This window comes from Pseudomonas sp. GX19020, from assembly GCF_023371075.1.
Lineage (GTDB): Bacteria > Pseudomonadota > Alphaproteobacteria > Rhodobacterales > Rhodobacteraceae > Pseudogemmobacter.
The window spans coordinates 55,944-112,635 of sequence record NZ_JAMCCR010000015.1; the positions used below are offsets into that span (position 1 = coordinate 55,944).

At 63.8% G+C, this 56,692-nt stretch carries 52 protein-coding genes and 1 riboswitch (2 of these 53 only partly in view); of the genes, 25 read left to right on the forward strand and 27 right to left on the reverse strand.

Features of this window, described 5'->3' with window-relative positions; all coding sequences use genetic code 11:
- Positions 1–19: the beginning of a TadE/TadG family type IV pilus assembly protein gene (locus tag M3484_RS18905; protein WP_249498750.1), read on the reverse strand. 572 nt of this gene lie to the left of the window's left edge; only the first 19 of its 591 coding nucleotides appear in the window; the start codon lies at positions 17–19; its stop codon lies off the left edge, out of view.
- Positions 16–1,845: a pilus assembly protein TadG-related protein gene (locus tag M3484_RS18910; protein WP_249498751.1), complete on the reverse strand. Its 1,830-nt coding sequence runs from the start codon at positions 1,843–1,845 to the stop codon at positions 16–18. Before M3484_RS18910 ends, M3484_RS18905 begins: the two co-directional genes overlap by 4 nt.
- 448 nt (positions 1,846–2,293) lie before the next feature.
- On the opposite strand from M3484_RS18910, the gene M3484_RS18915 reads away from it, so the two are divergent.
- From M3484_RS18915 to M3484_RS18945, 7 genes are all read left to right on the forward strand, one after another.
- A complete protein-coding gene (locus tag M3484_RS18915; protein WP_092901828.1) occupies positions 2,294–3,727 on the forward strand; it encodes a Glu/Leu/Phe/Val family dehydrogenase in 1,434 nt (477 codons plus the stop codon).
- Between the two features lie 322 nt (positions 3,728–4,049).
- A complete protein-coding gene (locus M3484_RS18920) occupies positions 4,050–5,303 on the forward strand; it encodes a sarcosine oxidase subunit beta family protein (protein ID WP_502942486.1) in 1,254 nt (417 codons plus the stop codon).
- Between the two features lie 392 nt (positions 5,304–5,695).
- Positions 5,696–6,214 (forward strand): hypothetical protein, encoded by a 519-nt coding sequence (locus M3484_RS18925; protein WP_249498753.1) that lies wholly within the window; start codon positions 5,696–5,698, stop codon positions 6,212–6,214.
- A 128-nt stretch (positions 6,215–6,342) separates the two neighbouring features.
- On the forward strand, positions 6,343–6,636 hold the full coding sequence (locus tag M3484_RS18930) for a sarcosine oxidase subunit delta (RefSeq protein WP_092898611.1): 294 nt from the start codon (positions 6,343–6,345) through the stop codon (positions 6,634–6,636).
- The gene (locus tag M3484_RS18935; RefSeq protein ID WP_249498754.1) at positions 6,626–9,553 is read left to right on the forward strand and encodes a sarcosine oxidase subunit alpha family protein; all 2,928 of its coding nucleotides are present in this window, start codon (positions 6,626–6,628) and stop codon (positions 9,551–9,553) included. The genes M3484_RS18930 and M3484_RS18935 overlap by 11 nt, the downstream gene beginning before the upstream one ends.
- Positions 9,546–10,118: a sarcosine oxidase subunit gamma gene (locus M3484_RS18940; RefSeq protein ID WP_249498755.1), complete on the forward strand. Its 573-nt coding sequence runs from the start codon at positions 9,546–9,548 to the stop codon at positions 10,116–10,118. The genes M3484_RS18935 and M3484_RS18940 overlap by 8 nt, the downstream gene beginning before the upstream one ends.
- 149 nt (positions 10,119–10,267) lie before the next feature.
- Complete coding sequence (locus M3484_RS18945; protein ID WP_249498756.1) at positions 10,268–11,491, forward strand: DegT/DnrJ/EryC1/StrS family aminotransferase; 1,224 nt, start codon at positions 10,268–10,270, stop codon at positions 11,489–11,491.
- A 76-nt stretch (positions 11,492–11,567) separates the two neighbouring features.
- Here the strand turns inward: M3484_RS18945 and M3484_RS18950 are convergent, their stop codons facing one another.
- From M3484_RS18950 to phaC, 4 genes are all read right to left on the reverse strand, one after another.
- A complete protein-coding gene (locus M3484_RS18950) occupies positions 11,568–12,512 on the reverse strand; it encodes a LysR family transcriptional regulator (protein WP_249498757.1) in 945 nt (314 codons plus the stop codon).
- 24 nt (positions 12,513–12,536) lie between these two features.
- Positions 12,537–13,094: a polyhydroxyalkanoate synthesis repressor PhaR gene (gene phaR, locus M3484_RS18955; RefSeq protein ID WP_092898603.1), complete on the reverse strand. Its 558-nt coding sequence runs from the start codon at positions 13,092–13,094 to the stop codon at positions 12,537–12,539.
- Positions 13,095–13,283: 189 nt separating this feature from the next.
- Positions 13,284–13,733, reverse strand: coding sequence for a phasin family protein (locus M3484_RS18960; RefSeq protein ID WP_092898601.1), 450 nt, complete (start codon positions 13,731–13,733; stop codon positions 13,284–13,286).
- Between the two features lie 354 nt (positions 13,734–14,087).
- Positions 14,088–15,899, reverse strand: a complete 1,812-nt coding sequence (gene phaC / locus M3484_RS18965) for a class I poly(R)-hydroxyalkanoic acid synthase (RefSeq protein ID WP_249498758.1) — start codon at positions 15,897–15,899, stop codon at positions 14,088–14,090.
- A gap of 168 nt (positions 15,900–16,067) precedes the next feature.
- Between phaC and phaZ the strand changes: the two genes are divergently transcribed.
- On the forward strand, positions 16,068–17,378 hold the full coding sequence (gene phaZ, locus M3484_RS18970) for a polyhydroxyalkanoate depolymerase (RefSeq protein ID WP_249498794.1): 1,311 nt from the start codon (positions 16,068–16,070) through the stop codon (positions 17,376–17,378).
- Positions 17,379–17,467: 89 nt separating this feature from the next.
- On the opposite strand, the gene M3484_RS18975 is transcribed toward phaZ, so the two are convergent.
- Positions 17,468–18,469 carry an alpha/beta hydrolase gene (locus tag M3484_RS18975; protein WP_249498759.1) on the reverse strand — a complete coding sequence of 334 codons (1,002 nt, stop codon included), beginning with the start codon at positions 18,467–18,469 and terminating at the stop codon, positions 17,468–17,470.
- Positions 18,466–19,248 carry an alpha/beta fold hydrolase gene (locus M3484_RS18980; RefSeq protein WP_249498760.1) on the reverse strand — a complete coding sequence of 261 codons (783 nt, stop codon included), beginning with the start codon at positions 19,246–19,248 and terminating at the stop codon, positions 18,466–18,468. The genes M3484_RS18975 and M3484_RS18980 overlap by 4 nt, the downstream gene beginning before the upstream one ends.
- A 611-nt stretch (positions 19,249–19,859) precedes the next feature.
- On the opposite strand from M3484_RS18980, the gene thrS reads away from it, so the two are divergent.
- The gene (thrS, locus tag M3484_RS18985; protein WP_249498761.1) at positions 19,860–21,806 is read left to right on the forward strand and encodes a threonine--tRNA ligase; all 1,947 of its coding nucleotides are present in this window, start codon (positions 19,860–19,862) and stop codon (positions 21,804–21,806) included.
- Between the two features lie 278 nt (positions 21,807–22,084).
- The gene (locus M3484_RS18990; protein WP_092898588.1) at positions 22,085–22,291 is read left to right on the forward strand and encodes a cold-shock protein; all 207 of its coding nucleotides are present in this window, start codon (positions 22,085–22,087) and stop codon (positions 22,289–22,291) included.
- 309 nt (positions 22,292–22,600) lie between these two features.
- Here M3484_RS18990 and M3484_RS18995 read toward each other — a convergent pair whose 3' ends face one another.
- From M3484_RS18995 to thyA, 4 genes are all read right to left on the reverse strand, one after another.
- Positions 22,601–22,930, reverse strand: a complete 330-nt coding sequence (locus M3484_RS18995; protein ID WP_249498762.1) for an arsenate reductase family protein — start codon at positions 22,928–22,930, stop codon at positions 22,601–22,603.
- Between the two features lies 1 nt (position 22,931).
- Positions 22,932–23,279: a hypothetical protein gene (locus M3484_RS19000; RefSeq protein WP_249498763.1), complete on the reverse strand. Its 348-nt coding sequence runs from the start codon at positions 23,277–23,279 to the stop codon at positions 22,932–22,934.
- A 110-nt stretch (positions 23,280–23,389) separates the two neighbouring features.
- Positions 23,390–23,869: a dihydrofolate reductase gene (locus tag M3484_RS19005; protein WP_092898582.1), complete on the reverse strand. Its 480-nt coding sequence runs from the start codon at positions 23,867–23,869 to the stop codon at positions 23,390–23,392.
- A gap of 310 nt (positions 23,870–24,179) precedes the next feature.
- Positions 24,180–25,076: a thymidylate synthase gene (gene thyA, locus M3484_RS19010; protein WP_249498764.1), complete on the reverse strand. Its 897-nt coding sequence runs from the start codon at positions 25,074–25,076 to the stop codon at positions 24,180–24,182.
- Between the two features lie 322 nt (positions 25,077–25,398).
- Here thyA and M3484_RS19015 point away from each other — a divergent pair, with 322 nt between their 5' ends.
- Complete coding sequence (locus tag M3484_RS19015) at positions 25,399–25,827, forward strand: VOC family protein (RefSeq protein WP_092898578.1); 429 nt, start codon at positions 25,399–25,401, stop codon at positions 25,825–25,827.
- A gap of 500 nt (positions 25,828–26,327) precedes the next feature.
- Here the strand turns inward: M3484_RS19015 and M3484_RS19020 are convergent, their stop codons facing one another.
- Entirely contained in the window at positions 26,328–27,095 is a 768-nt protein-coding gene (locus M3484_RS19020; RefSeq protein WP_249498765.1) for a lytic murein transglycosylase, read from the reverse strand.
- 1,316 nt (positions 27,096–28,411) lie between these two features.
- Between M3484_RS19020 and M3484_RS19025 the strand changes: the two genes are divergently transcribed.
- Genes M3484_RS19025 through M3484_RS19035 form a run of 3 tightly spaced genes read left to right on the forward strand, consistent with a single transcriptional unit; the run spans position 28,412 to position 30,283 of the window.
- Positions 28,412–28,885, forward strand: a complete 474-nt coding sequence (locus M3484_RS19025) for a hypothetical protein (RefSeq protein WP_143040486.1) — start codon at positions 28,412–28,414, stop codon at positions 28,883–28,885.
- The gene (locus M3484_RS19030; protein WP_249498766.1) at positions 28,882–29,373 is read left to right on the forward strand and encodes a phage holin family protein; all 492 of its coding nucleotides are present in this window, start codon (positions 28,882–28,884) and stop codon (positions 29,371–29,373) included. The genes M3484_RS19025 and M3484_RS19030 overlap by 4 nt, the downstream gene beginning before the upstream one ends.
- Entirely contained in the window at positions 29,366–30,283 is a 918-nt protein-coding gene (locus tag M3484_RS19035) for a hypothetical protein (protein ID WP_249498767.1), read from the forward strand. The genes M3484_RS19030 and M3484_RS19035 overlap by 8 nt, the downstream gene beginning before the upstream one ends.
- 145 nt (positions 30,284–30,428) lie before the next feature.
- On the opposite strand, the gene M3484_RS19040 is transcribed toward M3484_RS19035, so the two are convergent.
- From M3484_RS19040 to M3484_RS24055, 3 genes are read right to left on the reverse strand one after another with little or no spacing between them, the layout of a single operon-like run.
- Positions 30,429–32,264 (reverse strand): sensor histidine kinase, encoded by a 1,836-nt coding sequence (locus M3484_RS19040; protein ID WP_249498768.1) that lies wholly within the window; start codon positions 32,262–32,264, stop codon positions 30,429–30,431.
- The gene (locus M3484_RS19045) at positions 32,261–32,863 is read right to left on the reverse strand and encodes a sigma-70 family RNA polymerase sigma factor (protein ID WP_249498769.1); all 603 of its coding nucleotides are present in this window, start codon (positions 32,861–32,863) and stop codon (positions 32,261–32,263) included. The genes M3484_RS19040 and M3484_RS19045 overlap by 4 nt, the downstream gene beginning before the upstream one ends.
- A 59-nt stretch (positions 32,864–32,922) precedes the next feature.
- Positions 32,923–33,120: a NepR family anti-sigma factor gene (locus M3484_RS24055; RefSeq protein WP_502942485.1), complete on the reverse strand. Its 198-nt coding sequence runs from the start codon at positions 33,118–33,120 to the stop codon at positions 32,923–32,925.
- 167 nt (positions 33,121–33,287) lie between these two features.
- On the opposite strand from M3484_RS24055, the gene M3484_RS19050 reads away from it, so the two are divergent.
- Positions 33,288–34,103, forward strand: a complete 816-nt coding sequence (locus M3484_RS19050) for a response regulator (RefSeq protein WP_092898562.1) — start codon at positions 33,288–33,290, stop codon at positions 34,101–34,103.
- A 57-nt stretch (positions 34,104–34,160) separates the two neighbouring features.
- Here the strand turns inward: M3484_RS19050 and M3484_RS19055 are convergent, their stop codons facing one another.
- From M3484_RS19055 to M3484_RS19075, 5 genes are all read right to left on the reverse strand, one after another.
- The gene (locus tag M3484_RS19055; protein WP_249498770.1) at positions 34,161–34,682 is read right to left on the reverse strand and encodes a hypothetical protein; all 522 of its coding nucleotides are present in this window, start codon (positions 34,680–34,682) and stop codon (positions 34,161–34,163) included.
- Between the two features lie 300 nt (positions 34,683–34,982).
- A complete protein-coding gene (locus M3484_RS19060) occupies positions 34,983–36,044 on the reverse strand; it encodes a GT-B fold glycosyltransferase domain-containing protein (protein WP_249498771.1) in 1,062 nt (353 codons plus the stop codon).
- A complete protein-coding gene (locus M3484_RS19065; RefSeq protein ID WP_249498772.1) occupies positions 35,987–36,778 on the reverse strand; it encodes a dimethylarginine dimethylaminohydrolase family protein in 792 nt (263 codons plus the stop codon). Before M3484_RS19065 ends, M3484_RS19060 begins: the two co-directional genes overlap by 58 nt.
- 83 nt (positions 36,779–36,861) lie before the next feature.
- Positions 36,862–38,271, reverse strand: a complete 1,410-nt coding sequence (locus M3484_RS19070; RefSeq protein ID WP_249498773.1) for a bifunctional serine/threonine-protein kinase/universal stress protein — start codon at positions 38,269–38,271, stop codon at positions 36,862–36,864.
- Positions 38,268–39,008, reverse strand: coding sequence for a metallophosphoesterase family protein (locus M3484_RS19075; RefSeq protein ID WP_249498774.1), 741 nt, complete (start codon positions 39,006–39,008; stop codon positions 38,268–38,270). The genes M3484_RS19070 and M3484_RS19075 overlap by 4 nt, the downstream gene beginning before the upstream one ends.
- Before the next feature lie 183 nt (positions 39,009–39,191).
- Here M3484_RS19075 and M3484_RS19080 point away from each other — a divergent pair, with 183 nt between their 5' ends.
- The 6 genes from M3484_RS19080 (at position 39,192) to M3484_RS19105 (ending at position 44,945) form a co-directional block, all read left to right on the forward strand.
- The gene (locus M3484_RS19080) at positions 39,192–39,401 is read left to right on the forward strand and encodes a TOBE domain-containing protein (protein ID WP_092898552.1); all 210 of its coding nucleotides are present in this window, start codon (positions 39,192–39,194) and stop codon (positions 39,399–39,401) included.
- Entirely contained in the window at positions 39,394–39,852 is a 459-nt protein-coding gene (locus tag M3484_RS19085) for an SAM-dependent methyltransferase (protein WP_198837094.1), read from the forward strand. The genes M3484_RS19080 and M3484_RS19085 overlap by 8 nt, the downstream gene beginning before the upstream one ends.
- Entirely contained in the window at positions 39,849–40,892 is a 1,044-nt protein-coding gene (locus M3484_RS19090; protein ID WP_249498775.1) for an ABC transporter substrate-binding protein, read from the forward strand. Before M3484_RS19085 ends, M3484_RS19090 begins: the two co-directional genes overlap by 4 nt.
- A gap of 16 nt (positions 40,893–40,908) precedes the next feature.
- Positions 40,909–41,913 (forward strand): FecCD family ABC transporter permease, encoded by a 1,005-nt coding sequence (locus M3484_RS19095; protein ID WP_249498776.1) that lies wholly within the window; start codon positions 40,909–40,911, stop codon positions 41,911–41,913.
- Positions 41,901–42,686 carry an ABC transporter ATP-binding protein gene (locus tag M3484_RS19100; RefSeq protein WP_092898544.1) on the forward strand — a complete coding sequence of 262 codons (786 nt, stop codon included), beginning with the start codon at positions 41,901–41,903 and terminating at the stop codon, positions 42,684–42,686. The genes M3484_RS19095 and M3484_RS19100 overlap by 13 nt, the downstream gene beginning before the upstream one ends.
- A gap of 141 nt (positions 42,687–42,827) precedes the next feature.
- Positions 42,828–44,945 carry a TonB-dependent receptor plug domain-containing protein gene (locus M3484_RS19105; RefSeq protein WP_249498777.1) on the forward strand — a complete coding sequence of 706 codons (2,118 nt, stop codon included), beginning with the start codon at positions 42,828–42,830 and terminating at the stop codon, positions 44,943–44,945.
- A 128-nt stretch (positions 44,946–45,073) separates the two neighbouring features.
- Here the strand turns inward: M3484_RS19105 and M3484_RS19110 are convergent, their stop codons facing one another.
- Genes M3484_RS19110 through M3484_RS19130 form a run of 5 tightly spaced genes read right to left on the reverse strand, consistent with a single transcriptional unit; the run spans position 45,074 to position 51,759 of the window.
- Positions 45,074–45,859 carry an ABC transporter ATP-binding protein gene (locus M3484_RS19110; protein WP_249498796.1) on the reverse strand — a complete coding sequence of 262 codons (786 nt, stop codon included), beginning with the start codon at positions 45,857–45,859 and terminating at the stop codon, positions 45,074–45,076.
- A gap of 5 nt (positions 45,860–45,864) precedes the next feature.
- Complete coding sequence (locus M3484_RS19115) at positions 45,865–47,796, reverse strand: iron ABC transporter permease (RefSeq protein ID WP_249498778.1); 1,932 nt, start codon at positions 47,794–47,796, stop codon at positions 45,865–45,867.
- A complete protein-coding gene (locus tag M3484_RS19120) occupies positions 47,796–48,656 on the reverse strand; it encodes an ABC transporter substrate-binding protein (RefSeq protein WP_249498779.1) in 861 nt (286 codons plus the stop codon). The genes M3484_RS19115 and M3484_RS19120 overlap by 1 nt, the downstream gene beginning before the upstream one ends.
- Positions 48,653–49,606: a DUF6925 family protein gene (locus M3484_RS19125; RefSeq protein WP_249498780.1), complete on the reverse strand. Its 954-nt coding sequence runs from the start codon at positions 49,604–49,606 to the stop codon at positions 48,653–48,655. The genes M3484_RS19120 and M3484_RS19125 overlap by 4 nt, the downstream gene beginning before the upstream one ends.
- An 11-nt stretch (positions 49,607–49,617) precedes the next feature.
- Positions 49,618–51,759 carry a TonB-dependent receptor gene (locus M3484_RS19130; RefSeq protein WP_249498781.1) on the reverse strand — a complete coding sequence of 714 codons (2,142 nt, stop codon included), beginning with the start codon at positions 51,757–51,759 and terminating at the stop codon, positions 49,618–49,620.
- Between the two features lie 110 nt (positions 51,760–51,869).
- Positions 51,870–52,063, reverse strand: a riboswitch (cobalamin riboswitch).
- Positions 52,064–52,313: 250 nt separating this feature from the next.
- Between M3484_RS19130 and pdxY the strand changes: the two genes are divergently transcribed.
- Positions 52,314–53,168, forward strand: a complete 855-nt coding sequence (gene pdxY, locus M3484_RS19135) for a pyridoxal kinase (protein ID WP_249498782.1) — start codon at positions 52,314–52,316, stop codon at positions 53,166–53,168.
- Positions 53,169–53,428: 260 nt separating this feature from the next.
- Here pdxY and M3484_RS19140 read toward each other — a convergent pair whose 3' ends face one another.
- Positions 53,429–54,814 carry a diguanylate cyclase gene (locus M3484_RS19140; protein ID WP_249498783.1) on the reverse strand — a complete coding sequence of 462 codons (1,386 nt, stop codon included), beginning with the start codon at positions 54,812–54,814 and terminating at the stop codon, positions 53,429–53,431.
- A gap of 466 nt (positions 54,815–55,280) precedes the next feature.
- On the opposite strand from M3484_RS19140, the gene M3484_RS19145 reads away from it, so the two are divergent.
- The 3 genes from M3484_RS19145 to M3484_RS19155 all read left to right on the forward strand — a co-directional run.
- A complete protein-coding gene (locus tag M3484_RS19145) occupies positions 55,281–55,562 on the forward strand; it encodes a DUF3572 family protein (protein WP_249498784.1) in 282 nt (93 codons plus the stop codon).
- A 111-nt stretch (positions 55,563–55,673) separates the two neighbouring features.
- Positions 55,674–56,366 (forward strand): HAD family hydrolase, encoded by a 693-nt coding sequence (locus M3484_RS19150; protein ID WP_249498785.1) that lies wholly within the window; start codon positions 55,674–55,676, stop codon positions 56,364–56,366.
- Positions 56,367–56,491: 125 nt separating this feature from the next.
- Positions 56,492–56,692, forward strand: the 5' end (the start) of a protein-coding gene (locus M3484_RS19155; protein ID WP_249498786.1) for a trimethylamine methyltransferase family protein. It continues 1,398 nt past the right edge of the window; 201 of the gene's 1,599 nt are visible here — the first part of the coding sequence; its start codon is at positions 56,492–56,494; its stop codon lies beyond the right edge, outside the window.

Below are 56,692 nucleotides of genomic sequence, written 5' to 3' on the forward strand. Positions count from 1 at the left end.
AAAAGGACCTGGATTTCATTGCGTCAGCTTCAATTGGCTAAGATTGGTTGCGATCAGGCGGAACGCATCCTGGATCTTCGCTGTTTCGGTTACGTCGAAGTAATAGGTCGAAGCGGGGGTAGATGTGCAGCTCTGGATGGCGGCCTTGCCGGCATTGGGGGCCTGAAAGGCGATGCCATAAACGAGGACGCCGGCATTGCGGGCTGCGGTGCAGTTGGAGGCCAGACGGCGGTTCATCGTCGCTGCATCGGCATAGGTCGTGTAGAGGGTGCTGCGCACACCGGTATAGACGTTGTTGCGGTTGGTGCTGTTGTTGGCTCCCAGCGGGCGACCGAAGAACTGGCGTACCGCATAGTTCATCCTGACGGACGCCCAGACCTCCTGCCAGGTTGCGATATAGGCCGGGTCAGCGGGCCTCACGACCCGGGTCGGATTGAAGCATCCGGTATCTGTCAGACCGAGCGGACGGTTCTGCCACGATCCCGTTGATGGCACCCAGAAAGGCTTGCTGTTACAGACATTTGATCCCACCTTGCTTTCAAAGAAGACGGACCATTCGCCTGCGGTTGAACGCCAGATCGTCGCGGTATCCGTTGAATCGGTCCTGGCGCCATTGGGGCGATAGGAAAAGCGGATGGTCGCCGGGCCGGTCTTATAGCCATCGGCGATGCGGTTATGGGCCACATGCTCGCCATCGGTCATCAGAACGATCACTTTCAGCGCATCCTCATCGACAGAGCTTGCGCTGTTATATGCAAAGGGACGGCCGTCCATATCGTCGTCCATCACGCGGCGAAAGATCAGGGAATCGTAGACGTCGCGCGCGGCCGGATCCAACAGGGCGGTGGCCCAACGCATTCCCAGCAGGATCGAGGTATTGCCGCTGGCCTGCAACGCCTGGATCCCGGCTTTCGCCTTGGTGATGCTCTTGGTCGGCAGCGTGATCTCTGTTGTGGTGCTCGGATTGCACCAGCGCTTTGCGGCGGTGTTCTCGACCGTGGCTTCGCCGGATGTCCGCCAGTTGAAATAGCTGTCATTGGCCGACGATGTGTTTTCTGTATCCGCCGCAGTCATCAGCGGCATCTCCAGGGATGTGGACAGGGCCAGCGTCTGGAAGATGTTGTCCCTGTCGGTCCCGATCGGGAGCTCGACGCAGTTCGAATGCCGGACCCCGTGCAGATCGCTGATATTGTAGCGCGCCCGCAATTCATCGCCGAGGTTCACCTGGGCGTTATAGGGGATCACGCCGATCGAGATGCGGTTCTCGTCATCCGTGGCCTTCACCTGGTCGATGAAATCCGCCGCAGCCACGCGCAGGTTGTTGATCTTGGCACCTGCCATCGAACCCGACACGTCGAGCACCAGCATGATCTCGATATCGGTGATCTTCTGCTCTGCCACCGAAGTGTTCACGGCCTCGAGGGTTGGAATATTCATGAGATTCATGAAAATGTTATGCGACAGCACATCGGCGCGCGCTTCGACCACGCGGTAATTCATACCGTCATCGAGACGCACATAGGTAAGATTGTCGGGCAGGCCCGCCTTTCTGAAATAGTCGGCGACGATAAACCGCGCTCTCGCTTCGCGCGTGGTAGATACGTCGTCGGTCCTGAGGGCCGAGTTCATATTGGCAACCGCCAGTGTCGCCCGGTCGAGCGTATTCTGGACCGCGACACGCTGGGTCTCGAAGCGCATCACATCGACAGCGATGCCACCAAGAAGGATCATGAGGAAAAAGAAGAACACCATGATTGTCCCGATGGAGCCGCGCTCTTCCAGCGTGAATCTCTGCATCTGGCGCGAGAGGCGCACGGACAGGTCTTCAAATGCCTTCTTCTTCATATACACACGTCCCTGTAGCCCCGGCGCGCGCATCAGCCCGGATCAAATACCACCAAAAGTTCATCCTCCCGGCCGCTGCTACTGTCCAGCGGGACATAACAGCGGATTCCGGGCGCGCTGACCCAAGGTGAAACTGCTTCAATGATCAGGCTGAAATGTGGCGGAGCTTCGTTCCGGCCCGGGTTTTCCGGTGGCAAAGAAACGATGTTCCTGCCCAAATTTGGATTGTGCGGAGAGAGTGAACAGCGCCGCACAACCTGAGAAAGGTTTTTCGCGCATTAACCTTTAACAAACACCTGCTGATACGAATCACATTGACGAAAAGACGCTGCAACCAGTCCAGGTCTGACTGTTTTTTGATCATTCTGGCCCTTGGGTCAGGCGGAAAGAGCGGTCACCTTGTGATAACATGGCGGGAAGCCATGGCACACCCTGGAGGAAGATGAAGATGCTGCAGACCGCCGACGAGCCGAGCTTTCGCGATTCCGTCGATCTGATGTTCAGCCGCGCGGTGCGGCTGATGGATCTTTCTCCGGGGCTGGAGCAGAAGATCCGGGTCTGCAACTCGACCTATACGGTGCGTTTCGGTGTGCGGCTGCGCGGCAAGATCGAGACCTTCACCGGCTATCGCTCGGTCCATTCCGAACATATGGAACCTGTGAAGGGCGGCATCCGCTACGCGCTTTCTGTCCACCAGGACGAGGTCGAGGCGCTGGCGGCGCTGATGACCTATAAATGCGCCCTGGTCGAGACGCCGTTCGGCGGATCGAAAGGCGGGCTCTGCGTCGATCCGCGCCAGTGGGAAGAGCATGAACTGGAGCTGATCACCCGCCGTTTCGCCTATGAGCTGATCAAGCGCGACCTGATCCATCCGGCGCAGAACGTGCCGGCGCCTGACATGGGCACGGGCGAGCGTGAGATGGCCTGGATCGCCGACCAATATGCCAGGATGAACACAACCGATATCAACGCCAAGGCCTGCGTTACCGGCAAGCCCCCCCATGCGGGCGGCATCCAGGGCCGGGTCGAGGCCACGGGGCGCGGTGTGCAATATGCCCTGCGCGAGTTTTTCCGCCATCCTGGTGATGTGGCACTGACCGGGCTGAAAGGCGGCCTCCAGGGCAAGACCGTGATCGTCCAGGGGCTTGGCAATGTGGGCTATCACGCGGCGAAATTCCTCTCGGGCGAGGATGGCTGCAAGATCATCGGCATCATCGAACGCGATGGCGCGCTGACCGATGAAAAGGGCCTTGATGTCGATGCGGTGCGCGACTGGATCGCCCGCAATGGGGGCGTGAAGGGCTTCCCCGGCGGCAATTTCATCGAGGATGGTGCCTCGGTGCTGGAAGCCGCATGCGATATTCTGATCCCTGCCGCGATGGAGGGGGTGATCAACAAGTCGAATGCCGACCGCATCCGCGCGCCGCTGATCATCGAGGCGGCGAATGGGCCGATCACCTTTGGCGGCGACGAGATCCTGCGCCACAAGGGCAAGATCATCATCCCCGATATGTATGCCAATGCCGGTGGTGTGACGGTCAGCTATTTCGAATGGGTCAAGAACCTCTCGCATATCCGTTTCGGCCGCATGCAGCGCCGGGCGGAAGAGGCGCGCTCGCGACTGCTGGTCGAAGAGCTGGAGCAGCTCTCGGCTGATAAGGGCCTTGGCTGGACGCTGTCGGATGATTTCAAAGAACGCTTCCTGACCGGCTCGGACGAGCTGGCGCTGGTGCGCTCGGGTCTCGATGACACGATGCGCACCGCCTATCAGTCAATGCGCGAGGTCTGGCACGGCCGCGAGGATGTCGAGGATCTGCGCACCGCCGCCTACATCGTCGCCATCGACCGCGTGGCCAAGACCTACCGGTCCAAGGGGCTCTGATCTGGGGCGGATGGATCTCTGACAGGGGGCCGGGCATCACGCCCGGCCTTTCTTGTTATCCGGGTGCGACATGGCCCCCGGATCGTCGGTATCGAACTCCCGGGCTGGCTCCGGGTGAAGGCGATCTGGTGCCGGCCTCACCTGGCCGCTTACGGTGAGCAGCACGGGCAGAAACCGGCGCAGCGATCAAAAGAACGGCCCGGGCCCGGCCAAATAAGGCAGCGTCATGCCAAAGGGCCCCTGGTGCCGGGCCATGGCAGAGCCCGGGCGTTGTAATTCTGCCGGCTTCGCTGTCTGATAGGGGCAGAGATTCCCGAGGTGTCTGATGCGTTACTCCGGCTGGAAAGTCATTCTTGAGGGGCTGCGCGGCAATCGCGGCTGGAAGCCGGTCTGGCGCCAGCCCGACCCGAAGCCGCATTATGACGCGGTGATCATCGGCGGCGGCGGTCACGGGCTGGCAACCGCATATTATCTCGCGAAAAACCACGGCATGACCAATATTGCGGTGCTGGAAAAAGGCTATCTCGGTGGCGGCAATATCGGGCGCAACACCACCATCGTGCGCGCGAATTATTTTCTGCCCGGCAATTCCGAATTCTATTCGCACAGCCTTAAGCTCTGGGAAGGGCTGGAAGCTGATCTCAATTATAACGTCATGCACAGCCAGCGCGGGCTGATCAATCTCTTCCATTCCGACGGCCAGCGCGATGCCTTCGTGCGGCGCGGCAATGCGATGATCAACCAGGGCGATGACGCGGTGCTGCTGGACCGGGACGGCGTGCGTGATATGCTGCCTTATCTCGATTTCGAACAGACCCGCTTTCCGATCTATGGCGGTCTGTTGCATCCGCGGGGTGGCACCGCCCGCCATGATGCGGTGGCCTGGGGCTATGCCCGCGCCGCCGACCGGCGCGGCGTCGATCTGATCCAGAATTGCGAAGTGACCGGCATCGATGTGGAGGGCGGCCGCGTGCGCGGCGTCCAGACCACGCGCGGTGTGATCCGCGCCGATAAGGTCGCGATCATCACCGCCGGGCGGTCGGGGCAGGTGGCGGCGATGGCGGGGATGCGGCTGCCGGTGGAAAGCCATATCCTCCAGGCCTTTGTCACCGAGGGGCTGAAGCCGGTAATCGATCATGTGATCAGTTTTGGCATGGGCCATTTCTATATCAGCCAGTCCGATAAGGGCGGGCTCGTCTTCGGCGGCGACCTGGATTTCTACACCTCCTACGCGCAGCGCGGCAATCTGCCCATGGTCGAACATGTGATGGAGGCCGGCATGACGCTGATGCCGATGATCGGGCGGGCAAAGGTGCTCAGGTCCTGGGGCGGCGTGATGGATATGACGCCTGACGGCTCGCCGATCATCGACAAGACCCATATCGACGGGCTGTTCCTTGATTGCGGCTGGAACTATGGCGGCTTCAAAGCGGTGCCCGCCTCGGGCTGGTGCATGGCGCATCTGATGGCCACCGGCGAAAGCCATGAATTCGCCAGCCGTTTCCGTCTGAACCGTTTCGCGACCGGGCATCTCCTCGATGAGGAAGGCACCGGCAGCCAGCATAACCTGCATTGAGCGGGCGCCTGCATAAGATCGCCGCCCCCGGGCCGGTGATGGTGGCAGGCCCGGCTCTGGCGCGCGCCCGCGCGGAGATTTGCCCGGGCGATGTGCTGTCAGGCCCCGTGCATCCGTGGCCTGGCGGGGCAGGTTCCGCCTGTGCCGCGCGGCAACACCTGCGCGAGAGTGGGCGTCCGGCAGGGGCTCCGCTGCGCGCTGACATGGCTGAAACCTTTCCCAAAGCAGGGGGCGCGCGTGATCGGGCAGGCTGCGCCTTGTCGGCTTTGTGCTTTCGCGCGGTGAGCCGGAACATCGTGTTAAGCAGGCGGTCTCCGGCCCTTCGCTGCCCGAAAGCGGCGCGTCTGACCCCGCGCCGCCCGATCCCGCGATTTGTAAAGGAGATGACTGAGATGCGCCTTCTGACCGGTCTTACCCTTGCCGCCCTGACCGCATCCGCTGCTGTGACGCCGGCCGGGGCCCGGATCCCGCAGGGCTGTTTTGCCCGCGACTATACCGCTGACCACCTCGCAAAGACGCCAAAACAACATATCGCCGCGCTGCGGATCAGCCTCGGCCCCGACCCCTGGGGCAACGGATTTATCTCGGCCATCGTGACCGGCCGCTTCAGTGACCAGGGCCGCGCCCGCAGCGAGGGGTTTTCGAAACACAGCTTCCGCCAGGCGGCCTTTTGCGGCGAGAGTGGCGGCAAAACCACCTGCCAGGTGGAATGCGATGGCGGCAGTTTCACCATCCGCAGCGCGCGCGGCGACAGTCTCGAAATCGAGACCAGCAGTTTCACGCTGGAGGTTCCTGATGTCGGAGACGAGACAGGCTGCGGCGGGCTCAGCGATCTGGTGGAAGCCGGCAGCGCCAAAACCATCTATCGCCTGACCCGCGCGCCGGCCTCTGCCTGCCCACCCTGGGAGTAAACCGATGCCACTCCTTTCATTTACTGTCCGGAAATATCCCGGGGTGGGGCCCGCGAGGGCCGGGGGGCAGCGCCCCCTTTTCCCCCCCTTCCATCATCACCCCTGCCGCCCTTTGCGGAGTGCCTGACGTGAGACTGACCTGCCCCCTTTGTGGCCCCCGCGACCGCCGTGAATTCACTTATTACGGGGCGGAGGATTACCTCCACCGCCCGGGCCCGGACGGCGCGCCTGATCTTTCGCCGGGCGGGGCCTGGGACAATTACCTGCATCTGCGCGACAACCCGGCCGGTCCGACCCGCGATCTGTGGTATCACGACCAGGGCTGCGCCGCCTGGCTGCTTGTCAGCCGCAACACCGTCACCCATGAAATCACCGGCGTCGAGCTGGTCGCCGCCCGCAAAGGAGCGCGCGATGAGGCTTGAGGGCAAAGGCATCATCGACCGCACCCGCGAGGTGTCATTCCGCTTTGATGGCCGCGACTATCGCGGCTTTCGCGGCGACACGCTTGCCTCGGCTTTGCTCGCGAATGGGGTAAAGCTCTTCGGGCGTTCATTCAAATATCACCGCCCGCGCGGCCTGCTGACGGCAGGCTCGGAAGAGCCGAATGCGCTGGTCGAGGTGATCGGCAAGACCTCGCGCACCCCCAATACCCGCGCCACGATGCAAGAGATTTTCGACGGGCTGGAAAGCCGCAGCCAGAACCGGCTTGGCAGCCTGCGCCATGATCTGATGGCGGTGAATGATCTTGTCTCGCCCTTTCTCAGCGCCGGTTTCTACTACAAAACCTTCATGTGGCCGCGCCACTTCTGGGAGGGGCTTTACGAGCCTGTCATCCGCCGTGCAGCCGGGCTTGGCAGCCTCGCAAAGGCCCATGACGAGGGCGTCTATGAGAAAGCCTGGGCGCATTGTGACCTCCTGGTGATCGGGGCGGGGCCGGCGGGGCTGATGGCCGCGCTGACTGCCGCGCGGGCCGGGGCCGATGTGATTCTGGCCGAGGAACAGCCCCTGACCGGCGGACGCCTGATCGCGGATGGCGGGCTGATCGGCGGCGATCCGGCGGCGCAATGGGTGCATACGGTCGAGGCAGAGCTGCGCGCCATGCCCAATGTCCGCATTATGACCCGGACAACCGTGACCGGGGCCTATGACAATGGCACTTATGGCGCGCTTGAACGCGTGGGCCTTCACCGCTCGCCCCGGCCCAATCTGCCGCGCGAATGTTTCTGGCGCATCGTGGCCAGGCGCGCGGTGCTGACCAGCGGGGCGCAGGAACGCCACATCGCTTTTCCGATGAATGACCGGCCCGGGATCATGCTGGCCTCGGCGGTGCGGACCTATCTGAACCGCTTTGGCGTGGCGCCGGGCAAGCGCGTGACGCTGTTCGCCGCCAATGACCAGGCCCGCCAGACCGCCCGCGATCTGATGGCGGCAGGCGTCCAGGTCGCAGCGATCATCGACCCGAGGGAAGATGTTTCGGTGGTCGAGGATTGCCCGGTCCATGCCGGCGCGGTGGTGATCGACACCAAAGGCCGCCACGCTTTGCAGGCGATCACCGTCAGGAAAGGGTCCGAGACCTTCCGGATCGAGACCGATTGTCTGGCGGTTTCGGGCGGCTGGAACCCGGGCCTGCACCTGACCTGCCATATGAACAGCCGCCCGCGCTGGTCCGAGGAGATCGCGGCTTTCGTGCCGGTCGAAGCTGCGGTGCCGGGGCTTGCTGCGGCAGGTGCTGCGAATGGGTCTTTCTCGACCCATGGCGCGTTGACGGCGGGCAGGCTGGCCGCAGAACAGGCGCTGGCGGCGCTTGATCTGCGGGCGCCGGAACTGGCCGTGCCGGCGGCGGAAGACACACCCTATACCCATCGCGCGATCTGGTCGGTCGAGGGCGCAAAGGGCCGCAATGGCCGCGCCTGGCTCGACTTTGCCAATGATGTGACGGTCAAGGATGTGCAGCTCTCGGCCCAGGAGAATTTCGCCAGCGTCGAGCATATGAAGCGCTACACGACGCAAGGCATGGCGCCGGATCAGGGCAAAAATTCGAATGTGGCGGCGCTGGCGGTGCTGGCGGATGCGACCGGACGCGGCATTCCGGAAACCGGGACGACCACTTTCCGCCCGCCCTATGTGCCGGTTTCCATCGCCGCGATGGGGGCGGGGGGGCGCGCAAAAGGCTTCGCGCCCGAGCGGTTCCTGACCTCGGACCAGGCCTCGCGCGACCGGCTGGCGCCGATGATCGAGGCCGGGCTCTGGTATCGCCCCTCCTATTTCCCGAAACCGGGCGAAACGACCTGGCGCGAGGCCTGCGACCGCGAGGTTCGCATGGTGCGCGGTGCGGTCGGGGTCTGTGATGTCTCGACGCTTGGCAAGATCGACATTCAGGGGCCGGATGCGGGGCGGTTTCTCGATTTCGTTTATACCAATACCTTCAGCACCTTGCCGGTCGGCAAGGTCCGCTACGGGCTGATGCTGCGCGAAGACGGGCTTGTCATGGATGACGGCACATCGGCGCGCCTGTCAGAGACCCACTATCTGATGACAACCACCACGGCCGCGGCGGGTCAGGTGATGCGCCATCTCGATTTCGTGCAACAGGCCTTTTGCGCGACCTGGAAGCTGCGGGTGATCTCGGTCACCGAGGCCTTCGCGCAATTCGCCATTGCCGGCCCGAAGGCGCGCGCGCTGATCGACACGGTGCTGGATCAGCCTTTGGGCGATCTGCCCTTCATGGGGGTCCGGCCGGTCACGGTCGGCGGGGTGGAGGCGCGGCTGTTCCGTATCTCGTTTTCCGGCGAGGAAGGCTATGAGCTGGCGGTGCCGGTTGATTACGGCGAGGCGCTGTTTCGTGACCTGGTCGCCCGGGCCGAGACCATGGGCGGCGGCCCCTATGGGATGGAAGCGCTGAATGTGCTCCGGATCGAGAAGGGCTTCCTGACCCATGCCGAGATCCATGGCCGGGTCTCGGCTGATGATGTCGGCCTTGGGGCCATGGTCAGCACGAAGAAGGATTGCATCGGTCGCGCGGCAAGCCAGCGCCCCGGCCTCTGGGGGCCCGAACGTGAACAGCTGGTCGGGCTGAAGGCTTCCGGGGCCATTTCTGCCGGCGCGCATCTCTTCCGCCCCGGTTTTGCCGTCGAGCGTGAGAATGACCAGGGCTATGTCACCTCGGTTTGCTGGTCGCCGACGTTCGACAGCTGGCTCGGGCTGGCCTTTCTGACCGATGGCCGCGCACGGCATGGCGAGAAGATCCGGCTGGTCGACCATCTGCGCGGCATTGATGTGGAATGCGAAGTCACCCATCCGGTGTTCTTCGACGCGGATGGAGGGCGGATGCGTGGCTGAACTGATCGCAAAAGCGGCGCTGGACGGGCAGGGGCCGGTGACACGGGCGGGGCTGGTGCTTTCTGTGCTGCCACCCTCGCCGGTCTGGTCGATTGCGCCCTTTCCGGGCGAGGATCTTACGCCCGCGCTGGCGACCCTCGGGCTTGAATTTCCGGCGCCGGGGCGCAGCAACAGTGCCGGGGGCCTGCGCCTGATCTGGGCCGGGCGCGATCAGGCCTTTCTCCTCGGCGGGCGCCCGCCCGAGGGGCTGGCGGCAGCGGTGACCGATCAGTCCGGCGCCTGGACGGGCTTCTCGCTTGCGGGGGCGGGCGGTGAGGCGGCGCTTGCGCGGCTGGTCACGCCGGATCTGCGGCTCACAGCTTTCCCGATTGGTCATGTGGTCCGGACCGGGCTGAACCATATCCCGGCAATCATCCTGCGCGAGGGCGAGACGGAGTTTCATATCCGGGTGTTTCGGTCCATGGCACGCAGCGCCTGGGCAGAGCTGGTCGAAGTGCTGGAGCATCTTGCGGCCCGTGCAGTGGCCGTGCAGGGCGGCGCATCGGCTCCGGCCAGAACAGGCTGAGGGATGAGGGAAGGGTAAATCCTTCCCTTTTCGGCGCGCGCCAGAGGAGAAAAGACTGGCGGAAACCGGCCAGTTAAAAATTCGTCACTGGCATGTCGCAAGGCACGGGTTTAAATGCTTCCTGAAGAGAGTTTTCAGGAAAGCTGAACATGGCTGCCGATGGTCAGAACCCGGTGATCGAAGACACCCCCCGTATGAACGCCCACAACGCCCCCGATCTGCATGAGGCAGAGCCGATCCCGGCGGCGGCCCGTGCGGCGATCGAGGAGCTGCTGCAATCGGCCGACCTCTTCCGCTACAATGCGCCGAAAGACGCGCCGGTCGCGCTGCTGGAAGCCGAATTCGCCGAACTTCTGGGCGCGAAATATGCCCTCGCCGTGTCCTCCTGTTCGGCGGCGCTCTTCCTGACGATGAAAGCGCTGGATCTGAAACCCGGTGCGAAAGTGCTGATCCCGGCCTTTACCTTTGCGGCGGTGCCCTCGGCCGTTGTACATGCGGAATGCGTGCCGGTTCTGGTCGAAGTGGGCCAGGATATGCGTATCGATATCGCTGATTTCAAAGCGAAACTTGCCGATGCCGATGCGGTGCTGATCAGCCATATGCGCGGCCATACCTCGGATATGGATGCCATCTGCCAGCTTGCCGATGCGGCGGGTATCCCGGTGATCGAGGATGCGGCCCATAGCCTTGGCACACTCTGGCACGGGAAGAAGCTGGGAACGATCGGCAAGGCGGGCTGTTTCAGCTTTCAGTCTTACAAGATGGTGAATGCCGGCGAAGGTGGCATGATGATCACCGATGATCCGGAACTCGCGGCGCGCGCGATCATCATGTCGGGCGCCTATGAGGAAAACTGGAAGAAACATGGCGGGTTGCAAAACAGCTTCGGCCATTGGCAGAACAAGCTGCCCTTGTACAATGTGCGGATGCAGAACCTTTCGGCGGCGGTGATCCGGCCGCAATTGCCGATGCTGGCGGATCGGGTGACGAAGGGCCGGGCCAATCACGACCATGTGGCATTACTGCTGAATGAAAGCCCCTGGCTCTCGGTGCCGCAGGCTCTGGCGCCAGAGGAACGCGCCCCGGATTCGATCCAGTTCAGCCTGATCGGTGAATGGAGCGATGCCGAGTCGCGGGAATTCCAGGCCGAGGCGAAAACGCGTGGTGTGCCGGTGCAGATTTTCGGCCTCTCCGAGGGCAATGCGCGGGCCTTCTGGAACTGGCAGTTCCTTGGCGAGACGCCCGAGCTGCCGATGACCAGGGCGATGCTGATGCGGGCCTGCGATATGCGGCTGCCGGTGCGGCTCAGCCGCGAGGAGCTCGACTATCTGGCAATGGCGGTGCTTGGCGCGGTGAAAGCCGTCAAGGGCTGAAACGCCCGGTTCCTCACAAGGAACCGGCACGAAATCTTTGAAGATTTCGTTCGGCGCGTCTGTGGCGGGCCGTGGGTTACAGGACCGAAAGCTGGTCTTTCAGCCAGGGCCAGTCTTTCAGGGCAGGGGTCTGAACTTCCTCGCGAACAAGGATCCGCAACCGGCCCGCGATCAGGGCCGGGATGTCGCGCAGAACGCCCGCGCGGGCCATCAGCGAGAGGCTGCGCGACAGGGCGGCGAAGGGCAGAGGCGAGACTTCGACTTCGGCGCGGAAGCGCCGCGCCTGATGCAGTGCCAGCGGGGGCAGAATGGCCCATCCTTCGCCCCCGGCCACCATGGCAAGGATCGCGTGATAGCTGTCGAGCTCGAAGCGCGCCGCAGGGCGCTGGCCCTCGCGCAAGAGATGCGCCGCGATCTGGCGGCCCATCAGATGCCGGGCGGAATACTGGATCAGCGGCAGATCCGCCGCGCCGCTTTTCGGTCTGATTGCCAGAAACGGCTCGCGCAGGATCGGATGCTGCTCGCGCTCGCCTTCCCAGGTCACTTCGCCGGGCAGATCCGCTGCCACCACGATATCCAGCGCCCGTGCGTCGAGCTTTTCCAGCAAACGGTGCGATGGCCCGGTCTCGAGCAGAAAGCGGCAGCCCGGCAATTCGCGTGCCAGCGCCGATAAAAGCCGGGGCGTCACATCGGCTTCGAAATCCTCGATCATGCCAAGCCGCAGCGTAGTCAGCCCGGCCAGATCCGATCGCGCAAGTTCCGCCCGCGCCTCCTGGGCTGCATTCAGCATGGTCTGGGCATGGCGGCGGAACATCGTCCCCGCCGGGGTCATCCGCACCGGCCGCGCGCCGCGATCCAGCAGCACCGTGCCAAGCGCGGCTTCAAGCCCGCTCAGCTGCTGGCTGACCGCCGACGGGCTGACCCCGAGCCGCCGCGCGGCTGCGGAAATCGCACCTTCCTCGGCGGCGGCGAGGAACACCTCGATGCCCCAGAGCGTTACACGGCCCTCGGTTTCCGCCATATTGGCCTCCGCAGCGGGCTGGGGTCAGAGTTTCGAGAGCTTTGCCTGCAATTCGGCCAGCTGCTTGCGGATATCGGCGAGGTCTTCCCCCTTTTCCCCTTCCGGCTCGGCTTCCGGTGCAGACGTGGCCCCGGGCCAGCCCGGCATACCGTTCATCACGGTCTTGAGGAAGGCCTCCTGCTGTTTCCGGAGCGCATCAAAGCCCGGTATCGTGGCCATCGGATTTGGGAAAGTGGACAGGTTCTCGACCATTTTCGACTGGCTGTTGCGCAGCATTTCAAACGAGCTTGCAAGGAATTGCGGCATCACCGCCTGCATGCCGGTCGTATAGCTGCGCACGAGATCGGTGAGCACATTCACCGGCAGCACATTCTGACCCTTGGATTCATGCTCCGCCACGATCTGCAGCAGATATTGCCGCGTCAGGTCATCGCCGGTTTTCAGGTCGATGATCTGCACCTCGCGCCCCTTGCGGATCAGGCCGGCAATATCCTCCAGCGTCACATAATCCGAGGTCTCGGTATTATAGAGACGACGGCTGGCATAGCGCTTGATCAGCAATGGCTTGTCAGTGGCGGACATTCTGCTCTCCTCCCGGGATTTACGGTGACCGACGCTGCAGGGCATCAATTCCGTTTGCGCTTGCAGAGAAGCTTAGCGGCGCGTCTGATCAAAAAGCAAGAGCGGGCTCGTCCGGGCCCGCTCAAACCTGGATCCTGGCCGGCACCCGGGGAGGGCGCGCGCCGGCCGGAGACTGTTTCGCGGCTGCGATTACTTCGCGGCAGCGGTGGCTTTTTTGGCAACCGACTGCACGTCGGCAGCAGCTTTTTTCACAGCGGCGGATGCGTCGTCCTGGGCTTCCTTGCCGGCGGCAAGCAGCAGCTCGACGGTCTCGACCTGGACTTTTTTCGCGATTTCAGCGAAGGCAGCCATGTTTTCGGCAGCAGCTTCGGCAGCTTTCGAGGCGAAATCGGTCACGGCTTTGGTGTAGTCAGCCGGATCGGTCTTGGCTTTGGTGATGTCCGAAAGGCGCGAGAAGGTCTCTTTGGCCCAGACGGCCGACAGTTCGGTCGATTTCTCGGCGGCTTCGAGAGCGACTTTCGAGAATTTCTCGCCGAAAGCGGCCTGGGTTTTGAATGCGTTCTGGAAAGCCGAAGCGTCAACCGGGAAAGAAGCCAGGACGTCCTGGAACACTTTGGTGAAGTCGGTGGTCTTGGTCATTGCAATTCTCCTGTATATCGGGCGGTTGCAGCGGGTCAGCCCGTTTCCTGACGGACTATATACATGCTGCATTGCAGCATTTCAAGGATTATTCTGCAATGCAGCATTAACATGGCAGGGTCACAGGGCAGTGACAAAGGCTGCCAGGGCGCCTTTCTCGCAGGCAATTGTGATTTAACGCTATTTTTATCCGCCCTGCTTTCCGGCGCACCTTTGAGGCGGATCGGTGCTTCGGCAGAAGCAAGGGTGACGTAGCGGGAGATCGCTCATTTCTGGCGGGGTGACACAGAAAAAAGCCAGGAAAACCTGGCTTTTTCGAATCGCCCACGGGACATAACCAGATGCATCTGTGGCTCAGTTCTGAGCCGTGGCCGGTTTCACATAGGTTCCGGGTGCCGGGCAAAGAACCGGGTTTTCCGGCCCGCCAGGCGCGCGGGCCTTCACCAGCGCGCCGGAAGAGGCGGCGAGCCAGGCGCCCCAGCGGGGCCACCAGCTGCCCGGCGTCTTTTCTGCACCTGCGAGCCAGGCCTCGGGCGTGCCCCCGGGCTGCGCCGCGCTGGTCCAATGGCCGTATTTCCCCTTGGAGGGCGGATTGATGATCCCGGCGATGTGACCGGATTCCGACAGGATGAAGGTTTTGTCCTTTGACCCCATCTGTTTGATGCCGTTAAAGCTGCCCTTCCAATGTGCGATGTGATCGGTCTCGCAGGCGATCGCACAAAGTGGCACCTGAACCTGGCCCAGGTTCACCGGCTCGCCGAAAACGGGGAACTCGCCCTTTGCGAACCCGTCCTGCTGGCACAATCCACGCAGATATTCGACCGCCATCCGCGCCGGCAGATTGGTGGCGTCACCATTCCAGTAAAGCAGGTCAAAGGCCGGCGGTGCCTCGCCCATCATGTAGCTTTTGATCGCCGGCGTGTAGATCAGGTCATTCGAACGCAGGAAGCTGAAGGTGCGCTGCATGAACAGGCTCGACAGGATCCCGTCCTGGGCCGTTTGCCGTTCGATCCCGTCCACGAAATCGTTGTCGAGAAAGACCCCCACCTCGCCCGGATCCGAGAAGTCGGTGAGGGTGGTGAAGAAAGTCGCGGTCTTGACCGTCTTGTCGCCGGCCTTTTGCAGATGTGCAAGCGTCAGCGCCAGCGTGGTGCCGGCGATGCAATAGCCGGTGACATTGATCTGCTTTTCGCCGGTGATGCGCCGCACCTCGGCCATCGCGCGCAGATAACCGTCGCGGATATAGTCGTCGAGGCTGACATCGGCATAAGACGCATCCGGGTTCACCCAGGACACGACAAACAGCGTGAAACCCTGATCGACGATCCAGCGGATCAGCGAGTTTTGCGGCTTCAGATCCATGATGTAGAATTTATTGATCCAGGGCGGAAAGATCAGCAGCGGCGTCTTGTGAACTTTATCGGTTGTCGGCGTGTACTGGATCAGCTCGAACATCCGGTTGCGATAGACGACCGCGCCCTCAGACGTCGCGATATTGCCGCCAACGGTAAAGGCCTCCTTATCGGCCAGCGTCACCATCAGCTCGCCGCTGTTGGCCTCTATGTCACGGACGAGGTTCTCAAGCCCCTGGACAAGGCTTTCGCCATCGGTCTCGACCGCACGTTCCAGTGCATCCGGATTGGTGCCGAGGAAATTCGTCGGCGAGAACATGTCAACAATCTGTTTCGTGAAATAGTCGACCCGCTTTTTATCCTCGGGCGAGAGCGTCTCCATCTGGCCGACCGCGCCGGTCATCGCCTCTGAATTCAGCTGATATTGCTGCTTGAGGTAGTTGAAGAAGGGATGGGTCTCCCAGAGCGGGTTGGCAAAGCGACGGTCTTTGGGGAAGGGATCAGAGGGGGCTTTGAATTCGCCTTTGGCAAGCACCTGATTTGCTTCGACATAATGTTTCAGCGTCTTGCCCCAATAGCCGATCTGTTGTTCCAGCATGCGGCCTGGGTCGCGCATCATGCCCGCAACCCAGGAAGCGGCGGCTTTGAGATAGACATCCGAGGCGGGACCATCGAGGGCGGTATCATGGCTGCGCCGGGCGGAAATGGCGGCGGTGAGGCGCTGCGTCAGCTCTTCGATACGGGCAAGATTGGCATTCAGCCGTTCCATCCGTGCGACACTATCCGTTTCTTCTTTTCTTTCGGTAGTTGTCATACAAAAAATTCCCCCCTAACTTTGCTGCTGCGCAGCATAACGACTCCAGCCCCGCCCCGCCTTGACCATGAGGGCCCGGACCAGTCGCGCGTGAGGGCGCAGGTACGGGAGTTCTCCGGTCGCAGGCCGGGCAAATCCCGGCGGGTATGGAGACGTGACGTGAAGTATATGGCCACCTATGACGTGATGGAAAGCGCCCGTAACACAAATGAGTGGCTGGGCGCGTCCATGCAGGCGCTTGCGAGCTATCCGATCTTCGCGCTTTCGATGAATCCGATGCTTCCGATGATGGCGGCCTGGGGCAAAGTGACCGAGCGCAGCTTTGCGCGGATGGTGGCAAAGCCCGACTGGGGCATCCGTACCGTGGTCGGGCCAGAGGGCCAGGATCACCTGGTTGACGAGAAAATCGTGCTGGAACGGCCCTTTGGCAATCTGTTGCAGTTCTCGGTGCGGCGCCGCGATCCGATGGCGCGCCGTATCCTGATCGTTGCGCCGATGTCGGGCCATTATGCCACCCTGATGCGGTCTACGGTTGCGTCACTTTTGCCGGATGCAGATGTCTGGGTGACAGACTGGCATAATGCGCGTGACATTCCGGTGTCAGCGGGCACTTTCGATGTCGAGGATTACACGCTTTATATCGCGGAATTCCTGAAAGAGCTGGGGCCGGACACCCATGTCGTTGCGGTCTGTCAGCCGGTGCCTCTGGTGCTTGCGGCCACCGCCTGGCTCGCGCAGGAAGATCCCGATGCGCAGCCACGTTCGCTGACGCTGATGGGCGGGCCGGTCGATCCCGATGCGGCGCCGACCGAAGTGACCGATTTCGGCAACCGCGTCACCATGGGCCAGCTGGAACATATGATGATCCAGCGCGTCGGCTTTAAATATAAGGGCGCGGGGCGGCTGGTCTATCCGGGGCTGTTGCAGCTGGCGGGCTTTATCTCGATGAATGGGGAACGCCACAGCAAGGCGTTTTCCGATCAGATCATGCGCGAGGCGCGGGGCGAGGCCTCGGACCAGGACGGGCATAACCGCTTTTATGACGAATATCTCGCGGTGATGGACATGACCGCAGAATTCTACCTCTCGACCGTCGAGCGGATCTTCAAGAACCGCGAGATTGCGCGCAACGCCTTTACCGTGAAGGGCAGGCATGTCGATATCGGGGCCATTACCCGTGTGGCGGTGAAGATCGTTGAAGGTGAGAATGACGATATTTCCGCGCCCGGCCAATGCCTTGCGGCGCTCGATCTGCTGACCGGCCTGCCGCCCGAGAAAAAGGCGCAGCATCTGGAGCCCGGCGCCGGTCATTATGGTATCTTCGCCGGCAAATCCTGGCGGCTGAACATCCGCCCGCTGGTGCTGGATTTCATCGACGCCAATGCGGCAGCCCCTAAGCCGGAACGCAAACGGGCCAGAACCGTGACGCCGATCCGGCTGGCCAGTGTCCAGGGCGGTCCCGCCGATCTGGCGGGCTGAGCCCCGGGCCAGCTACAGAACCTGCTAGATATATGGCAAAGAGCCCCCGACGGGGCCCTTTTGCTTTCATGGCGGCAGGCGAGGCGGGGTCAGAGCCCGCGCGCCCAGGTCACGATAAGCTCTGCCACGGCCTCGCTTTGTCCCGGTGAGAAGATATCTCCTGCGATAACATGGGCATAGGGGTCATCTCCAGCCTGCATCCGGCGCTCGTTCACCGCGACCGATCCGCCCCAGGTCGCAATGACCGGCGCGATGGCGGCGGGATCGATCACCTGATCTGCGGGCGCGTAAAGCACCAGAAGCGGCATCATCGCAGCGGTGAAATCGGCCGCCCGCGCCTCGCGCATCAGGGCGCCCAGGGGGTAGAGCGCGGCGGTCGGCCAGCGGGTCGCCCAGAATTTCTCATGCTCGCTGTTGACCGGCGCTGTGGATTGGGTCGCCCCCAGAACCAGAGGCGTCCAGAGCCGGGGGAAGGGCGCATCGATCATCCAGTTTGCCGGATTGTGCAATGCGAAGGCGGGCGAGATCAGCACCACCCCGGCCATGGCTTCGGAAAGCTGCGGGTCGGTCGCTGCCAATGCGGTCAGCGCGCCCCCCATCGAGGTGCCGATCACGATCACCCGGTCGCCCAGCATGCGCCCGATCGCCATAGCCTCGGCCATGTCTTCGATCCAGGCACCGGCTTCGACCCCGGCCATGGCCTCGGGCGCGCGCCCCTGGCCGGCCAGCCGCGTGTAATAGAGATTGGCGCCAAGCGCGCGGGCGACCTCATCCGGCACCGGGCGGATTTCCTCGGCCGAGGCGGTGAAACCATGCACATAGACGATGGCAAGCGGCGTTTTGCGGCCTTTCTCACCGGCCCAGAGAATGCGCTTCGCGGCGCCCGGGCGGATATCGGCATATTGCTGTTCGCTCACCTGGAGCCAGACCTCGGGATCATCGCCCAGGACCGCAGGGGTAAAACTGATGTCGCGCCCGACCCTTTCGCGGGGGGCGAAAACCCAGAGCGCGGCGATCAGCGCCATGGCGATCAGCAGGACAGCGACAAGCCGTGCGGGCACCGGCAAAGCGGTGAACAGGCGGTGTATCACCGCGCGGCCCTGTCCTGTGCTGCCTGCGGCCCGGCTGCGCGCGCGATGACTTCGCTCACGCTGGCCGCGATCTGTGCCAGGCAGTCCGGGGTCGAAAAGCGGTGATCCGCGCCCTTCACCAGAGAAAGCTGCAGATCCGGACAATCGGCATGCGCAAGGAGCTTCAGCGCGACCGAAGGCGGCACATCAGTATCCGCCGTACCCTGCAGGAGCCGCACCGGGAAGGGGAGCGGCAGCGGGTGCTCCAGTACCAGGTTCTGCGCGCCATCCTCAAACAGCCTGCGGGTAAAGATATAGGGGTGATCGGCGTAATCCGAGGCGATCTCGATCCTGCCCTCGGCGGTGACCTGATCACGTTGGGCGTCAGTCAGTGCCTCCGCCCAGGTGCGGGCGGTGAAATCCGGGGCGGCGGCGATACCCACAAGGCCCGCGATCCGTTCCGGCATCGCACGGGCGAGAAGGAGCGAGATCCACCCGCCCATGGACGAGCCGACAAGGATCAGCGGGCCTTCCGTCCGGGCCCCGATCACCGCGCGCGCATCCATGGCCCAGTCGCCGATGCAGCCCGCCTCGAAATCACCCGAGGATTGCCCATGACCGGAATAGTCGAGCCGCAGGAAGGCATGGCCCTGGTCGCGTGCCCAGGCCTCCAGGAACAGGGCCTTTGATCCCTGCATGTCGGATTTGAACCCGCCGAGGAATACCACAGTCGGGCCGCTTCCGGTCGATTGGGAAAAGGCGAGCCTGCGGCCCTGGGGCGAGGTAAGGAATTCGGTCAACTGCTGCTCCTTCACGGGCGTCTTTCGCGCGACCCGCAGCCTATCAGAGCCGAAGTACCCCCGCCAGTATCGCGCGCCTCACGATTTCTTCAAAGAAATCGTGCCGGAAACCGTTTCGGTTTCCGCGCCCGTGGCACAGGTCTGGCTTCAGGTGGCTGACGACGAAATCATTACGCTGACTGAGCTGTCTGCTTTGAAATATGGGACGATCACCGGCGCGGCCTGTCGGCATCAGGGCTGTTCGGGATATGTCGGGTGGCGATGCACTGCGGAAGAATTGCGCATCCTAGTGAGTAGAAGCGTCCTTCGACTGCCAGTGGAACCGCGTCGCGACAGTGCGGCAAGACTGCGATCCGAAAGCCATTTTGCGCCTGTCGCTTGCCGTCTGGGCGCGCATCACCGCTGGCGGGATCACGTGGCGCTTTTTCTGCGTAAACGCCCGCATCCGGCCAGAGCAGCAGGGACGGCAAAGCTGTCGCGGTGCTCTATGGTCGCCATCGCAAATTTTCCGCCAGGGCGCTTGACCTTGGACCGGCGCAGGCGCAAATGGGCGCGGATATAACCCGCAACCGGGCGCGCAGTGGGCGCCAGACCGACGAGGAGCAAGGCCGATGGCCCAGATTTCCCTTACTTTTCCCGATGGCAATGTCCGGACCTATGAGGCCGGTGTGACGCCTGCCGAGGTTGCCGTCTCGATTGCGCCCTCGCTCGCGAAAGCAGCGATCTCGGCGCAGGTCGACGGCAAGCACTGGGATCTGGCCTGGCCGATAGAGGCGGATGCCGCCCTTTCGATCAATACGATGAAGGATGAGGCCCCGGCGCTTGAGCTGATCCGCCATGACCTCGCCCATATCATGGCGCGTGCCGTGCAGGAGCTCTGGCCGGATGTAAAAGTCACCATCGGCCCGGTCCGCGATCAGGGCTGGTTCTATGATTTCGACCGGGCAGAGCCCTTCACGCCGGAAGATCTTGGCGCCATCGAGGCGCGGATGAAGCAGATCATCAATGCCCGTGAGCCGGTGAAAACCGAGCTCTGGGAGCGCGAACGTGCCCGTAAGTATTATGAAGAGCGCGGCGAGCCTTTCAAGGTGGAGCTTCTCGACCGGATCCCCGGGGATGAAGACATCCGCATGTACTGGCATGGCGACTGGCAGGATCTCTGCCGTGGCCCGCATCTGCAACATACCGGCCAGGTCCCGGCGGATGCGTTCAAGCTGACCCATGTGGCCGGCGCCTATTGGCTGGGGGACGCGTCCCGGCCGATGCTGCAGCGCATTTACGGTGTCGCCTTCCGCAACCGCGACGACCTCAAGGCGCATATGACCATGCTGGAAGAGGCCGCGAAACGCGACCACCGCAAGCTTGGCCGTGAAATGGATCTGTTCCATCTGCAGGAAGAAGCGCCAGGCATGGTGTTCTGGCACCCCAATGGCTGGCAGATCTGGCGCGGGCTGGAAGATTTTATGCGCGGCCGGCTCCGCGCCGCGGGCTATCAGGAGATCCGCACGCCCCAGGTCGTCGACCGGGTGCTGTGGGAGAAATCCGGCCATTGGGAAGCCTACCGCGAGAATATGTTCATCGTGGAGGTCGACGAAGAGGGCGCGAAGGAAAAGCGCATCAACGCGCTGAAGCCGATGAACTGCCCCTGCCACGTCCAGATCTACAATCAGGGTCTGAAATCTTACCGCGACCTGCCTTTGCGTCTGGCCGAATTCGGATCGTGTCACCGCTACGAATCCTCGGGCTCGATGCATGGGCTGATGCGGGTGCGCGGCTTTACGCAGGATGACGCGCATATCTTCTGCACCGAAGATCAGATTGAATCGGAATGCGGCGCTTTCATCAAGCTGCTGTCTTCCGTCTATCGCGACCTGGGCTTTGAAAAATTCGACATCAAACTATCGACCCGCCCCGAGGTCCGTATCGGCACCGATGCGCAATGGGACAAGGTTGAGGGCGCGCTGCAATCCGCGATTGAGAATCTCGGTCTGCCCTATGAGATCAACCCCGGCGATGGTGCCTTCTATGGGCCAAAGCTTGATTTCAAACTGACCGATGCGATTGGCCGTGAATGGCAATGCGGCACGTTCCAGGTCGACCCGAACCTGCCCGAGCGGCTGGATGCGGAATATGTCGGCGAGGATGGTGCTAAGCACCGCCCCTATATGTTGCACCGTGCGATCCTCGGCTCGTTCGAGCGCTTTATCGGCATTCTGATCGAGAACTATGCGGGCAAACTGCCGTTCTGGCTGGCGCCTCGCCAGGTGGTTGTGGCGTCGATCGTCTCTGATGCCGACCCTTACGTGAACGAAGTGGTCGCAGCGCTGCGCAAGGCCGGAGTGCGGGCCGAGGCGGATACCCGCAACGAGAAGATCAACTATAAGGTGCGCGAGCATTCCGTCGGCAAAGTGCCGGTGATTCTGGCCGTCGGTATGAAAGAGGTCGAGGAGCGCAGTGTCTCGCTGCGCCGCCTGGGCGAAAACCGTACCGAAAACATGGGATTCGAATCCGCTCTTACCATGCTGGCCTTTGACGCGCTGCCGCCGCCATTGAACTGAGGAACGGCCCGATTCTGGTGGTTTTTCGATCAAATGGTCAGAAAAATCACCGGGATCGGCCGGTTTCACAAGATATCCCGCTCTGAAACCCGGCATGAAACCGCGATTCCCTGTGAAATCGCGGCAAAATTCTTGATTTCCAATATCTCCGTGGCATCCTGCCCCTGTAACGACAGACTTTCTGACTAGCCTCTCTACCCTGACAGGCCCGGAAGACCTGGCGGCTACGACCGGGCCGCAATTCCGCAGCCCGGAGGGTTACTAAGGGAGAGACGGGAATGCCGACTGGCACCGTAAAATGGTTTAACGCAACGAAGGGCTACGGATTCATCGCGCCCGATGATGGCGGCAAAGATGTGTTCGTGCATATTTCGGCGGTTGAACGCGCCGGTCTCAAGGGTCTGAACGACAATCAGAAGATCGGCTACGAGCTGCAAACCGGACGTGACGGCAAGTCCTCGGCCAGCGAGCTGAAACTGCTCTGACCGCCCGCGTTGACAGCTGAGCGCTGATGGAGCGGCCGGACCCTGAGCGGAGCCGGCCTTCCCGTCAGTTGCCTGCCAGTCTTGAGGACGAAAGTCTTAAGGACCAAAGTCTTTGCCGCCGTCCGGTTCGCCGGGCGCGGTAACTGAACCGGATGCAAGACAGCTTGGTTCTACCTGCAAATGGGGAACCCGGCGTTTCCCGCACGAGGGCAGGGGGAGATTTGCGAAAGACGCGTCGTCGGCCTTTGGTCCGAAACCTCTGGCCCGCAACGATTTCCCCCTGATTTTACCGCGCTTTTCTGACCGGGATCAACCTGCGGTCAGACGGCTCTCGATGGCCTCGTCCCAGCCGATGGTCCAGCTCGCCCCGTCGCGGATCAGCGGACGCTTCATCACGGTGGGCTGTGCGGCGATCTGCGCCTCCGGTTCCGATGCTTTCAGGAAATCGGAAAAGGCGCGGTAGCTGGTCGATTGTTTGTTGATCGCGCGCTCGCCGAATTCGGTGACGATCTCCTGAATTTCGGCCTCCGAGAGCGGATCCTTGCGGATATCGCGGAACGTGACGTCACGCCCGGCGGCTTCCAGCGTGCGGATCGCCTTTTTGCAGGTGTCACAGGTCGGGATGCCGTAAAGGATCATATCACTTCTCCGATTTCACGCAGGTTACGCGGATGCCCTGTTGCACAGCAGGTGCGCCGTTCTCCAGAAGCACATCGACCGGCGCGACCCGGCTGTCGCCCTGGGCCACACGTCCCTGCGCCGCGCAAAGCGGGGTCACCGCGCGAACAGCGGTGTCGAAATCGGTAAAGCCCGGCTGGAACAGCACCGCATAGCGATGCTTCGACAGTTTCAGCACATGGGTCTGATAGCGCTCGTAACCGCCGGTGACGCGGGTGCGCTCGGCATTGGGTTCGAAAGGTTCGTAATACATCTGCGCCACAGCAGGCGAGGCGAGCATCATGGCAAGGGCGGATATACGCAAGAACATGGGAGAACTCCTGTATCAGGCGACAGCCTAGCTCAAAGGCGGCGGTCCCGGAAGGGGCCTCCGCCCTGGCCGGGTTCTGTCTTTCCCGGATATACCAGCTGCGGGCAGCTTCAGCGCTGGCGCCGCAGATATTCATCCAGCCGGCATGACGGTGCCTCGCGGCGCAGATCCTGCGAGCCCGCCAGCCGCCAGTCCTCCGGGGCGAAGCGCGGGAAGAACGTATCGGCATCGGGGACCGAGAGATCGACCTCGGTGATCAGCAGCCGGTCGGCCAGCGGCAGCGCCGCCGCATAGATGCTGGCGCCGCCAATCGCATAGATCCGGCGATGGCCGAGTGCCACAGCGCGGGCGAGGGCGTCTTCCAGCGACGGCACAGCGAAATCTGTTTCCATTGTCGAAGAGACGACAATGTTGTCACGATTTTTCAAAGGCTTGAAGGGAAGGCTTTCCCAGGTGCGCCGCCCCATGATCACCGCCCCCCCAAGGGTTTCGCGCTTGAAAAAAGCGAGATCTTCGGGCGCGTGCCAGGGAATATCACCGTCGCGTCCGATGGCACCTTCCTTCGAGCGGGCAACGATAAGGCTCAGCATGCAGCACCGTCTCTGGCGCGATCACGCCCGGTCAGGGTTGAAAAGAGACCGGCGCCGCCGGGGGCAGGCTGGATTACACCGGCCTCTTTACTGACGCTTTGCATAGGGCGTGCCTGCAGAAGTGGCGGGTGGGCGATGGTGAGCGGCGTTCTGATCCGCCCGGAATGTCTTGATTTCACTGTGATCTCCCTGCCCGACAGCCGGGGCGAATGATGGAAAGCTAAAAGCCTGTTTCGGGGCAACCGGGGCTGCGAAGGGGCCCGGCCTGCACTGCGCTTCGGATGCAGGATTTTACATCTCTGAGGGGCGGTCAGACCGCAACTTCGGCTTTGATAACCGCATGAGGCGCATAGTTTTCGACCTCGAAATCCTCAATCCGATAGTCTTCAATGCGCTCAACTTCGCGAATGATCCGCAGCTTCGGCATCTCGCGGGGCTCTCTTTGCAGCTGTTCCCGGGCCTGGTCCAGGTGGTTGAGATACAAATGAACATCGCCCGCGCACCAGACCAGCTCGCCGGGTTTCAGCCCCGCCTGTTGTGCGATCATCAGTTGCAGGGCAGAAGCCCCGACCCAATTGAAGGCAACCCCCAGCAGAAGATCGGCAGATCTTTGAAAACAAAGGCTGTTCAGTCTGCCATCGCTGGTGACGTGATATTGATAGACCATGTGGCAGGGCGGAAGGGCCATCTCCTCCAGCTCACCCACATTCCAGGCGTGGAACAGCATCCGGCGGCTCGACGGATTTGTCCGCAGCGTATGGATCAGCGTCGCGATCTGATCATGTTCGCGCCCATCCGAGCCGACCCATCTGCGCCATTGCTTGCCATAAACCGGGCCAAGCTCGCCCCAGGTTTTCGCAAAAGCGTCATCCTCGATGATGCGGCGCTCAAATTCCTCCTGAGAGATCTCCGTGCCGGTATCCCTGCGGTATTTCGCAAGCGGCCAGTCGGTCCAGATCCGCACATTTTCCTGCAGGAGCGGCTGAATATTGGTGCCGCCTTTCAGGAACCAGAGCATCTCTTTGATCGCGGTTTTCCAATAGACCCTTTTCGTCGTCAGGATGGGGGCGAACCCGTCGGAGAGGTCAAACCGGGTCATTGCGCCAAAGATTGACCGCGTGCCGACACCCGTCCGGTCGACCCTCTCATCGCCACTTTGCAAAATGCGCTCGATGAGGTCGAGATACTGATATTCCGGGTGTCGCACTGCGGGGCTTTCCTGGTGAGGTGGTGGCGGGTCTGGCCCGGGGGCTGCCATTCGACAGCCGACAGGGGGATGCGCGCGGGCCACGGGGCCTGACTCCCCGGACTATAGGCAGGCCCGCAGGCTTCGGCAATATCACAGATCCAAGGGCGGGAAGCCCCGACCTGTCTGCGCTAAAAATTGACTTTTGAGCAATGACTTAGATCGGTGCGACGGGCTGCTATGCGACACTGCGCCAGATGCGGGACATCGGCGGGAAATCCCGTCTGTCGCCTTGCCCTGTGCCGTGTTAGCCATAACACACCCTTTGGCAAAGGAAATCAGAATGACGATCCGCTATCTTCACACCATGGTCCGGGTGCTGGACCTTGAGAAATCCATGGCATTCTACCGGCTTCTCGGGCTGGAAGAGACCCGCCGCACCGACAATGAGGGTGGCCGCTTCACACTGGTCTTTCTCGCGCCGCCCGGCCAGCCGGAATGCCCGGTCGAGCTGACCTTCAACTGGGATGGCGATGATGGCTTGCCCTCGGACAGCCGTCATTTCGGGCATCTCGCCTATGAGGTCGACGACATTTACGCCACCTGCGCGCATCTCGAAGCCAATGGCGTGGTGATCAACCGCCCCCCGCGCGACGGTCGCATGGCATTCGTGCGCAGCCCCGACAATGTCTCGATCGAGCTGTTGCAAAAGGGCGGCGCGCTGCCGCCGGCAGAGCCCTGGAGCTCGAAGCAGAATATCGGTCACTGGTAAATCTGTGAAGCGCCCCCTGATCTGCGGCAGGTCAGGGGACGCTGCTCTGCAGGCTGCCTCCATCCGCTGGCAAAACTGGCTAACGCGGTGTTGCCGCTGCCATTTCTGATTGCCGGAGGCCAGGGCAACTGGCCTGCTTGGCGGGCTTTGTCGACATCAGTTGCGGGACCGTCGCGCCGCATGAGCGAGCCGTATCTCTGTCACCCCGGCTGAACCACTCGCCCTCGCAGCTTTTCTTGCTGCCGGTAGCACCGCTGCCGCCTGGTCTGCGGGGCAGGGCGATCAGGCCCCGGCCGGCGCATGGGATGATTTGTTGCGCGGTGCTGTGGCATAGGCCGCCGCTGAATGCCGGCTGGCGGATCACTGTCGATCTGGGCCATGTCAGCGCGGCGGCGGGTCAGCGGCTGCCGGGCTATGCCAGCGTAACTGCCAAAGGCAGCATCGCCAGCGCGCAAGTGGGGAAACAGCACGGGGTCATCCCCGTGCTGTCAGCGCCTGACTCAGCCGTCGATACGGCTGCCCATGATGGCGATGGCCTGTTGATAGACGGTTGCGGCATTCCATTCGCGGATCACCGCGAAATTCGGCTGGCCCTCCTGATAACCCTGACCGGGCTGCCAGCCTTTCTGACGCAGGAAATTCGCTGTAGAAGCAAGGGCATCGGTCACATTGTTCAGGTCGATCTTTCCGTCGCCATTGCCATCAACGCCATAGCGCAGCGCATTGCCGGGCAGGAACTGGGTATGTCCCAGCTCGCCATGCTTTGCGCCAATGCTCTGCGGGCTGATCGAGCCGCGATCAATCAGAATCAGGGCCGCAATCATATGCGGTGTGAAAAAGTCGCTGCGCCGGCAGTCATAGGACAGCGTGGCAATGGCGGAGATCACATTGGTATCGCCCATATAATTACCAAAGGCGGTTTCCATGCCGTGAATGGCCAGAAGTACCCCAGCCGGGACGCCATATTGCCGCTCGATCGAAGCATAGAAATCGGCATTCTTCGCCTTGCGCGACCGCGCCTGTTTCACGATCGTATCGGCGCCGCGCACCTGCATGAATTTTTCAAGCGAATATTTAAAGCTCTTCTGGTTCCGGTCGGCCGAAATCGTGGCCTTGGAATAAGAACTGCCCATCAGGGCCTGGATGCCACGCTCTCCGACACCGGCCGCACGGGCCTCCTGGGCGATAACGGGCTTCCACTCTTCATAGCGACCGCCGCTGTCCGAACAAAACGCCGCGAGAGCCGGAGAGGAGAGAGCGATGAGCACGGCGCTCGTCGCAGAAAGGCCGCTGAGAATACTGGAAAGGCGCACTTGTTCACCTGCTGGCTGAATTTCGCTCAAGTCTAATGCGATTGCGCACATAATCAAGCATTTGCCGGCAGGACTGTTCTCACATTATTGCCAGGAGCTGAGCAGATTGATGGCAGGGGTCGGGAATTCCGGATGCTGTCGTGCGGGACTGCGTCGGCACCACAATATGCAGAATGCCCTGGCGACCCTGTGGCAGGCGGATCAGGGCCGAAGCCGTTCCGAATCCCGCTTTGCACGCATTCCCCGGATGTGCAGAGACGAGAATGATTCCATGGGTTTCATACTGGGTTTCATCGGCCAGCCCGGTTCGCTGCAAAAAAATGGCACAGATGAAATGCAAGGCCGCTGCCCCCCGGTCACATAACCGAATACAGTGGAGGTACAGCGGCCTCAGGCTATCCCGCGCAACGGCGCAAGATAAGGTGACGGGCCCGGCAACTAAAAAAATCGCACTGATTACCCGGCGCCGGGCCCGTCGTTTTGTGGTCGTTGCTTTCGGAGACTGGCACATAAACAAATTACTCGTAATGCCGAAAGCCACGTCCTGTTCGCCTCCCTGACCGGGGGTGCGACCGAGCCAGTCTGGGGGCTGGCTGCGGATTTTGGATATGCTCTGAACCTGAACCTTTGGGGGCGGCAAAGCACATCTGTCCTCTGACCGTCACCTGCCAGCAGACAGCGCGACGGCGGGCGGTTGGTGCCGCCTTAAAACGCTCCGTTTTTCAGGGGCTGAGCCTGAGTTTCGCGACCTGGTCGGGGCAGGGCCATGCGGGGTTTTGCCACCGCCGCTCCTACCTTTTACCGGTCTGGGAAGAAGGGTTTGCTACAGGATCGGTTTCCCGAAAGATAAGCCGGCAAAATCTTGCCGGTGCATATTTTCGTCCCCTTCACCCTTTCATAATCCTTTATGCAGTTGCGGCACCATATTTTTTAGCCTGGTCAAAGAGTTATGCCTTTCAGCCTGCTCCATGTCCTGTCAAATCGTTAACGCAGCGCAGCACGCGCGGTTCCCGCTAAAACCCAAAAAAATTGACGTTTCGATCTTTTCATCCGGCGCGTGTTTTGCCTCGGTCCGTGACACAATCCACAATTGCAAAACCCGGAAGAATTGCCGAAGTTGAAGCTCAGTATCGGCGAAAGACGGCCTGCTTGCCGATCTTCTGGCGACAGGAGACCCCGAATTGTCTCCAATAGGATTGCGGTCACGGTTGATCGGCCACATCTGCAAAAGCCGGGACCTGAAGACGAAACCCGAAGACAGGAGCGTTGAAATGGCACAATCCCCCAAGCAACCCCCGCGGCAAGCGTCGGCCAAACGGGCTGCCAGACAGTCCGGCGCGGCAAAGACCATGGCCGAGGCGGTGACCGATGCCGCCGAAAGCGTTCAGGACAGCGGGCAGGAAGTTTTGCGGCGGATAAGCCGTCCGGCACGTGCGGCCGGTGAGGCGGTGCTGGACCGGGCTGCGTCCGCGCGCGATGCGCTGACCGAATCCGGCGAGCGGCTGAATCACAAATTGCGCAAGGCGGCCTCTTCGGCGGAAAGCTATGCCCGTGACATTCCGGCGCGCGCGTCTGAAGCGGCGTCAGATGTGGCGGCGCGGCTGAAAGGCAGTGCTGCCGGTGATATCGCGGCTGATCTGCGGCATATGGCAAAGCGGCATCCCGGGGTCTTCATGGCAGGTGCGGCTCTGGCGGGCTTTGCCCTTGCGCGACTGTTGACCCCGCGCGGAGATCGCAGGGATTGAGTGGCGCTCCGGAAGATGAAGAGGCGACGCCTGGTGGTCTGATCCTGCAGATCGCCGGTGCCGCGATGCGGCTTTTGCGCGGCGAGATCGCGATGCGCAAGGCCGAGGCGCGCGAGATCGCGCTGATCGTGATCCGGGCACTGGTGGTTATTCTGATCGGGTTTGCGCTGGTTTTGCTGGGGCTTGTTCAGCTGGCAGCGGCGGGTCATGCGCTTCTCGTTATGGCAGGGCTGGCACCGGTCTGGGCCTCGCTGGTGCTGGGGGGTGGGTTGTGCCTCATCGCCGCCGGTCTGATCTGGTGGCAATTGCGCCGCATCAGCCACGCCTCCTATTTCGCGCGTCGCGAGATCTTCGCGCGGGGCGGAGCACTTCAGCCTGGCACGGCCGAGGAACCGCCAGCCGGCGAGCGGGTTGCCAGTGAACGGGTTTCCGGTGAGCGGAGTTCACGTGAACGGGGACCCATTGGTGGAGGAACGGAAGATGCATGATCGGGACCGGATCGGTGAAGAGATCGCCCGCAGCCGCCAGGATCTGGCCGAGGCCATTGCGGCGCTTAAACAAAATTTCAATATGACAAGGTTTTTCGGGGGCGGCCAGGGCCGTGCAGCAGGCCCGGATGCGTCAGGACATGCGGATCCCGCTTCGCCGGGCGCGGCGGTGATGCCGGTGATCGAGGCGGCAGGCGCTGCCATCCGGGCCAATCCGCGTGCGGCGGCGCTGGCCGGCGCGGGGCTGGCCTGGCTCGCCTGGAGCGGAATTCGCCGCCGCTCGGCGTCTTCGCGTGCGGCGCGACCGGAATGGCTGGAAGGGATAGCCGCATTGCGGGAGGAGGCCGACCGGTTGCGCGCCCGGGTGCAGCGCTCCAGAGACAGCGGTGCGCTGGATGAGGTTGCGGCGCGTGACAGTCTCGAAGATATCGCGGCCTCGCTGGAACAGGCGATCCGCCAGGAAATCGGCCAGGGTCTGGACGGGCTGGATGCCGAGACCCGCGCTGCGGCGCTGGCCGCGCGCGAGGCCGCCTGCAGGCGCGAATTCGGGAAGGACGGAACCGGCGCGTCCGGACAGAGTGGTGGGATGCTTGGCCGGGTCGGGAAGATTGTCACGGCCGGAGCCGCATTGACGGCGGCCGGTGGCTTTGTCGCCAGCCTTTTGTCGCGGGGCCAGCCTGCTGCAGAGGCGGCGGCGAGAGGCCCGGACGAAACCGGGACGGAAGAGGCCGCAGCACGCGAGGAGCTGCGTGATGATCTGGAACAGCTCAGCCTGCTTGTGACAAGGTTGACCTCGACCTTGCGATCGGTGGTGGACGAGACCGTATCCCGGGCTGGAAGCACCGCGACACGGCGGGACGAAACACCGGCGGAGGCGGCATTGCGCGACAAGGATGCGGGCGCGGCCTGAAGGGCATGGCTCGCTTTCTGCCGTCTGACTGCGGCTCAGTCGTGGTTCAGTTGCAAAGGGGGCAGTGTTTCGGGTGGCTCTCTGGCAAGGCAGGGGGCTGCTCTGTTTCAGGACGCGACGCGCTTCGCCGCCCACGCGCCCCGTGTCAGGCGCGGCTGGTGGCAGCAGTCTCTGCGACCTGCGTAAGGGCCGGATCGTAGGCGAAAGTGACCACTGCCCGGACCCGCGCGCTGTCTTCGATGATCTGCAGGTCGCCGGGCAGCTGCGTGACAAATCCGCGGATCAGCCTTGCGCCGATTACAGAAGGGGCGCCGGCATGTTCTCCGGTCAGGCGGCCCCGCGCGGAAATGGCGCCGGAGACTTCAAGCCGGGCGATCTCGGTGCCCGCGCGAGAAACGACCTTCGTGTCGGGCCCTGAGACTTCGACGGATGCAGGCCCCGGCTGATCTTCGGCGCGGCCATGGCTCAGCCTGATCCGTACCGGTTGATTTCCAGCCTCGGAAGGCGGGAAACAGGAGAGGATCTCGGCCAGTAACAGCGCCAGCGGCACCGCCTGTTGCGACTGCAGGAGGAGGGGCATCAGATCCGCCTGGACCGCCCCTTGCAGTCCCGCCCGGCCATGGATCAGATCAACCTTGGAGATCACTTCGGCCATCAGCAGATCGACTGTGACTCCGGTGCCCCCGGCCATCCGGTAAAGCCCGAGATGCACCGAAGAAAGCGACATCACCCGGTTATGCAGATCGTCAAGCACAAGGCGCATGGTCTCGTCCTCTGCCTCGCGCCGGTGCATCCGAAGAAAAGAGGCGATCAGTTGCAGACTGTTGCCGGTGCGGTGATGCACCTCGCGCAGAAGTTCATCCTTTTGACGCACAAGGTTTTCCAGCTCGGCCTCATCGCGCAGGATGGTGGCGGTCAGAGCGTGGTATTCCTCGGCCAGGCTGGCAATTTCGGCGGGGGGCCCTGCGAGGGTGACGTCCTGGGTGGAGAGCCGGTTCCCCGAGGTGAAATCGCGCATCGCCCGCGACAGGTGGCGGACATGGCGGGTGACCAGCCGCTCGACGCCGAGAATGGTCACGCCAACCCCGGTCAGCCACATCAGCGCCGGAAAAAGATAGGGCAGCACATGACGGTTCAGGAAGTTTTCCTCGACCGGCAAGGGCCAGGCGCCCAGCAAAAAGAGATCTCGATTGACCGGCACCCAGGAGTACATCAGGGTTTCCCACCCCTCGGGATGGTCAAAAAAACTATGGGCTTTCTGCGGGATCAGGCTTTTCAGGCTGGCCTGGCCGGGCAGATATAACCCGGCATTGGCAATCCCGGTCGAGGCATAGATCACCTCGCCCGCGCCGTTGGCTGCGATCAGGGCCAGAGGTCGGTCGCTGGTTCTGGGTATTGTACCACCGGGAAGGGAAACGAGGTCATCGGGCAGGTCAATCAGCGCGCTTTCGGGGAGCCAGAGCAGGACAAACCCCTCAGGCTGCTCCGAAGCATCGCCAAGCGGCCAGGTCAGAGAAATATCCGATTGCCCGGGGTCGGACCATTGCGGGTCGTGAAAGATGCGTGGCTGGTCCGAGGCAAGGATTTCGGCAAAGCGCTCGGTCTGCGAGAAATCGCGCGTGCTGCCGTCAGAGCTGCAGACCATCCGGCCATCTGCCGAGACAACCCCCGCGCGCGAGATGCGCCCGTCGCTGGTGGCATAGGCCGCGATCCGGCTGGCACAATCCGCGGGATGATTGCGCAGGCTGCTGGCCAAAAGCTGGGCGGTCACCTGCGAGGCACGGATCAGCCGGATCTCGTGCAGTGCTTCCTGGAGGGTCCGTCCGACAGAGGCCGCAAGGCGGGTCTCGTCGGTCTGTCGCATTGTCATATAGGTCTGGGCCAGCGCCAGCAGGCCAAGCGGCAAAAGGGCGAGCATAACCATCGCGGCCAGCCGCAGCGCAAGGCCGGACGTGATCTCACGTGCCGCGAAGAGTTTCATGTCGCCGGTGTGGTCGGCCGGCTGATCACGGCAGCGGTGACGCTGCTGAAGCCAGAAAACAGATCCTCGCCCTCGGCAAGGCCCATCAGTTCGGACAGGCGCTTGCGTGCGCGGCTGGCGCGGCTTTTGACGGTTCCCGGTGCCACGCCCATCATCTGCGCCGCTTCTTCCACTGAATAGCCGGAGGCACCGATCAGGATCAGAACCTCGCGATGCTCCGGCGACAGCTGATCAAAGGCGCGCTGGAAATCGCCATAGGCGAGACGACTGTCATGGGCCGGGGCTTCAGAGAGGCTGCCGGCGAAGACGCCGTCGCTGTCCTGCACCTCGCGGCGCGTTTTGCGCAGGAACGAATAATAGGTATTGCGTAGAATGGTGAAGAGCCAGGCTTCCAGATTGGTTGCAGGGTCGAATTTGTCCATATTCGACCAGGCTTTCAGGATGGTCTCCTGCACAATATCATCGGCGAGAACCACATTCCGCGACAGGCTGATCGCGAATGCCCGCAGATTGGGCAGGAGGGCTGCGAGCTGCTCGCGCGGATCAGATACGGCCTGAGCAGGAGGAGACTGATCTTTCGCGGCCCTGTCTTTTACCACCTTGTCCTGCGTGGCTCCGGACCCGGCAGTCCGGCCGGAAGCGGGGTCATTTGGCGGGGTCATTTATCGGTATCGGTATTGGCAGGCGGGCCAGAATTCAGCTGGGCGAGCAGCTGCAGAAAGCGGTCAGGCACTGCTTCAGTCAGGACCTCATCATAGACCCGCCTCAGATTTTCATCGATCTGAGTGCGGATCGCTGAGCGATCTGTCGCGACTGCGGGTTTGCCTGGTAGCATTTTTTTTCGTGGTCCTGCCATTGCTCTACGGAACCAAACGCCGCTTCATCGCGTTTGGTTCCGTAAGAAGTACGCAGAACGGAGATTTTTTTATGGCCGATTCCAGGGCTCCGGCCCGGGCTCCTACGGGAGCCACGACGGGGGCAGCGGCAGGTGATGCTTCGGCTGCGATGTCTGCCGGGGGGCAAATGGCCGGCCAGGTGACGTCTGGCGAAGATCTTTCCCGCGCAGTTGCGCAGGATTTGCCCTATCTGCGACGCTATGCGCGCGCATTGACCGGCAACCAGGCCAGCGGCGACGCGTATGCCATTGCCGCAATCGAGGCGGTTCTGGCGGATCCCTCCCCGGTGCTGAGGGCAGTTTCAGTGAAGGTCGGGCTTTTCGCCTGCTTTCATGAGGTCTGGCAAAAAGCCGATTCTCCGGTAACTGCCGCAGAAGATCGTCTGGCGGTTGCGGCGCAGCAGCATATGGCGCGGCTGACCCCGAATTCGCGCGAGGCGCTGTTGCTGCAGACCATCGAGGGCTTCAGCCCGGCCGAGGTTGCGGCGATCCTTGGCGTTGACACCGCCAGTGCCACAGCGCTGGTTGAGCGCGCCTTTGCCGAAATGGCCAGTTCGATCCTCGGCAAGGTCATGGTGATCGAAGATGAGGCGATCATCGCGATGGATATCACCGCCATCGTCGAGGCGATGGGACATGCGGTAACCGGCGTCGCGAGGACCCGCGGCGAGGCGGTGGCGCTTGCCGCCCAAAAGGTGCCGGATCTGATCCTTGCCGATATTCAGCTCGCGGATAATTCCTCGGGCATTGATGCGGTCAATGATATCCTGGCCGATCTCGGATCGATCCCGGTGATCTTCATCACTGCCTTCCCCGAACGCCTGCTGACGGGCGAGCGGCCGGAGCCGACCTTCCTGATCAACAAACCCTATACCGAGGAACAGGTGCGCTCGGCGGTGAGCCAGGCGATGTTCTTTTCTTCGACCGAGACCCTGAACAGCTGACAAGGGCAGGGCATCAAAGGTTGAAAAGGCGCGGGATTGCTCCCGCGCCTTTTTGCGTTACTTCAGGTTGGTCACCACCTGGGTCGCAAATGTATCAAGCATCGCGGCATAGACGGCGGCGGTATCGACTTCGGGTGAGGCGATATCGAACCCGGCGCCAAGCGCAGGCAGCGTCGAATTCATATCAACGGTCAGCGTATAGGAATCGCCGCGCCCCGGCTGGGTCGGGTCGGACACCTTGACGAGGCCCGAAAGCTTCGAATCCGCCAGACCAAGCGTTTCCGCGAAGCCGCTGGCCAGCGACACTTCGTCAATATCGACGGTGATCGCGGCGCCCTCATCGCCCATCCGGTCGGTCACTTTGGTCAGGATCGCGGTTTCGAGATCCTTATCGAGCGTTGCCCAATATGCGGCTGCGGCGGTATTCTGAACCGAGCCCATATCTGCGGTCACCTCGATGCTTTTCACAGCATCCGCACGATCAACGGCAAAGGCCGGCAGCGCCAGCGTGGTCATTGTCAGGGCGGCGGCCATGGTTCCGGCGATGGTGGTTTTCATCCGGGTCACAGTAAACGTCATGCGAAATACTCCTGTTCTGCGGCCACGTCCGGGAAAGTCCGGGATCTTACGCGGCACGGTTCCAGATGCAGGGAAAACACGGTGGCCAGCATCCCGGTTCCCGTGCCGCAGAGGCGGATCAGAGCAGGGAACCGGAAGTCTTCTTTTCTATCATGCTGATTTTAAATGCGTTCTGATGGTTTTCGGCGGGGAAGGGCCGCCGGTCAGGCGAAATGGTGGACAAGGAATGCGCGAAATCATGCCGGTTTTGGCGCAAGCTGCACGCGGAAACCGGCCTGGCCGCATCTCGGCGCAGCCGTCTCAGCGCAGCCAGAGCCCTTCGCGTCTGAGCGTGTTGCGGATCACCTTCTCGCGGCGCGGCAGATCACTCTGGTCAAACAGCGCCCGCGCCTTGCGGCCCCGGTTCTGATAGACCATCTGTTTTGCCTGTTCCCAGTCGCGCAGCAGGCGGCGGTTTTCTTTCTCTTTCGCAACGGTCTCCAGCACCTCAACCGCCCGGTCAGACCCGGTGGCATAAAGCAGCGGCAGCGTGCGGTAATGCAGCGTCAGATCGCCATCGAGCCCGGCCAGGTCAGCCTCTGGCCTGCCGCCGCCGAAAGAAGCGATCACCAGCGGCAGCGCGATCTGATCCAGCCAGGGCCAGAGCTCCTGACAGACCAGCGCCGCCGGGCGGTCCTTGTGGATGGTCTCCGCGTAATCCAGAAACCGGCGGCCGAAGTCCTGCGGGCTTTCATGCAGGAACCAGCCCGCGTTGAAATACATGTAGCGCTGCCAGTGTTCATCGGGCCAGGACAGATCCAGAGAACCCGTGAAATCCAGCCCGAACCGGTCATAAAGCGCGGCCCAGGTCTCGGCATAGCCAGGGCCGTAAAGTTCGATCACCGGCCAGGTATCCTCGCGTTTCATCGAAGCAGAGGGGCGCGAGAAATCCGGCGCCAGCGTCGACAGCGGCCCCGTCACTAGCGTATCGGTGTCGAGAAAGAGAAAAGGCTCATCTGGCAGCGCGTTCAGCATCTCGATCTTGTTGCCGATCGCATAGGCGGCGCCGAAGACCTTGCTGTCAAAGGGCACGAACTCGGCGCCCAGCTCTTCCAGCCGGTCGCGAAGCGCGCCTTTCGGCAGGCGCGGATCCTCGGGCCAGAGAGGGCCCGGCTGCGGCTCGGCCAGCAGGAGCCGCCCCTGAAAGCCGGGATCCGTTGCGCGCAGCGAGGCCGCGAGCAACAGCGCCTCATAGCCAAAGCGGCCGCGTTGCACCACGGCGGCTATGTTGAACGGGCGGGCAGGGGGCACCGGAGCCACCCCGCTCAGCGCGGCGTGAAACGCAACGACAGGCAGGACATCCCGCCATCGATTTTCTGGCATTCCGAATTGCCGATCTCGACCACTTCGTAGCCCGCTGCCACCAGCCGGTCGCGGGTCTTCGGGAAGCCGGCGGGGAAGAGCACGATCGCGTTGAAGCGGATCGCATTGGCCGAGGCCTCTTCCCCTTCGGCAACCGCGATCACCTTATAGCCGGTGAAACAGCCCGACGCCGCCAGCCGGTCGGTCGCGAGCACGGTTTCCGCATCCATCAGCGAGCAGTCGGTCTTGAAATGCAGCACGCCCGGGGGGGTATGGACCTCGCGCACCACCTGGCCCCAATCGGCGACCAGACGCGCAAGCTCCGCGATCCCGGCTTCATTGGTCCGCGCCGAGCGGCCGACAAGGATCTCGGTCTCGCCCATCAGGATATCGCCGCCCTCGATGAAACTGTCTTCGCCCTCGATGCGGCGGATCTCGCTGTAAAGTGCGCGCAGATGCGGCTCCATCTCGGCCGCTTCGCCGAGGCGCGAGGGCGCGCCGGGCCGCATGATCACTGCCCCTTCAGGCAGGCAGAGCGCGGTGTCTTCGACAAAAACGCTGTCCGGATAGGCGTCGAGCGCGTCCAGCACCGTCACCTCGGCCCCGGTGGAACGCAAAGCTGCGATATAGGCGGTGTGATGCGCTTCCATCAGGGCAAGGTCCGGGTTGCCGGTATCCACGGCGCGCAGCCCCCGGATGATCGACTGCGCCGGTTTGCGGCTGATTGCGTGGCTGAAAGAATAGGAGCGCGGCATCGGATTTCCCCGGGAGAATTGTTCCGACCATGGCTAGCCTGATTTGGCGGGCACGAAAAGGCCCCGCTCTCAGCGCAGAGGTCTCAGCCTCCGGGGGCGGGCAGACGCACGATGGTCACGGTGCAGGGCGCTTCGGCCACCACCTGGGCCGAGACCGAGCCAAGATAGCGCCGGAGCGCCGAACTTGCCCGCGCGCCCATCACGATATGACCGGCAAGGATACGGGTCGCGTGTTCGGTCAGCGCATTGCCGGGGTCGGGGGCCTCAAGCACGGTATAGGTCACGCGGCCTTCGGGCAGGCCAAGCGCCTCGCCCCAGGCTTTCAGTGCGACAAGGCGGGCGACATGCAGATTGTTGCCCGCCTCATCGGTGCCCTGATCCAGCTGGATCCGCGCGCTGCGCAGCACATTGACACAGGCGAGCCGCGCCTCGGGGCGGAAATGCAGGATCTCGCGCGTGGCGCTGAGGATCTCCTGCGACAAAGCCTCCATCTCGGGCGAGAGGTCTACGGCGGCCATAACCACCTGGGCGCGGGCGGTGTCTTCGGCGGTCGGGGCGGGCAGGTAGCCCCGGATCCGTCGCGCGCGCCAGCGCCGTCGCAGGACCGGCCAGATCCCGTCCCGGCTCAGCTTTGTCGCGCGCGCGGTCAGCTGCACCTGATCGGGATGGCCAAGGTCAAAGGCCATCTGCGCCGCCGACTGAAAGCGCTCTTCCGGCTCGACCTCCAGCGCGCGCAGGATGATCTCCTGCAGCCAGGGCGGCAGCTCGGGGTTCAGGGCGCGCGGCGGCAGCGGATCGCGCCAGAGCCGGCGGCGCACGGCGCGCAGCGTGGTGGTCTGGCCAAAGGGCAGCCTTCCGGTTGCAAGCTCGTAAAGCATGGCGCCGAAAGCGAAAATATCCGAACGCGGATCATCGCGGTGATGCAGATACTGTTCGGGCGCGATATAGGGGAAGGTGCCCATCGGAATGGCAAATTCCTCGCCCAGCAGATCCGGCAGATCAAGATGGCGCGCGAGGCCATAATCGATCAGCACCAGCCGCCCGGCCTCGTCGCGCATCAGATTGCCGGGCTTGAGGTCCAGATGGATCACCCGCTGGCGATGCACCTCATGCAGCGCCGACGCGATCTCGATGGCCAGCGCGACAAGCTGATCGGGCGGCAGCGGCGCGCGGTCAAACAGCTCCTGGAACGAGGCGCCCGGCAGTTTTGCCGTCACCAGATAGGGCATGACCGCGAAATCGCCCGCCGCGATCAGCTGTGGCACATGCGGACCCGAAAGGCGTGGCAGGATCATCTGTTCGATCTCGAACCCCACAATCGTCGGCCCGTCATCACCGTCGAGAATGGTCGGCACTTTCATCACCATTGGCCCGGGATGGTCCGGATGGGTGACCTCCCAGATCGTGGCAAAGCCGCCGCGATGCAAAAGCGGGCCAAGGGTGAAGCCGTCGATCTCAAGCCCCTCGGCCGGGCGTTTCTGGCTTCGGCTCATTCGCCGCTCCTCAGGCGCAGGGCAAGCTCTTCGGGCAGGCCGGCAGCCAGGATCTTTCCGGCGGTGACGGCGGTATCATAGGGCGTGCGGCGAAAGCTGAGCTCGCGGGTTGTGGTGTCAAAGATGGCCCAGCCGGCCTGGGGGCTGCCATCACGGGGCTGCCCGACCGAGCCTGCCACCACCAGCCAGCGCCGTGACGACAAAAGCGGCACCGGGATCCGGGGTTTCTCTGCATGGGCCTGGATCCGGTCATGGATGTCACTGCTGTACAGCGCCGGCACATGAACGTGACCACAAAAGATCACGCCGGCGTCAGAGCTGCGAAAGCTTGCCATCGCATCGCGTTCCGAGGTGACATAGATCCAGTCGCCCGGGCTATGGGCCGAAGCATGGGTGTAAAGCCGGTCCTCCTCGCGGATCGTCAGCGGCAGCGCGGCAAGCCAGCCGGTCTGAGCGGCGGAAAGCCGTGGCCGCGTCCAGTCGATGGATGCCCGCGCCGTGGCGTTCATATCGCGCGCCGATCCTGCGATGGCGGCATCATGATTGCCCCGGATCACCAGAGCGCCGGCGGCCTCCAGCTCCTGGGCCCGCTCCACGCACCAGGCCGGATCGGGGCCATATCCGACAATATCGCCAAGGATCACACAGCGCCCGATATCCCGCGCCTCAGCATCGGCAAGCACAGCCTCCAGCGCTTCGCGATTGCCATGAATATCGCTGAGAAGGGCGATCCGCATGCGGTTCTCCGGTTGCTCTGCCCATCCTGGCAGAGCGCGGCCCCGGGCAAAACGCATATTTTCTGCGCAGCTTTGCACCAGGCTGGCAAAGTGGCCGGGGCGCCGGGGCTTGCCGCGCCCTCCGTTGTATTGCACCATACATAAGGCGCGGCCATATGGCCGCCATCAGGGGGAGAGACCGAGATGCGACTGAGCGCCCGAAATGTCCTGCCGGGAACGGTGATCGAGATTGTCACCGGCGCGGTGACGAGCCATGTCCGCCTTGATCTTGGCGGCTCGATTGTTACGGCTGCGATCACCAATGAGGCGGTGAAAGAGCTGGGTCTGACCGTGGGCGCAAAGGCCTCGGCGGTGATCAAGGCCTCGGATGTGATGATCGGCACCGATGACTGATCACGTGACCGACCTGCGCCCGCATGAGGTGGCGGTGCCGCTGCCCGGGGCATTCGACGCCTCGATCTGGTTCATCGGCCGGCTGCGCACCCCCTGGACGGATCGCAGCCAATGCCCGCGCCGGGGTGATCCCGAGACCGGCCCTGATTGCCGGGTCGAACTTGACCCGCGCTGGATCGAGGGTCTGGCAGGGGTCGAAGGGCGCGAGCGGATCCAGCTGCTATACTGGATGCATCTCTCGCGCCGCGATCTGATGCGGCAGAACCCGAATTTCGGCGATGCCTCGGTCGGGACATTCTCGCTGCGCTCGCCGGTCCGGCCCAATCCGATAGCGGCGACGGTGGTGCGGCTGTTGCGCGTTGAAGGCGCGGTTCTGCATGTGCGCGGCCTCGATTGTGTCGATGGCACGCCGCTCGTTGATATCAAAGGCGAATTCGGAGCGATTCCATGAGCTTCCCAACCCGCCGCGCCGTGTTGGCCGCGGTCTTTGTCGCTCTGGCCGCGCCGGTTCTGGCATTTGACGGACAAAGCGTCACCGACGCCACCGGCCGCGAGGTGCTGGTGCCTCTGAACCCGGAAAAGGTCTTTGCGGCCGGGCCGCCCGCCTCGGTGCTGCTTTATGCGCTGAAGCCCGAAGCGATGGTCGGCTGGGTGATGGCGCCAAAACCCGTCGATCTGCCTTATCTTCTGCCTGAGACGCGCGGCCTGCCGGCGCTCGGGCGGCTGACCGGCAAGGGCGATACGCTGAACCTTGAGGTGCTTTTGACCACCGGGGCCGAGCTGATCGTCGATTTCGGCACCGTCAATGCCACTTACCGCGACCTCGCGACACGGGTGCAGGATCAGGCGGGGCTGCCCTATGTGCTGATCGATGGCAGTTTCGCAGCGACGCCGCAGGCGATCCGTGAGATGGCGGTGATCCTTGGGGTCGAAGCACGGGGCGAGCTGCTCGCAACGTATGCCGAGGCCGCCTATGCGGAGGCGGACGCTTTGCTTGCGCAGGTGCCTGCGCCAGATCGCCCCCGCGTCTACCTGGCCCGTGGTCCGGAGGGGCTGGAGAGCCCGGCGCGCGGCTCGATCAATGCCGAGATCATTGAACGGATGGGCGGCATCAACGTGGTCGAGGCCGAGACGCGCGGGCTGGTGACGGTCTCGCCCGAACAGATCCAGGCCTGGGCGCCTGATATCATCCTGACTGTGGATCGCGATTTCGCGGCCAATGTGCGCAAGATGCCGGAATGGCAGGGGATCCCGGCGGTCGATCAGGGCCGCGTCTATCTTGCTCCCGGTGAACCCTTTGGCTTTATCGATGCGCCGCCTTCGGTCAACCGGCTGATCGGGCTGAAATATCTGGCACATGTCTTCTACCCGGACCTGGCCGGAGGAGATCTGAAACAGGGCGATCTGCGCCAGGAGATCGCGGATTTCTACACGCTCTTCTACCAGGTCACGCCGGATGCGGCAGCGCTGGACGCGTTGCTGGGCGAATAGGATCGGAACCAGAAGAATGCGGCTTTCCCTGCTGGCGCTGGCGCTGGTTTTTGCGCTGATCCTGGGGATCGGCCTCGGGCCTTATCCGCTCAGCCCCGGCCAGATTTTCGACGTCCTGACCGGGGGGCTGACCAGAGGCCTGACCGGGGCGGCGGAGGACCGTCAGGCGCAGGTGGTGCTGTGGAATATCCGTGGCCCGAGGGTGATTTCTGCGGCGCTGATCGGGGCGGGGCTGGCGGCGGCGGGGGCGGCCTATCAGGTGGTGTTCCGCAATCCGCTGGTCTCGCCCGATATCCTTGGCGTCTCGGCCGGGGCAGGGTTTGGTGCGGTTCTCGGGATATTGCTGGGCCTGCCGGTGATGGCGATCCAGCTGATGGGCTTTGGCTTTGGCCTTGCAACGGTGGCGCTGGTGATCGGGCTGACACTGGCGCTCAGAGGCGGCGCGCAGCTTCTGGTCATGGTCTTATGCGGTATCGTGATCGGCGCGCTGGCGGGGGCGGGGATCTCGCTGGTGAAGCTGCTCGCAGATCCCGATGAACAGCTTCCCGCGATCACCTTCTGGCTGATGGGGAGCCTTGCCGGCGTCAAGCGGGTCGATCTGCTGGCGGCGGCGCCGGCGGTGGTGCTTGGCCTTGTGCCGCTGGTCGCGCTGCGCTGGCGGATCGGGCTTCTGGCAATGGGCGATGACGAGGCCCGGGCGATGGGGATCGAGGCCGGGCGCCTGCGGTTTGTGGTGATCGCGGCGGCGACGCTGATCACGGCGGCGGCGGTGGCGCTGGCGGGGGTGATCGGCTGGATCGGGCTTATGGTGCCGCATATGGCGCGGCTGGTGGCGGGGCCGCGTTTTGACCGGATGTTGCCGGCGGCGCTGCTGGCGGGGGCATCATTCATGGTGCTGGTCGATACCGCCGCGCGGATGATCGCGCCAATGGAAGTGCCGCTGGGCATCCTGACCGCCGTGCTTGGCGCGCCGGTTTTCGTGATCCTGCTGGCCAGGGGGGCGCGGGCATGGAACGGCTGACTGGGGCTGGCGCGCCGCTGCTGTCGGCGCGTGATCTGGCGGTTGGCCATGGCGCCCGGGCGCTGATCCGGGGCATTGGGTTCGACCTTTATGCGGGGCGGGTTCTGTGCCTTCTGGGGCCGAACGGGGCGGGGAAAACCACGCTGTTTCGCACCCTTCTGGGGCTGATCCCGCCGGTTGCGGGCAAGGTCCTGCTGGGCGGCGCCGATCTGGACGGCCTGAGCCGCAGCCAGATTGCCGGACGGCTGGCGCATGTGCCCCAGGCGCTGGCCTCGCCTTTTGCCTATACGGCGCGGGATGTTGTGCTGATGGGGGCTTCGGTGGGGCTCGGTGCCTTTGCCCGACCCGGGCGCGCCGAAGAGGCCCGCGCCCTGGCCGCGCTCGACCGGCTCGGCATTGCGGATCTGGCGGATGAGGATGTCACGCGGCTTTCGGGTGGCCAGCGTCAGATGGTGCTGATCGCCCGCGCCCTCGCGCAGGAAGCGCAGGTTCTGGTGATGGACGAGCCGACCGCCAGCCTCGATTTTGCCAATGTGAAAGCGGTGGAGGCCGCGATCCTTGGTCTGGCGGCAGCGGGCCAGGCGGTGGTGGTCTCGACCCATGATCCGGGCCAGGCGGCGATGCTGGGCGATGAGGCGCTGCTGGTCAGCCGCGCCGGTGTGATCGCCTCAGGGCCGGTCTCGGATGTCATGCAGGAAGCCGCCCTGAGCCGGCTTTACGGCATTGCGGTGCGCCGGATCGAGGGGCCTGACGGAAGGCCGCATTTCTACTGACAGTGATCGGATTGCTACGCCCGGGAAAAAGAGCCCGAATCCTGCGCCCGGGCTTCTTGCCAATTTCGTGACGATATATTTCATCATACATATCGATTCGCGAAAATCCGCCGAAGGGTGGGCGGGCGCGGATAAAAAGCCATGCCACTGGAAGGATTCCCAATGTCTTTGTTGCAGCGATTGGTGATTGCAGGCCTGTTATTTCCCGGGCTGTCCGCCCCTGTTCTCGCCCAGTCTTCCGAGGAAACCGCCTTCGCGCTCGGCACGATCTGGCTTGGCGTCGATGACGAAGGTCAGGGCGGCTCGGTCACCAAAGTGACCGGCGAAGAGGCTGCGAAACAGAACCGCGCCACGCTTGATGACACGCTCAGCGTTCTGCCCGGCGTGTCTTCCACCCCCTCGGGCGGCGGATCCAGAAACGAGCGCGAGGTTTTCGTGCGCGGCTTTGACCGCTGGCATGTGCCGCTGTCGATCGACGGCATCCGCATCTATCTGCCCGCCGATAACCGGCTGGATCATGGCCGCTTCCTGACCCCGGATCTTGCCGAGGTCCAGGTGCAGAAAAGCTATGTCTCGGTGATCAACGGCCCGGGCGGCATGGGCGGCGCGATCAACCTCGTGACCCGCAAACCGACGCAGCCCTTCGAGGGCGAGGCACGGCTTGGCCTTGAGGCCGGCAATCGCGGCGATGTGACGGGGCGCACGGGCTATCTCTCGCTCGGCACCAAACAGGAATTCTGGTACGGCCAGGTTTCTTACATGCGGCGCAATGTCGACGGCTTCTACCTGTCGCGCGATTATGTGCCTGATCCGCGCTACCCCTATCAGGGCGAAGGTCTGCGCAAAGACAGCGCCACCGATGACAGCCGTCTGAACCTTAAAGTCGGCTATACGCCCAATGCGACCGACGAATATGTTCTGAGCTATACCCGCCAGGAAGGGTCGAAATCGGCGCCTTACAGCACGCTTTTGCCGGTCATGGGCTATCCGGGCACCGGTCCGGGGTCGAACCAGCGGGACTGGACCTGGCCGCAATGGGATATCAGCAGCATCGCCTTCTATTCGACGACCGAAGTCGGATCCGGTACGCTGAAGACCAAGCTTTTCTACAATACGTTCGACAATACGCTCTCGGCCTGGGACAATGCGAACCATTCCGCACAGACCCTGCCGCGGGCTTTCAACAGCATCTATGACGACTATTCGGTCGGCGGCAGCGTCGAATATGGGCTGAGCTTTGGCGATCACGATCTGCGGATCGCGTCCTTCTTCCGCCGCGATGTCCACCGTTCCACCAATTACGCGCGCCCCGACCATCCGACGCTGGGACGGATCGACCCGACCGAGCACAGCAAGGAAGAGACCCTCTCGCTGGCGATCGAGGACACCTGGCGCGTCAATGACGAGCTGCGCATTGTTGCAGGCCTGTCCTATGACAAGGCGAAAGTGCTTGAGGCCGACCGCACTGCTGCCAATCCGGGCAAGCCGACGGTTTCGGTCGATGCGGTGAACTGGCAGCTGGCTGCGATCTGGACCCCGGGTGCTGGCGGCGAATATCATGCAAGCGTCTCGTCCAGGACAAGCTTCCCGACGCTCTTCCACCGCTATTCGACCGGTTTCGGCTCGATGGTGCCCAACCCGGATCTGGATGCAGAGCGCGCGCTGAATTTCGAACTGGGCTATAAGGGCGATCTTGGCCCGGTGCAGCTGGAAGGCGCGGTGTTCTACAGCCGCATCACCGATCTGATCCAGTCGATTGATCTGGGGACGACCGATCCGATTTCCGGTCTTCCGCAATCGCAGCGCCAGAACCTTGCGAAAGGCACCTATAAGGGCTTTGAGATCGCGGCGAACTGGGAAGTGAATGACTCTGTCGCGCTGACGGCGAACTACACCTACCTGCATACCAGCGTCAAAGATCCGATTGTCACCACCGCGAAAGTGACCGATCTGCCGGACCACAAGGCCTATCTGCGGCTGGACTGGCAGGCGCTGGACCGCCTGACGGTCTCGCCCTCGGTCGAGGTCTATGGCGGCCGCTGGTCGGATCCGGCCATTGGCTCGGGGAACCGCAACGCGCCGATCTATACGAAAATGGGAGGCTTCGCGCTGGCCAATCTCGATATGGCCTGGCAGGTCAGCGATCAGGCGAATGTGGGCTTTGGCATCCGCAACCTCTTTGACCACAATGTCTCGGTGGTCGAGGGCTATCCCGAGGCCGGGCGCACCTTCTACCTGACCTCACAGATCAGGTTCTGATCTATCCCGCAGACGGGCTGGCCGGGCTTCACGTATCTTACAGGGGTCAGTCTTCTGAACGCCGCTCCCACCAGATGGGGGCGGCGTTTTTCATGGAGCCTGAGGGAGAGAACAGGGCGCGCAACCGTTCAGGGAGCGGGGATCGCGACCGGCAGGCCTGCAAGGCTGCCCGTGGTGACAGCAAGACCGAAGGTTTCGCTCAGGATCGGCGCGCAGAAGACATCGGCGACCGGTCCGGCGCCGGTCACCCGCCCCCCCTTCAGCGCCACCAGATCATCGCAGAACCGCGCTGCGAGGTTCATGTCATGCAGCGCGATCACCACACCGCGCCCGGCATCGCGCGCAAGGCCCCGCAGGGCGGATAAAAGGTCAAAAGACCAGGCCAGGTCGAGCGAGGCCGAGGGCTCGTCAAGCAACAGCCAGTCAGCACCCTGAGCCAGCATCATCGCAAGCCGGGCGCGTTGCGCCTCACCGCCCGAGAGGCTGTCGAGGGGGCGCGTGGCCAGACCCTCCAGCCCGCAAAGCGCGATGGCCTGCGCAATGGCTGCGCGGTCCTCGGTACCTGCACGGCCAAAGGCGCCATGCCAGGGATAGCGGCCAAGCGCCACCAGATCCTGCAACACCATGACCGCCGTGGCGGGCGCGCTTTGCGGCATCAGCGCGACGCGGCGAGCGAAATCGCGCGATTTCCAGTCGGCAAGCGGTTTGCCGTCAAGGCGGCATGTTCCGGCATCGGCCGGGGAAAGCCGGGCGAGCACCCGCAACAGGCTCGACTTTCCCGAGCCGTTGCGCCCGATCACGCCACAGACCCGACCGGGGGCCAGGCGCAGGCTGATCTCTTGCAGAACCGGCTGGCCGTTCAGGGTAAGGCCCAGATTTTCCAGATGAAATCCAACGGGGTCGCCAATGGTCATGCGGGTCACGCCGGTCTCCTTGCGAGAAAGATCATGAGGAAAACCCCGCCGCAAAGCAGCGCCATCATCCCCGCAGGGATCTGCCAGGGGAAGGCCAGATTGCGGCCAAGCCAGTCGGCCAGAACCATCAGCGCGGCGCCGCATAGCGTGGCAAGCGGCAGCTGTGCGCCGGCGCGGGGCGGGCCGCAAAACCGCGCGATGGCGGGGGCGATCAGCCCGATGAAGCCCGGCGGCCCGGTCAGGATCGTGCCGACAGCCGTGGACAGCGCCGCGAGCACCACCACGCTTGCGCGGGCCCGTGTCAGCGGCAGCCCCAGCAGGCGTGCGGCGTCCGCCCCGAGAGGCAGCAGGTCGAGCCAGCGGCGGAGCAGCAGCGCGACGCCAAGGAGCCCGGCCGTCACGCTTAACGCGACGACGGCATCCGAAAGGGCGATCCGGTAGGTGGAGCCGGAGAGCCAGGTCATCAGCTGCCCCGCGAGCGGATGGCCCGAGGCCAGCAGCATCGCCAGCACCGCCGACAGCAGGAGCGAGACCGCCAGCCCGGCAAGCAGCAGCCCTTCGGATGAAAACCGCAGCCGCGCCCCTGCCACAAGGATCAGGACCAGACCTGCGAGGGCACCAAGACTGGTGGCACCGTAAAGCAGCCCGCGTCCGCCGCCCCCCGTCACCACGACGGCCAGCACGAGGCCAAGTGCCGCAGCGCCGCTGATGCCGAGAAGCTCGGGGCTGGCCAGAGGATTGCCGGTCAGCCGCTGGATCAGGCATCCCGCAAGTCCGAAGGCTGCCCCGGCTGCCGCCGCGCCGGCCACGCGCGGCAAGCGCCATTCAAGCATGGCGAGGGGCGAGATATCCCAGCCTTCCGGACCGCGCCCGAGGGCAAGGGCGACGGCAAACAGCGCCAGAAGCCCCAGCAGAAGAAAGGGAAGCCGGGGTACAGGCCGCGCGCGGCGCGGCAAAGCGGGCAGGAGATGCTCCGGCGCGGGCTGGCTGCTTTTGCGCAACAGCGCGATCATCAGCACCGCCCCGATCAGGGCCAGAAGCGTGCCGGTCTGCAGCGGGATCCAGGGGCGGATCAGCTGGACCAGCTGATCCGCCAGCATCAGGATCCCGGCGCCCGTCACGGCAATCGCGCCGGAACCCGGCGTCCGGCCGGTCAGCGCGCGGGCCACCAGCGGTGCGATGATGCCAAGAAAAGCGAAAACCCCTGTCAGCGCGGTCACCAGCGCGGCGAGGCTCACCGCCGCCGTCGCCAGGATGACCCGCCAGCCGCCCGGCGCCAGCCCCAGCACCCGCGCGCCCTGATCGCCAAGCGCCAGCACCCCGAGCGGCCGCCGCGCGAAAGGCGCGAGCACCAGCGCCAGCGCCAGTGCCGGGGCAAGCCGCGTGGCAATGGTCCAGCCCTCCTGCTCCAGCGAGCCCGCCTGCCACAGGAACAGGCTTTGCAGCACCTCATGGTGAAACAGCGTCAGCACGGCATTCAGCCCGCCAAGGCTCGTGGTCACCACCAGCCCCGACAGGATCAGCGTAAGCGACGAGACGCCCTGAAGCGCGGCCAGAGCCAGCACCAGCGCCAGCGCCGCAAGCGCGCCTGCAAAAGCCGGCAGCGGCAGCCAGGCCGGCGCAAGGCCCGGCGCGTTCAGCAGTGTCAGCGTCAGCGCACATTGCGCCCCGGCGGTGATCCCCAGCGTCGCGGGCTCGGCAATCGGGTTGCGGAAAACGCGCTGCAGCAAAGCACCGGCCAGCGCGAGCGCGGCCCCCGCGAGAGCGGCGGTGACGAGGCGCGGCGCGGCGCTCAGATGCAGGATAAGCGCCGGGATATCGCCCGGATCCGCCCAGAGGATCGCCGCAGGCCAGCGGCCGGGCAGCGCAGTCCCGGCATTCAGCGCGAAAAGCACCAGGGCGGTCAGCCCGGGCAAAAGGATCAGCAAAGCGCGCATCAGATCAGCCCGATCCCGTTGGTAAGGGCATCGGCGAGCCGAGTGGCCGAGGCAAGGCCGCCGGCAGGGAAGACCGGCGGCAAGGGAATGGCGCGCAGCGCACCGCTTTCGATCACGCGGGTGAAGAGCGCGCCTTGCGGCAACGGCCCGGTGGCGAGGATCGGGGCGCCGGTCGCGAGGATCTCGCTGAGGCCAAGGGGAAAGGCACCCGGCGGGCCGCTGCCGGGCTGCGCATTGCGTCCTCCGGCCCCGGCCAGCAGATCCCCGGGCAGCGAGCCTTCGGTGAAAACCAGCGCATGCCGGCCATCTTCCAGAAAGCGGGCCAGCAGAACAGGGGGCGGGTTGCGGCTGGCGATGGCCCGGATCAGGCGGTCCCGCGCGCGGTCAAATCCGGGCACCAGATCATCCGCGCTGATCTGCCCCGCATCGGCGATCTTGCGGGCCAGATCGGTCGCGATCTCAAGACCGGGGCGGGAAAAGGGCATTGTCTCGAGCCAGAGGACCGGCGCGATCCGCTCCAGCCCTGCCTGTGGCCCGCGCTGCCAGTCGGCGGCGATGATCAGATCGGGGGCGAGGTGAACCAGCAGCTCCATATTCGGCTCATTGAGCGGGCCGAGGTCATGCAGGCCATCGGGCAATGCCGGAACGCCGACGAGGCGGCGATAGAGCGGCAGATTGCCGGCGGCGAGCGGGGTGAGCCCGAGCGCCAGCGCGGTTTCGGTCAGGATCAGTTCGGTCGTGACAAAACGGGGCGCGCGCGCGCCCTGTGCACGGGCCGCGCGCGGCGCAAGCGCCGGAAGGAGCGCCGACAACCCGAACGCCAGCGCCCCGCGCCGGGTCAGTGGGGGGAATTGGGTCATGTCTGGCTCCGGACCGCAGCCAGAAGCGGGCGGTCATAACGCGAGAGCCAGGCTCCGGGCGGGGCCAGGCCGGTCTCGGCGAGCCATTGGCGCAGGGTGACGCGGATGACGGCCTGGGCGTGGCGGTCGGGCCTCTGGCCGGGGGCATCGGTCGTCTCGGGTGGCAGGCCGCTTTGCAGCCGCGCGCGGGTCGCAGCTTTCAGCGCCGTCAGGTCGGGGCGGCCATGACGCGCGAGGATGGACTGGAATAGGGTATGGATATCGGGATCGAACGGGCGGCGCAGCCCCGGGCGCACCCGCGCCGGATGCGGCGGGAATATATGGGCAAAGGGCAGCCAGCCCTCGGGTACCGGCGTGGTCGCAGCATGGGTCAGGCCCCGGATCCCGGCCGAAGGGATCGCATGGATCGGGCAGGTGCCATCCGCCACCCGCTCGGCGCGCAGAAAGGGCGTCTCGGCGATCCAGGCACCCGGCAGCGCGGCCAGCGCCTCGCGGCAATCGTTCCAGTGCTGGCCGGCCAGCAGCAGGGCCTGGGCGCGGGCCGTCGCCGCAGGTCGAAAAAGACAGCGAAGCCCGGCATGGCCCAGCCCCAGATCAAGCGCCGGCGCGCTTTGGTCTGCGGCAACCAGGGCTGCATCATCCGCGACCACCCTGAGGTGGCGGTCGCGGGGGCGGGGGGGCAGCCCGCCCGCCTGGCAGAGCGCGATCCCGTGGTTCCAGCCCCTCGGCTCGCTGCTGAGGGTCTCGAACGCCAGGAGTTTTGCGCCGGGGGTGAGACGGGCGCGCCCGGTCTCACCTTCCAGCACCAGTGCCCCGCCGATGTTTTGCGGGATACCGGTCAGGTCAAACCCCATGAACCCTGCAAGGGTGCCGATGCTCCACAAATGCCCTTCGGCCCCGAAAAGCCGGGCAAGCAACGCGAAGGTCTCGTCTTGTGAGGCATCGGCCATGGGGGCGGCTTTCAGAACTTCGAGGTCAGCTGCAACTCGAACCGGCGCGGCGCACCGAGAACCACCTGACCCTTTTCGGGGTAGAGATATGCCGCATAGCTCTTGTCGAAGAGGTTCGTCACGCGCAATGACAGGGTCGAGGTCTCGCCCGCCTGCCAGTCAAGCCCGGCATTGATCAGCGAGAAGCTGCCGCGTTTCTCGGTATTGGCGTAGTCATACCAGGCCTTGCCGACGAATTGCACACCCAGATGCGCGGTCCAGGCATCGGCGAAACCCCAGGATGCCCAGAGATTGGCCGAGGTTTCCGGCACCAGGATCGGCACATTCCCCGAATAATCCACCCAGGAAAAGGTGTTGAAATCGAAGAAGGTGAAATCGTCAAACCGCGCTTTGGTGCGGGCAATATTGCCGCTGAGCCGCAGGGTGTCGGTCACCGTGGCGCTGGCTGCCAGCTCGATCCCGCGTGAGGATTGCTGCCCGGCCTGTTGCAGCGTGAAAGACCCCGGTGCCAGCACCGGCACATTGCGCTTCACGATATCATAGGCGGTAAGCGACCATTCGGCGCGGCCATCGGCAAAGCTCTGGCGCATCCCGATCTCGAATTGCCGCCCCGTGGTCAGATCGAAATCGCGGAAATTCGTGGCGTAATCCATCAGCGGCATGTTCACCGGGTCGGTGGACCAGGCCAGCTGGCCGTAAACCACCGTGGTCTCATTCGCCGCCCAGCTGAGCGCGACCCGCGCTGATGGGGCCTTGTAGCTGGCGTCAAAGCTCGTGGCGGGGGTTGCGATACCCTCGCGGCTCAGATCGAACCAGTCCTGGCGCAGGCCAAGGCTGAGCGTCAGCCCCTGGCCAAGGTCGGTGCGGTTTTCCAGAAAGACCGCGCGCTGGTCGAGGGTCGAGCGGTATTGTGCCACCGGGGTCAGGCTGGCGGGGAAGCGGCCGGGGCGCGGGTTGAACGGGTCGACCGTGACCGAGCCGGAGTTGAAGGCACTGGCATAGCCGGATTTCGAGCGGTTCAGGTCAAAGCCGATCACCGTATGGCTGTCATAGCCCGCGATCCCGTGGCGGAAGCCGGCATCCAGCCGGAAGCCGGTCTGATCCTGATCCTGGTCGATGGCGACGAATTCGCCGACCGATACCGTATCGGTCACCGGGTCCCATTCATAGGTTTCCGCATTGCGGAAGCTGCGGTCAGACCCGATGCGGTACAGCACCGCCGAGACGCGGACCGAGTCCGAAGGCGCCCATTCGGCTTTCAGCTGCAGCCAGTGATCGGTGAAGTCGGTCTTCGCGTCTTCGACATTGTAGTTCAGCGTCTCGGTCCCGGCGACGAGGATGCCGTTGCGCAGGGGCGTGCCATAATAGGTCATCGGCTCGCGCTTCGCGTAATCGGCGGACAGGGTGAAGGTCAGATCAGGCGTCGCCTTCCAGCTCAGCGCGGCGGTCACGGCGCCGAGGCTGTCATCCGCGCCGTCGATCCAGCCGTCGGAGCCATCTGCAATCACCGCGATGCGGTAGGAAAGCGTGTCCGAGAGCGAGCCGCCACTGTCGGCGCCAAAGCGCAGCCTGCCATCTGACCCTGCAAGTGCGGTCAGCAGATGGCGCGGCGCGCCGTCAAACGGACGTTTGGGCATCGCATTGACGAAACCGCCAATCGCGCCATGCCCATGGATCACCGAGCCGCCGCCTTTCAGGACCTCGAATTCCTCGATCAGCCAGCTGTCGACCGGGAAAGAGATATTGCCACGCCCGGGAAACTGCCTGGTGCCGTCAAACAGCATCATCACCGAGCTCGTGCCCTGAAAGCCGCGCGCAGCGAAGTGATTGTCGAAATGCGGCGCTCCGGTAGCGGTGATCCCGGTTGCGGTCTGCGATACGGCTGCGGTGATCGAATGAAGACCGCGTTCAGCCATGGTCTCGGTGCCGATCACCTCGACGGCGGCAGGAATATCGCGGATCTTTTCACCCAGCCGGCTCGCAGTGGGGGCGGTGGCGTCAAGGTTCAGACCCGTGTCCTGTTCGACCGGCAGCCAGATGGTGCCAAGGCCGATGGTGGTCTCTTCGGCCAGCACCGGCGCAGCGGCGATGGGGGTGAGAGCGGTAAGTGTCAGCAAAAGCCGCACAGATGTGCGGCGCGAAATGGACGGCATGAATTTTACCCCGAAAGGTGAATCGCTCGTCACTGCAGACTGCCAGGACCAGGCGGGCAATCACCCGCATGTCATCCTTGCCATCAGGAACCCCCGCCTGATGCGCCTGCCCGTGAATATGGCCGACGGCAGGTCTCCTGGCTCGCGGGTCTGTGGATTTCGCGCCTTCCCAGGGTCCCTGAACCCCAGTGGCATATCGCGAAACCCTCGCCGCTCACAGTTGCGGGGGCAGCCGCAGATCGGGCGGATGCCCTGCTGCGTTCCCTCTTTCCTCCCTCGCGGGAACCGTCGCCTCAGCGCTACCCGCCGGGGTGGTGGTCTGTCAACGCCAGTTATCACGGGCGCGTTACAGGGGGTGCATCCGGGACCTGTCCTGCGGGGCAGGCCAGGGATCCGCCATCCCGGACCCGTCATCAGGCGCATGACGGCAGATCTTTGCGGAAATTCCCCTGAGACCCGGGGTTTACCCCATGGCCTTTTGCGCGCGGGCGGTTGTAACCTCTGCCCGCGCGCCCCGAACCATGACCGGGATCCTGCGCGGGAAGGACATAGCAATGCAGACCCCGCCTTTCGTCATTTCGATCCAGAGCCAGGTCGTGTTCGGCCATGTCGGCAATTCGGCGGCGCTGTTTCCGCTTTGTGCGGCCGGGCTGGAGGTGGCGGCGATCCCGACAGTGGTGTTCTCGAATACCCCCGATTACCCGAGCCTGCGCGGCCGCGCGCTGCCCGAGGATTTCTTCGCCGATCTGCTTCTGGGCGCGATGGAGCGTGGGCTTCCCGAACGGGCCGATTACATCGTGACGGGCTATATCGGCTCGGCCGCAATCGCGCATATGGCGGCGGACTTCATCGCGAAAGCGCGGGAGATCAACCCGCGTCTGGTCTATCTCTGCGATCCGGTGATCGGCGATGCCAAGCCGGGGCGCTATGTGCCCGAAGCGGTGGTGGCGGTGATCCGCGATGAATTGCTGCCGCTGGCCGATCTGACCACGCCGAATCCGTTTGAGCTGTCACTCTTGTCGGGGCAGAAGATCGCGCGGCTTGAAGATCTTTCACAGGCGAGGGCGGGCCTGAACCTGCGCCCCGGGGCGCGGGTGATTGCGACCGGATGCGTGCTGGAAGACAGCCCCGAGGGCTGTCTTGAAAGCGTGGTGATTACGCCGGAAGGCGTCAGCCGTCACCCCGCGCCGCATTTGCCGCTGGCGCTGTCGGGGACCGGGGATCTGTTCGCGGCGCTGATCATCGCCGGGCTGGGGCGTGGTCGTTCTCTCTCAGAAGCCGTTGTTTTTGCGCAAAAGCTCACCGGGGTTGCGATGGGCGAGGCGGCGGCGCTCGGCCGGCAGGAGGTCATGCTGAGCAACGCGGAATTCCTTGCGGGCCTGGCGGACCTGGCGGCGATCCGCCGCTGAGATGACGCAGCGGGCCCGTCCGCGCTGTTCTGCCTGTGGTGACCGCGGCGGTGCGGCTGTGGCCTCGGTTTCCGCCAGCGGTTCTTCCTGACCATTACGCAGGGGCTGCCCGCAGCTCTCCTGCACAGACAGTTGCGGCCTGCCTGGCCTGAGGACGCGAGGGCGAGGTCTGGCGCCCGGTTTTGGCAAGGCGCTGGACTCGGGCTCTTCCGGCCGGGCGAGATCACCGTGGCGCCACAGGATGGCGTCACGTGTTGGCGTCACACCGGGGAATGGCTGAGCGTCACGACATTGCGGCCGAGGGTCTTCGACCGCAAAAGCGCGCCATCGGCCGCATCCACCATGGCAGTGATATCCTCGGAAGGCGCCATCGGGCCGCCGCCGGTTTTCACGCCGATGGAGACCGTCACGCTGAGCGCGACCCCATTGCCGCCATCGACCGGTGTAGCGCCGACCACGCAGCGCAGCCTTTCGGCAATGCGCTGCGCCTCGGCGGCAGTGGTTTCGGGCAGGGCGATCAGAAATTCCTCGCCCCCGATCCGCGCCAGCATATCGTCGATCCGCAGATTGTCGCGCAGGCGGCGGACCACTTCGACCAGGACAGTGTCGCCGGTGGTATGGCCATAGCAATCATTGACGGATTTGAACCGGTCGAGGTCGATCACCAGCACCGCGAATTCGCTGCCCTCGACGGCCGCCTGTTCGGCGATGCCTGCCAGGCGCGGGAAAGCATAGCGGCGGTTATAAGCGCCGGTCAGCGGGTCGATGATCGCAAGCCGCAACCCGGCCTCGATCGAGCTCCGCTCGGCATCAGCCTGTTGCTTGCGCCGCAAAAGCAGGCGGATGCGCAGATCCAGCTCTTCGGCGCTGACAGAAGGGTCGATCACGTCATGGGCGCCCATATCAAAGGCCAGCGCGGCGGTGTCACTGGTTTCCGGCGCCAGAATGCAGAACATGCTGTGGCGGAAATGCGAGATGCCGGAAAGCTGGGTCATCAGCCGCAGACCGCCGCCATGGGTGCCGGTATCGGCCTCGATCAGGAAGACATGGGTATGGGCCGCCTGTTCGCCATAGCTCGCCACTTCCGCAGGGGCATGCACGCGCGCATGATCACGCAGCCGTGGGTCCAGCTGTTGTTTCCAGGCCTGCGCGGTCTCGGGCCGGGCGGCGATCAGGCCGACTGGGCCGACCGGCAGAAAGCTGCCCTTGCGGTCTGCGAGGCCCAGCATTTCGGGGATCTCGCACCCCCAGGCGCGCGACATCATCTGGCTTTCCTCGCGCTGGCGCAGCAGATTTCGGATCCGCGCCAGCAGGACAAACATATCGGGAGGGTTGACCATCACGTCATCGGCGCCCGCCTGCAGCGCGTCCAGCCGGCCCTCTGGCGTGTCTGGCGCGATCAGGGCAATCACCGGCAGGTTGCGGGTGCGCGGATCGCTGCGCAGCGCGGTGATCACCTGCGGGCCGGGCATATCGGGCAGGTCACAATCGATTACGATCAGATCGGGACGTTCGCGCCGTGCCGCGCGCAGACAGGAGGTGGCATCCGCCGTCACCAGGGGCCGGAAAAAACCATCGCTCAGCCGGACCTGGAAGATGACCCGGTTTGCCGGGATAGAGTCCGCGATCAGGATACGGCGTGGCATATCAGGCTTCCCTGCTGGAAGGTCGGTCGGAACGGGGCGCGGCGGGCAATGACGGGGGTTATCGCAGGATGGGGGCGGCGGGACGGCAAGTCTGATTGAGGATCATCGGTTGGTCGGATGCAGGAAAGACAGTGCGGTTTCATCAGTCAGGATCTTGTTATGCGGATGGTTAATAAATCCTTTCAAATCGCTTCGATCCTGCTCACCTTTCGCGGATAAATCCTGGAATCTGTGGGTAAAGCTCTGGATAACAGCAAGGGCCAGGTCTGAGGCCGGGGTCACGGTTAGAAAAACATTCTCCCGGAAGGTAAACTGTCAGTAATCTTTCCAAAGATCTCGTGTGGGTTCCCTGCCTCTTTTCGCGACCCGGCCCGGCTCAGCCGGGACATGCGCCATTGCCGGCTGCCGATGGCTGTGGGATGGATGAAGCTTCGGATGCGCGCGATGAGAGCAGGAGCCCCCCCCGATGACGCAGCAGGAAAACGCGCAGATCCTGGCCCTTCAGGCCCTGGCCTGGCTTGCAGCGGATGAAGACCGGATTGGCCCGTTCCTGGCGCAAAGCGGCATCGGGATCCTGGAATTGCAGGCGCGGGCCGGCGAGACAGAGGTCCTGGCGGCGGTGATGGATTTCCTGCTGGGCGATGATGCGCGGGTCATTGAATTCGCGGCCGGGGCGGGGCATGCGCCCGCAGAGGTGGCGGCAGCGCGGGCGGCTTTGCCCGGGGGCGAGGTGCCCGACTGGACCTGAGCCGCCCTGATCCGGCCGTATTTTTCGGCGGCGGCTGTGATCTGTGAGACGATCCTGATACATCCCCCCGGTCCTATGGTGCAAAGGGCCGCAGCCAGAGGAACCCGAGTGATGATCGACGCCCTGCTTTTCGACAAGGACGGCACGCTTTTCGACTTCCGCAAAAGCTGGGGCGCCTGGGCGCAAAGCTTTCTGACCCAGATCGCGACCGATGCGGATCATGCCAGCCGGCTGGCAGCGGCTGTCGGCTATCTGCCTGATACCAATGATTTTCGCCCCGACAGCCCGGTCATCGCGGCGACAGCGGCGGATATTGCCGCAACGCTGCAGCCGCATCTGCCAGGGGCCGGGCTGGCCGAACTGACCGGGCGGATCGACCAGGCGGCAGCCCTGGCGGGGATGGTCGAGGCGGTGCCGCTGGTGCCGCTTTTCACCGCGCTGCGGGGGCGGGGGCTGAAACTTGGCATCGTCACCAATGATTCCGAACGTCCGGCACGGGCGCATATGGCGGCGCATGGCCTGACCGGGCTGGTTGATTTCATCGCCGGCTATGACAGCGGCCATGGTGCGAAACCGGCGCCTGGGATGCTGAACGCCTTTCTGCGCGAACAGGGGCTCAGGCCCGAGCGGGTGGCGATGATCGGCGACTCGCGCCATGATATGGAGGCGGGGCACGCGGCGGGCATGACGCGGATCGCGGTGCTGACCGGGATCGCCACCGAGGCCGATCTGGCGCCGCATGCCGATCTGGTCTTGCGTGATATCGGTGCGCTGCCGGCCTGGCTGGATCAGCTGTCGGACTGATTATCTGCAGGCGCGCGCCAAAAACGACATAAGCATGTCGCCGGTTTGTTGCGCCTCTGCGGGCAGGCTCGGTCATCGTGATTCCTGACCGGGCCGCACGCCCGGAGCTTCAGGGAGGGCCGCAGATGACCGGGGATTCAGGGTTCCAGGCAGGTGACCACGCTTCTGACAGCGGGGCTGACACGGGCCGGCGCAAACGCAGCGGCGGGCGCGCAGGGATGAAGTCTCGCGGCGCTTTGGCCGTTGAACAGATGCCCTGGCGGATCCCGCTGAACCCCGACCGCCCGACTGAGCCGCTGGATGCCGACGGTGTGCAGCGTATCCAC

Bases quoted from the DNA above. Each gene is read 5' to 3' on its own strand.
- M3484_RS24055 (WP_502942485.1), bottom strand. From the start codon at position 33,120: ATGGCAGGACCACGAAAAAAAATGCTACCAGGCAAACCCGCAGTCGCG.
- M3484_RS19105 (WP_249498777.1), top strand. From the start codon at position 42,828: ATGCCACTGGAAGGATTCCCAATGTCTTTGTTGCAGCGATTGGTGATT.
- M3484_RS19100 (WP_092898544.1), top strand. From the start codon at position 41,901: ATGGAACGGCTGACTGGGGCTGGCGCGCCGCTGCTGTCGGCGCGTGAT.
- M3484_RS18915 (WP_092901828.1), top strand. From the start codon at position 2,294: ATGCTGCAGACCGCCGACGAGCCGAGCTTTCGCGATTCCGTCGATCTG.
- M3484_RS18945 (WP_249498756.1), top strand. From the start codon at position 10,268: ATGGCTGCCGATGGTCAGAACCCGGTGATCGAAGACACCCCCCGTATG.
- M3484_RS19060 (WP_249498771.1), bottom strand. From the start codon at position 36,044: ATGCCAGAAAATCGATGGCGGGATGTCCTGCCTGTCGTTGCGTTTCAC.
- phaC (WP_249498758.1), bottom strand. From the start codon at position 15,899: ATGACAACTACCGAAAGAAAAGAAGAAACGGATAGTGTCGCACGGATG.
- M3484_RS19095 (WP_249498776.1), top strand. From the start codon at position 40,909: ATGCGGCTTTCCCTGCTGGCGCTGGCGCTGGTTTTTGCGCTGATCCTG.
- thrS (WP_249498761.1), top strand. From the start codon at position 19,860: ATGGCCCAGATTTCCCTTACTTTTCCCGATGGCAATGTCCGGACCTAT.
- M3484_RS19140 (WP_249498783.1), bottom strand. From the start codon at position 54,814: ATGCCACGCCGTATCCTGATCGCGGACTCTATCCCGGCAAACCGGGTC.
- M3484_RS19130 (WP_249498781.1), bottom strand. From the start codon at position 51,759: ATGCCGTCCATTTCGCGCCGCACATCTGTGCGGCTTTTGCTGACACTT.
- M3484_RS18950 (WP_249498757.1), bottom strand. From the start codon at position 12,512: ATGGCGGAAACCGAGGGCCGTGTAACGCTCTGGGGCATCGAGGTGTTC.
- pdxY (WP_249498782.1), top strand. From the start codon at position 52,314: ATGCAGACCCCGCCTTTCGTCATTTCGATCCAGAGCCAGGTCGTGTTC.
- phaZ (WP_249498794.1), top strand. From the start codon at position 16,068: ATGGCCACCTATGACGTGATGGAAAGCGCCCGTAACACAAATGAGTGG.
- phaR (WP_092898603.1), bottom strand. From the start codon at position 13,094: ATGTCCGCCACTGACAAGCCATTGCTGATCAAGCGCTATGCCAGCCGT.
- M3484_RS19120 (WP_249498779.1), bottom strand. From the start codon at position 48,656: ATGACCCAATTCCCCCCACTGACCCGGCGCGGGGCGCTGGCGTTCGGG.
- M3484_RS18990 (WP_092898588.1), top strand. From the start codon at position 22,085: ATGCCGACTGGCACCGTAAAATGGTTTAACGCAACGAAGGGCTACGGA.
- M3484_RS18960 (WP_092898601.1), bottom strand. From the start codon at position 13,733: ATGACCAAGACCACCGACTTCACCAAAGTGTTCCAGGACGTCCTGGCT.
- M3484_RS19005 (WP_092898582.1), bottom strand. From the start codon at position 23,869: ATGCTGAGCCTTATCGTTGCCCGCTCGAAGGAAGGTGCCATCGGACGC.
- M3484_RS19125 (WP_249498780.1), bottom strand. From the start codon at position 49,606: ATGGCCGATGCCTCACAAGACGAGACCTTCGCGTTGCTTGCCCGGCTT.
- M3484_RS19080 (WP_092898552.1), top strand. From the start codon at position 39,192: ATGCGACTGAGCGCCCGAAATGTCCTGCCGGGAACGGTGATCGAGATT.
- M3484_RS19015 (WP_092898578.1), top strand. From the start codon at position 25,399: ATGACGATCCGCTATCTTCACACCATGGTCCGGGTGCTGGACCTTGAG.
- M3484_RS19025 (WP_143040486.1), top strand. From the start codon at position 28,412: ATGGCACAATCCCCCAAGCAACCCCCGCGGCAAGCGTCGGCCAAACGG.
- M3484_RS19035 (WP_249498767.1), top strand. From the start codon at position 29,366: ATGCATGATCGGGACCGGATCGGTGAAGAGATCGCCCGCAGCCGCCAG.
- M3484_RS18910 (WP_249498751.1), bottom strand. From the start codon at position 1,845: ATGAAGAAGAAGGCATTTGAAGACCTGTCCGTGCGCCTCTCGCGCCAG.
- M3484_RS18995 (WP_249498762.1), bottom strand. From the start codon at position 22,930: ATGATCCTTTACGGCATCCCGACCTGTGACACCTGCAAAAAGGCGATC.
- M3484_RS19040 (WP_249498768.1), bottom strand. From the start codon at position 32,264: ATGAAACTCTTCGCGGCACGTGAGATCACGTCCGGCCTTGCGCTGCGG.
- M3484_RS18925 (WP_249498753.1), top strand. From the start codon at position 5,696: ATGCGCCTTCTGACCGGTCTTACCCTTGCCGCCCTGACCGCATCCGCT.
- M3484_RS19070 (WP_249498773.1), bottom strand. From the start codon at position 38,271: ATGAGCCGAAGCCAGAAACGCCCGGCCGAGGGGCTTGAGATCGACGGC.
- M3484_RS19075 (WP_249498774.1), bottom strand. From the start codon at position 39,008: ATGCGGATCGCCCTTCTCAGCGATATTCATGGCAATCGCGAAGCGCTG.
- M3484_RS18935 (WP_249498754.1), top strand. From the start codon at position 6,626: ATGAGGCTTGAGGGCAAAGGCATCATCGACCGCACCCGCGAGGTGTCA.
- M3484_RS19000 (WP_249498763.1), bottom strand. From the start codon at position 23,279: ATGTTCTTGCGTATATCCGCCCTTGCCATGATGCTCGCCTCGCCTGCT.
- M3484_RS19150 (WP_249498785.1), top strand. From the start codon at position 55,674: ATGATCGACGCCCTGCTTTTCGACAAGGACGGCACGCTTTTCGACTTC.
- M3484_RS19090 (WP_249498775.1), top strand. From the start codon at position 39,849: ATGAGCTTCCCAACCCGCCGCGCCGTGTTGGCCGCGGTCTTTGTCGCT.
- M3484_RS19110 (WP_249498796.1), bottom strand. From the start codon at position 45,859: ATGACCATTGGCGACCCCGTTGGATTTCATCTGGAAAATCTGGGCCTT.
- M3484_RS19085 (WP_198837094.1), top strand. From the start codon at position 39,394: ATGACTGATCACGTGACCGACCTGCGCCCGCATGAGGTGGCGGTGCCG.
- M3484_RS19050 (WP_092898562.1), top strand. From the start codon at position 33,288: ATGGCCGGCCAGGTGACGTCTGGCGAAGATCTTTCCCGCGCAGTTGCG.
- M3484_RS19115 (WP_249498778.1), bottom strand. From the start codon at position 47,796: ATGCGCGCTTTGCTGATCCTTTTGCCCGGGCTGACCGCCCTGGTGCTT.
- M3484_RS19065 (WP_249498772.1), bottom strand. From the start codon at position 36,778: ATGCCGCGCTCCTATTCTTTCAGCCACGCAATCAGCCGCAAACCGGCG.
- M3484_RS19055 (WP_249498770.1), bottom strand. From the start codon at position 34,682: ATGACGTTTACTGTGACCCGGATGAAAACCACCATCGCCGGAACCATG.
- M3484_RS19145 (WP_249498784.1), top strand. From the start codon at position 55,281: ATGACGCAGCAGGAAAACGCGCAGATCCTGGCCCTTCAGGCCCTGGCC.